41 protein-coding genes, 1 tRNA gene, 2 rRNA genes and 1 pseudogene (2 of these 45 running past the window's edge) are annotated in these 45,095 nt (G+C 63.0%); 28 read left to right on the top strand and 17 right to left on the bottom strand.

Annotated elements, in window-relative coordinates:
* The 8 genes from JHL16_RS17215 to JHL16_RS17180 all read left to right on the top strand — a co-directional run.
* Window positions 1-867 (top strand): 23S ribosomal RNA (locus tag JHL16_RS17215); it begins 1,877 nt to the left of the window's first position.
* A 62-nt stretch (window positions 868-929) separates the two neighbouring features.
* A 5S ribosomal RNA gene (gene rrf / locus JHL16_RS17210) occupies window positions 930-1,044 on the top strand.
* 358 nt (window positions 1,045-1,402) lie between these two features.
* Window positions 1,403-2,503 (top strand): efflux RND transporter periplasmic adaptor subunit, encoded by a 1,101-nt coding sequence (locus tag JHL16_RS17205; protein ID WP_200186097.1) that lies wholly within the window; start codon window positions 1,403-1,405, stop codon window positions 2,501-2,503.
* Window positions 2,500-3,201, top strand: coding sequence for an ABC transporter ATP-binding protein (locus JHL16_RS17200; protein ID WP_200186096.1), 702 nt, complete (start codon window positions 2,500-2,502; stop codon window positions 3,199-3,201). The genes JHL16_RS17205 and JHL16_RS17200 overlap by 4 nt, the downstream gene beginning before the upstream one ends.
* Complete coding sequence (locus tag JHL16_RS17195) at window positions 3,201-4,343, top strand: ABC transporter permease (protein ID WP_200186095.1); 1,143 nt, start codon at window positions 3,201-3,203, stop codon at window positions 4,341-4,343. Before JHL16_RS17200 ends, JHL16_RS17195 begins: the two co-directional genes overlap by 1 nt.
* Window positions 4,344-4,348: 5 nt before the next feature.
* The gene (locus tag JHL16_RS17190; RefSeq protein ID WP_200186094.1) at window positions 4,349-5,548 is read left to right on the top strand and encodes an ABC transporter permease; all 1,200 of its coding nucleotides are present in this window, start codon (window positions 4,349-4,351) and stop codon (window positions 5,546-5,548) included.
* Between the two features lie 97 nt (window positions 5,549-5,645).
* Entirely contained in the window at window positions 5,646-5,852 is a 207-nt protein-coding gene (locus JHL16_RS17185; RefSeq protein WP_200186093.1) for a hypothetical protein, read from the top strand.
* 194 nt (window positions 5,853-6,046) lie between these two features.
* Window positions 6,047-6,682 (top strand): glutathione S-transferase N-terminal domain-containing protein, encoded by a 636-nt coding sequence (locus JHL16_RS17180; RefSeq protein ID WP_200186092.1) that lies wholly within the window; start codon window positions 6,047-6,049, stop codon window positions 6,680-6,682.
* Window positions 6,683-6,957: 275 nt separating this feature from the next.
* On the opposite strand, the gene JHL16_RS17175 is transcribed toward JHL16_RS17180, so the two are convergent.
* Complete coding sequence (locus JHL16_RS17175) at window positions 6,958-7,683, bottom strand: DUF5343 domain-containing protein (RefSeq protein ID WP_200186091.1); 726 nt, start codon at window positions 7,681-7,683, stop codon at window positions 6,958-6,960.
* 366 nt (window positions 7,684-8,049) lie between these two features.
* On the opposite strand from JHL16_RS17175, the pseudogene JHL16_RS17170 reads away from it, so the two are divergent.
* From JHL16_RS17170 to JHL16_RS17160, 3 genes and pseudogenes are all read left to right on the top strand, one after another.
* Window positions 8,050-8,958: pseudogene (locus JHL16_RS17170) on the top strand (IS1595 family transposase).
* Between the two features lie 412 nt (window positions 8,959-9,370).
* Window positions 9,371-10,084: a hypothetical protein gene (locus tag JHL16_RS17165; protein ID WP_200186090.1), complete on the top strand. Its 714-nt coding sequence runs from the start codon at window positions 9,371-9,373 to the stop codon at window positions 10,082-10,084.
* A gap of 51 nt (window positions 10,085-10,135) precedes the next feature.
* Window positions 10,136-10,441, top strand: a complete 306-nt coding sequence (locus JHL16_RS17160; protein WP_200186089.1) for a hypothetical protein — start codon at window positions 10,136-10,138, stop codon at window positions 10,439-10,441.
* Window positions 10,442-10,593: 152 nt separating this feature from the next.
* On the opposite strand, the gene JHL16_RS17155 is transcribed toward JHL16_RS17160, so the two are convergent.
* The gene (locus JHL16_RS17155) at window positions 10,594-11,616 is read right to left on the bottom strand and encodes a methyltransferase (protein ID WP_200186088.1); all 1,023 of its coding nucleotides are present in this window, start codon (window positions 11,614-11,616) and stop codon (window positions 10,594-10,596) included.
* Window positions 11,617-11,684: 68 nt separating this feature from the next.
* Window positions 11,685-12,863 carry a patatin-like phospholipase family protein gene (locus JHL16_RS17150; RefSeq protein ID WP_200186087.1) on the bottom strand — a complete coding sequence of 393 codons (1,179 nt, stop codon included), beginning with the start codon at window positions 12,861-12,863 and terminating at the stop codon, window positions 11,685-11,687.
* A 131-nt stretch (window positions 12,864-12,994) separates the two neighbouring features.
* Here JHL16_RS17150 and JHL16_RS17145 point away from each other — a divergent pair, with 131 nt between their 5' ends.
* Window positions 12,995-13,777, top strand: coding sequence for a 3-hydroxybutyrate dehydrogenase (locus JHL16_RS17145; RefSeq protein ID WP_200186086.1), 783 nt, complete (start codon window positions 12,995-12,997; stop codon window positions 13,775-13,777).
* A 20-nt stretch (window positions 13,778-13,797) separates the two neighbouring features.
* On the top strand, window positions 13,798-14,544 hold the full coding sequence (locus tag JHL16_RS17140) for an acetoacetate decarboxylase (protein WP_200186085.1): 747 nt from the start codon (window positions 13,798-13,800) through the stop codon (window positions 14,542-14,544).
* 56 nt (window positions 14,545-14,600) lie between these two features.
* Here the strand turns inward: JHL16_RS17140 and JHL16_RS17135 are convergent, their stop codons facing one another.
* A complete protein-coding gene (locus JHL16_RS17135; RefSeq protein WP_200186084.1) occupies window positions 14,601-16,211 on the bottom strand; it encodes an inorganic phosphate transporter in 1,611 nt (536 codons plus the stop codon).
* Between the two features lie 82 nt (window positions 16,212-16,293).
* On the bottom strand, window positions 16,294-16,713 hold the full coding sequence (locus tag JHL16_RS17130) for a MerR family transcriptional regulator (protein WP_137856083.1): 420 nt from the start codon (window positions 16,711-16,713) through the stop codon (window positions 16,294-16,296).
* Between the two features lie 49 nt (window positions 16,714-16,762).
* Between JHL16_RS17130 and JHL16_RS17125 the strand changes: the two genes are divergently transcribed.
* Together JHL16_RS17125 and JHL16_RS17120 are read left to right on the top strand one after the other, a co-directional pair.
* A complete protein-coding gene (locus tag JHL16_RS17125; protein ID WP_348647229.1) occupies window positions 16,763-19,306 on the top strand; it encodes a heavy metal translocating P-type ATPase in 2,544 nt (847 codons plus the stop codon).
* 173 nt (window positions 19,307-19,479) lie between these two features.
* A complete protein-coding gene (locus JHL16_RS17120) occupies window positions 19,480-21,828 on the top strand; it encodes a bifunctional diguanylate cyclase/phosphodiesterase (protein ID WP_200186083.1) in 2,349 nt (782 codons plus the stop codon).
* A 2-nt stretch (window positions 21,829-21,830) separates the two neighbouring features.
* Here the strand turns inward: JHL16_RS17120 and JHL16_RS17115 are convergent, their stop codons facing one another.
* A complete protein-coding gene (locus tag JHL16_RS17115) occupies window positions 21,831-23,039 on the bottom strand; it encodes an MFS transporter (protein ID WP_200186082.1) in 1,209 nt (402 codons plus the stop codon).
* Window positions 23,040-23,120: 81 nt separating this feature from the next.
* Complete coding sequence (locus tag JHL16_RS17110) at window positions 23,121-24,014, bottom strand: CHAD domain-containing protein (RefSeq protein ID WP_200186081.1); 894 nt, start codon at window positions 24,012-24,014, stop codon at window positions 23,121-23,123.
* 165 nt (window positions 24,015-24,179) lie between these two features.
* Between JHL16_RS17110 and JHL16_RS17105 the strand changes: the two genes are divergently transcribed.
* The 3 genes from JHL16_RS17105 (at window position 24,180) to JHL16_RS17095 (ending at window position 25,716) form a co-directional block, all read left to right on the top strand.
* Window positions 24,180-24,256 (top strand) — tRNA-Met (locus tag JHL16_RS17105).
* Window positions 24,257-24,455: 199 nt separating this feature from the next.
* On the top strand, window positions 24,456-25,208 hold the full coding sequence (locus tag JHL16_RS17100; protein WP_200186080.1) for a TylF/MycF/NovP-related O-methyltransferase: 753 nt from the start codon (window positions 24,456-24,458) through the stop codon (window positions 25,206-25,208).
* Window positions 25,209-25,233: 25 nt separating this feature from the next.
* Window positions 25,234-25,716, top strand: coding sequence for a GNAT family N-acetyltransferase (locus JHL16_RS17095; RefSeq protein ID WP_137856088.1), 483 nt, complete (start codon window positions 25,234-25,236; stop codon window positions 25,714-25,716).
* Here JHL16_RS17095 and JHL16_RS17090 read toward each other — a convergent pair whose 3' ends face one another.
* A complete protein-coding gene (locus tag JHL16_RS17090; protein WP_200186079.1) occupies window positions 25,717-26,925 on the bottom strand; it encodes an MFS transporter in 1,209 nt (402 codons plus the stop codon).
* Window positions 26,922-27,626: a GntR family transcriptional regulator gene (locus tag JHL16_RS17085; protein WP_200186078.1), complete on the bottom strand. Its 705-nt coding sequence runs from the start codon at window positions 27,624-27,626 to the stop codon at window positions 26,922-26,924. Before JHL16_RS17085 ends, JHL16_RS17090 begins: the two co-directional genes overlap by 4 nt.
* A 172-nt stretch (window positions 27,627-27,798) precedes the next feature.
* Here JHL16_RS17085 and JHL16_RS17080 point away from each other — a divergent pair, with 172 nt between their 5' ends.
* The 10 genes from JHL16_RS17080 (at window position 27,799) to JHL16_RS17035 (ending at window position 38,912) form a co-directional block, all read left to right on the top strand.
* A complete protein-coding gene (locus JHL16_RS17080; protein ID WP_200186077.1) occupies window positions 27,799-28,815 on the top strand; it encodes an amino acid ABC transporter substrate-binding protein in 1,017 nt (338 codons plus the stop codon).
* 46 nt (window positions 28,816-28,861) lie between these two features.
* Entirely contained in the window at window positions 28,862-30,010 is a 1,149-nt protein-coding gene (locus JHL16_RS17075; RefSeq protein ID WP_200186076.1) for an amino acid ABC transporter permease, read from the top strand.
* A gap of 1 nt (window position 30,011) precedes the next feature.
* The gene (locus JHL16_RS17070; RefSeq protein ID WP_200186075.1) at window positions 30,012-31,094 is read left to right on the top strand and encodes an amino acid ABC transporter permease; all 1,083 of its coding nucleotides are present in this window, start codon (window positions 30,012-30,014) and stop codon (window positions 31,092-31,094) included.
* Window positions 31,087-32,556 carry an amidohydrolase family protein gene (locus JHL16_RS17065; RefSeq protein WP_200186074.1) on the top strand — a complete coding sequence of 490 codons (1,470 nt, stop codon included), beginning with the start codon at window positions 31,087-31,089 and terminating at the stop codon, window positions 32,554-32,556. Before JHL16_RS17070 ends, JHL16_RS17065 begins: the two co-directional genes overlap by 8 nt.
* A 62-nt stretch (window positions 32,557-32,618) precedes the next feature.
* Complete coding sequence (locus JHL16_RS17060; protein ID WP_200186073.1) at window positions 32,619-33,644, top strand: ABC transporter substrate-binding protein; 1,026 nt, start codon at window positions 32,619-32,621, stop codon at window positions 33,642-33,644.
* A 223-nt stretch (window positions 33,645-33,867) separates the two neighbouring features.
* Entirely contained in the window at window positions 33,868-34,893 is a 1,026-nt protein-coding gene (locus JHL16_RS17055) for an ABC transporter substrate-binding protein (RefSeq protein ID WP_200186072.1), read from the top strand.
* A 50-nt stretch (window positions 34,894-34,943) separates the two neighbouring features.
* A complete protein-coding gene (locus JHL16_RS17050; protein WP_200186071.1) occupies window positions 34,944-35,798 on the top strand; it encodes an ABC transporter permease in 855 nt (284 codons plus the stop codon).
* 14 nt (window positions 35,799-35,812) lie between these two features.
* Window positions 35,813-36,607 carry an ABC transporter permease gene (locus tag JHL16_RS17045; protein ID WP_200186070.1) on the top strand — a complete coding sequence of 265 codons (795 nt, stop codon included), beginning with the start codon at window positions 35,813-35,815 and terminating at the stop codon, window positions 36,605-36,607.
* A gap of 20 nt (window positions 36,608-36,627) precedes the next feature.
* Window positions 36,628-37,725, top strand: a complete 1,098-nt coding sequence (locus tag JHL16_RS17040) for an ABC transporter ATP-binding protein (RefSeq protein ID WP_200186069.1) — start codon at window positions 36,628-36,630, stop codon at window positions 37,723-37,725.
* Window positions 37,726-37,739: 14 nt separating this feature from the next.
* Window positions 37,740-38,912 carry a LysR substrate-binding domain-containing protein gene (locus tag JHL16_RS17035; RefSeq protein ID WP_200186068.1) on the top strand — a complete coding sequence of 391 codons (1,173 nt, stop codon included), beginning with the start codon at window positions 37,740-37,742 and terminating at the stop codon, window positions 38,910-38,912.
* Between the two features lie 2 nt (window positions 38,913-38,914).
* On the opposite strand, the gene JHL16_RS17030 is transcribed toward JHL16_RS17035, so the two are convergent.
* The 8 genes in view from JHL16_RS17030 to JHL16_RS16995 are tightly spaced (at most 46 nt apart) and all read right to left on the bottom strand, a layout consistent with a single transcriptional unit that may run on beyond the window.
* Window positions 38,915-39,850 carry a 2-hydroxyacid dehydrogenase gene (locus tag JHL16_RS17030; protein WP_200186067.1) on the bottom strand — a complete coding sequence of 312 codons (936 nt, stop codon included), beginning with the start codon at window positions 39,848-39,850 and terminating at the stop codon, window positions 38,915-38,917.
* Window positions 39,850-40,305: a type II 3-dehydroquinate dehydratase gene (locus JHL16_RS17025; protein ID WP_200186066.1), complete on the bottom strand. Its 456-nt coding sequence runs from the start codon at window positions 40,303-40,305 to the stop codon at window positions 39,850-39,852. Before JHL16_RS17025 ends, JHL16_RS17030 begins: the two co-directional genes overlap by 1 nt.
* Window positions 40,306-40,342: 37 nt before the next feature.
* A complete protein-coding gene (locus JHL16_RS17020) occupies window positions 40,343-41,386 on the bottom strand; it encodes a LysR substrate-binding domain-containing protein (protein ID WP_348647228.1) in 1,044 nt (347 codons plus the stop codon).
* Between the two features lie 9 nt (window positions 41,387-41,395).
* Window positions 41,396-42,073 (bottom strand): DUF1028 domain-containing protein, encoded by a 678-nt coding sequence (locus JHL16_RS17015; RefSeq protein WP_200186065.1) that lies wholly within the window; start codon window positions 42,071-42,073, stop codon window positions 41,396-41,398.
* Window positions 42,074-42,082: 9 nt separating this feature from the next.
* A complete protein-coding gene (locus tag JHL16_RS17010) occupies window positions 42,083-42,502 on the bottom strand; it encodes a RidA family protein (RefSeq protein ID WP_137856103.1) in 420 nt (139 codons plus the stop codon).
* 46 nt (window positions 42,503-42,548) lie between these two features.
* Window positions 42,549-43,547, bottom strand: a complete 999-nt coding sequence (locus tag JHL16_RS17005) for an NAD(P)H-quinone oxidoreductase (protein ID WP_200186064.1) — start codon at window positions 43,545-43,547, stop codon at window positions 42,549-42,551.
* Window positions 43,544-44,725 carry an acetylornithine deacetylase gene (gene argE / locus JHL16_RS17000; protein ID WP_200186063.1) on the bottom strand — a complete coding sequence of 394 codons (1,182 nt, stop codon included), beginning with the start codon at window positions 44,723-44,725 and terminating at the stop codon, window positions 43,544-43,546. Before argE ends, JHL16_RS17005 begins: the two co-directional genes overlap by 4 nt.
* Window positions 44,726-44,737: 12 nt before the next feature.
* On the bottom strand, window positions 44,738-45,095 hold the 3' end of the coding sequence (locus JHL16_RS16995; RefSeq protein WP_200186062.1) for a 4-hydroxyphenylacetate 3-hydroxylase family protein. 1,094 nt of this gene lie beyond the right edge of the window; the window shows 358 of its 1,452 coding nt (coding positions 1,095-1,452); its start codon lies beyond the right edge, outside the window; its stop codon occupies window positions 44,738-44,740.

The following is a 45,095-nucleotide window of genomic DNA, read 5'->3' as shown; positions in this document are numbered from 1 at the left end:
CCCCGTGAAGATGCGGGGTAATTGCGGTCAGACGGAAAGACCCCGTGCACCTTTACTATAGCTTTACACTGGCATTCGTGCTGGCATGTGTAGCATAGGTGGTAGGCTTTGAAGCGGAGGCGCTAGCTTTCGTGGAGCCGAAATGTGAAATACCACCCTTGTTGACATGGATGTCTAACCGCGACCCCTTATCGGGGCCCGGGACAGTGTATGGTGGGTAGTTTGACTGGGGCGGTCGCCTCCCAAAGAGTAACGGAGGCGCGCGATGGTAAGCTCAAGCTGGTCGGAAATCAGCTGTCGAGTGCAATGGCATAAGCTTGCCTGACTGCGAGACTGACAAGTCGAGCAGAGTCGAAAGACGGTCATAGTGATCCGGTGGCCCCACGTGAGGAGGGCCATCGCTCAACGGATAAAAGGTACGCCGGGGATAACAGGCTGATGATTCCCAAGAGTCCATATCGACGGAATCGTTTGGCACCTCGATGTCGGCTCATCACATCCTGGGGCTGGAGCAGGTCCCAAGGGTTCGGCTGTTCGCCGATTAAAGTGGTACGTGAGCTGGGTTCAAAACGTCGTGAGACAGTTTGGTCCCTATCTGCCGTGATTGTAGGAGAATTGAGAGGATTTGTCCTTAGTACGAGAGGACCGGGATGAACGCACCTCCGGTGGACCTGTTATCGCGCCAGCGGTACAGCAGGGTAGCTATGTGCGGACGGAATAACCGCTGAAGGCATCTAAGCGGGAAATCCACCTCAAAACCATTTCTCCCTTGAGAACCGTGGAAGACGACCACGTTGATAGGCCAGGTGTGGAAGCGCCGTAAGGCGTGAAGCTTACTGGTACTAATCGTTCGAACGGCTTGATCGTTCTCATTTTCAATACCCATTCGGTATTGCGCAAAATCTAGTTGATTGTCTGTCTTTCGCCGGCCTGGTGGCTATGGCGAGGTGTCTGAACCCGATCCCATCCCGAACTCGGTCGTTAAACGCCTCAGCGCCAATGGTACTTCGTCTTAAGACGCGGAAGAGTAGGTCGCTGCCAGGCCTGCAAAAGACAGACGCAATGTGCAAACAACTTCTTCATCGATCTCTTTAAAACCCGCCGCGCGAGCAATCGCCGGCGGGTTTTTGCTGTTCGCGAGATGTGTTACGTCTCGCTCCTTCGAAGGGACAGCAGCCGAGGCTGACGCGCTCCATTCGCGGAAACGGGTGCGGCCATGACCAAGATCGTGTTCGAGGTCTTCCAGGCCACGTCCAGCTTTAGCCAGGAGTTCTGTCGCATCATCAGGATGACGCGCAAAAGGCACGTTTTGAACGCCAGACCGTCCCGGATCATGATCGAGCACGACCCAAAACGCGTTTGAGGTCTCGTTTACAAGCCTGTGCGGGCGATGATGCCCGGCATGAACGCCCCTTTCGACATTGCCACCGAACAAGATCGAAGACGTGCCGAGACGCTCAAGTCGCTGACGCTTGAAGCCGTCCCCCTCGACGTCCCGCGGCAAAGGTCGATGCTCCGGCGACTTGCCCTGCCGGCCTGTTTCTCCGCGCTGATCTTCGGGGCCGCCTTCTATTGGCCGGATGCGGTTCAGCACTTTGAAAACCTGGTTGGGGAACCGGAGCGCGCCCCCACCGCTCCCGCCGCGGCGACGCACGACCAAAGCGCGCCCCTGGCGGAGCAATCGACCGTGCGCACTCTCATTCCGGCCACCCGTGAGGTCACCGGCTCCGGCTTTGTCGTGGCGCCGCGTTTGACAGCGGTTTTCGCGAAATACGAAGGCAGGATCACGAGAATCACCGTGACGCCGGGCGATGTGGTCGCGGCGGGCCAGATCCTGGTGACCCTTGAAGATGCCGGCGCCCGGTTTGCACTCGAGCAGGCGAATGCCGCAAAGAATCAGGCCGAGCTCATTCTCGCCGCCCGCGAGATCGATCTGGCGCACGCCCGCACCCTTTTGGGCCGCGCCGAAATCCTCGCCGCCCGCGGCGCTGCCTCGAAGCAGGCGCTTGATGACGCGCGGACCGCGACGGAGCGGGAGTCGAATGCGGTGGCGCAAGTGCGCCAATCCGTCGACAGCGCCCGGCTCGCCATTCGCATCGCCGAGGAGCGGGTGGCGGAACTCTCCGTTCGCGCGCCCTTCGCCGGCACCGTCACCCGCCTCGACGCCCATGTCGGCGACATGGTGCTGGCGCGGCTCGACAGTGTCCTCGAACGCCAGAGCCTGCTTACGATCACCGATACCAAAAGCCTGGTGATCGATGCCGATGTGGCGGAAACCACCATCGCCGCCCTGAAGCCGGGTCTTCGCGGCCAGGCGGTGCTCGACGGTTTCCCTGACCGGCCCTTCGCCGTCGTGGTCCTGCGGCTGGCGCCCGTCGTCTCCGCCGAAAAGGGCACTGTCTCGCTGCGCCTGTCGCTCACCGACCCGCCCGACGGCATTCGGCCGAACATGGCGGCGCGCATCCGCATCACCCTTGATGAAGCAGGAGACCCAACACAATGACAGAAAATATCGCTCCCTATATCGCGCTCAGCGGCGTCAGGAGGGCGTACCGCATCGGCGGGGAGATGATCTCCATCTTCTCAGGGCTCGATCTCACCATCCCACAGGGCGACTTCGTCGCCGTCATGGGCCCCTCCGGATCGGGCAAGTCGACGCTGCTCAACATGCTGGCCGGTATCGACAGTCCGGATTCGGGAACGCTGCGTATCGGCACGAGTCGTCTCGACCAGATGGGCGAGGCGGCGCGCGCCGCCTGGCGGGCGCACAATATGGGCATCGTGTTTCAGTTCTATAATCTGCTGCCCATGCTCAGCGTGGCCGAGAATGTCGAGCTGCCGCTGCTGCTCAAACCTCTGTCGCGGAAGGAGCGGCGCATCCGCGTCGACAAGGTCCTCGATCTCGTCGGGCTGGCCGGGCGCGCCAAACAATATCCCGCCTTGATGTCGGGCGGCCAGCAGCAGCGCATCGGCATCGCCCGCGCCATCGTCTCCGATCCGGGATTGCTGCTCTGCGATGAGCCGACCGGCGACCTCGACCGCAAATCCGCCGACGAGGTTCTGGAGATGCTGCGTTTCCTCAACCGGCACCTGCAAAAGACCATCGTCATGGTGACTCACGACCCGCAGGCCGCCCTTTATGCCCGCCGCACCCTGCATCTCGACAAGGGCGATTTCGTCGAAGAGAAGAGGGCCGCCTGATGACCTTTTTCGCTCTCGCCCGCAAAAATGCCTGGCGCAAGCCGCTGCGCACCGTGCTTCTCATGGTCTCGATCGCGGTCGCTTTTCTGATCTATGGCCTGACCGCAAGTTTCCTCAACGGCGCGCAAGGGACCGCGGGTGCCAGCGATGACATTCTCGGCGTGACCAGTGCCGGCGGGCGCACGCAGCCGCTGCCGATGGCGATGATGGCGCGGATCGCCGCCGACCCTGATGTCGCGGCGGTCGGATATGTCATGCGGCTGCGCGGTTTCGTCGATGTCGAGAAAAACGTCGTCGCCATCAGCGCCGGCGATCCCGATCGGCTGCTGGCCGTCAACGGCAAGGGACTCGGGCTGACGCCGGCGCTGGTGGAAGCGATCGGCCAGGCTCGCGACAAAGTGCTGGTCGGCCGTGCCTTGGCCGAAGCGCAAGGATGGCGTGTCGGCGAGCGCGTAACGGTCACGGCCTTCGACATGGCGCGCGCGGATGGCGGCCGCGAATGGCGCTTCGAGATCGCCGGCATCTTCGAAGGTGAAGACGCCACCACCGACACCTATTTCATGATCGCCCGCTACGACTATGTGAACGCCGCCCGCGCGCGCGGCAAGGATACTGTGGATGCCTTCATCGTGCGGCCGCATGCGGGCGTCGCGCCGGGAGAGCTGGCCGTCCGCATCGATACGCTTTTCGCCAACTCGGCCACGCCGACACGCACGCAATCGGAAAAGCAGTTCCTGGAAGCCTTCCTGCGCCAATATGCCGATACCGGTCTGATCGTAAATCTCGTCGTCGGCGCCGCCTTCGTCACCCTCCTGATGATCGTCGTCAACACGATGGTCTTTGCCGTGCGCGAGCGCACCTTCGAGATCGGCGTGCTGAAGACGCTTGGTTTCTCCCGCCGCGGGATCATGGCGCTCATTCTTGGCGAGACGCTCTTCGTCTTCGCCGTGGGCGGCGGCCTCGGCCTGGTTCTGGCGAAGCTCGCCACCCTGCTTGCCGGCCCGGCACTGGGACTGGTCCTGTCGTTGCCGGTTCTCGCCAAGGCGCTGGCGATCCTCGCCGCTCTCGGCCTCGCGACCGGCGCGCTGCCGGCCTTCAATGCGATGCGAACCCCCATCATCAAAGCTTTCAGGACGAGATAACCCCCATGTCCACCCACAGCAGACAAGCGCTCGTGATGATCCGGACCAATTTGTCCAGCCTCCCACGGCGTCTTGCGATTTCCACTTCCATGATCCTGTCGGTCGCGCTCGTCGTCTGCGTGCTCGCCGGGTTCCTGGCCATGGCGAAGGGCTTCGAGACGGCGCTGAACGGCGCCGGCTCACCCGCCGTCGCCGTCATTCTCGGCGGCGGCACCAATCAGGAGACCGGCTCGGACATTCCCGCTTCCGTCATCCGCACGCTCGACGCGATGACCGGCGATCTGGGTGTCACCCGCAATGCGGACGGCCAGCTCGTCGCGTCCCGCGAGATCGTCGTGCCTGTCGATGTGAAACAGACCACCGATGGCGCGGCACGCACGCTGGCGCTGCGCGGCATGGATGCGGTCGGACCGTCGATCCGCGATCGCATCGAGCTTTCGGCAGGACGCTTCTTCGCGCCCGGGGCCCGCGAGATCGTTGTCGGCGACCGTCTGGCCAACGAGTTCGGCCTCGCCGTCGGCGACGTCATCCGCCTCGGCGCGGTCGATTGGACGGTCGCGGGCCATTTCTCCGCCCAGGGCAGCGCGTTCGAATCCGAGATGTGGGCCGATCTCGAGGCGGTGCGCGCCGCCTTCGACCGGCAAGGACAGGTGCAGAGCTTGAAGCTCCGCCTCACCGATCCGGTCACCCTCAAACTTTTGCAGGACAAGGTCACCACGATCACGGGGACACCGCTCGTCGTCCTGTCCGAGGCCGATCTCTATGCCGCGCAATCGGGGCGTACCGCGAGCCTCATCCGTCTGTTCGGCTGGCCGCTGGCGCTCTTGATGGCGGTGGGCGCGACGGCGGGTGCGCTCAACACGATGATGAGCTCCGTCACCGACCGGACCGTCGAGATCGCCACCGTCCGCGCGCTGGGCTTCGGCCGCCTCTCGGCCTTTCTCGGCACCTGGGTCGAAGCGATCGTGCTGGCGGGCGCCGGCGGCGTCCTCGGCCTCTTCGCCTCTTGGGCGATCTTCAATGGCTGGCAGGCCAGCACCATCGGGGCGAACAATACAAGCATGGCGTTCCAGCTCGCCGTCACGCCCGATGTTCTTGTGACATCGGGTCTGCTCGGCCTCGCCATCGGCATCCTCGGCGGTGCCTTACCCGCTTTCGCCGCCACAAGGTTGCCGCTGACTGCGGCGCTTCGGGCGCGGGGGTAGGGAACAATGTCATGAGGAGGGCTGGCTTCCGGATTTCACTCGCCGATTGGAATCTCACCGCCTAACATCCCTGGCGAATGATCAGCGAGGGGTGCCCATGATCGCGAACTATATCGATGAAATCATCATGTTCTGTGCCGGCCTGTGGGCCACAGCGACCGGCTTCGGCTATCTGCAGATGCCGGCGAAGGATCAGATCGCCCGCGAGCAGTGGCAGGCCCGCTTCGGAATGGCGCTCAGATGGATCGGCCCGCTCCTGCTCGTCATCTCCATCGCCCTTGCCGTCGTGAAGAATAACACCTGAACCTGCCAGCCGATCGTACCGCCGCTAGGGCATTTTCCCGGGAAGCGGCCAATTCGGATCCGCTATGAAGCCAGGGCTTCACGCCCGCCGCACGGTGCGATATGCACATACCGCTTCGATCGCGACGCTGTCGAAAGCCGGCATGCGGTCACAAGCCTCATGCTGATTGCAGCTCTTCCTGACGGGTGGTCAATGTGAAACGCTATATCCTGCATGGACGGCCGGGCTGGGGCTCGGTTCTTACCGAGGCGCAGCTCGACTGGTACGGGCTGCCTTACGACTTCGTCGATGACGGCGACCTCTTCGAGGACGACAAGGCGCGCTGGAAGCTGGCGAAGCTCAATCCGCTGCCGCAATATCCGACCCTCATCCTGCCCGACGGCCAGGTGATGACGGAAAGTGCCGCGATCACGCTCCATCTTGCCGATGCGGCGAAAAGCTTCGATCTCGTGCCGGAGCCGACCGACACGACCCGGCCGCGTTTTCTGCGCTGGCTCGTCTTCATCGTCGCCAATATCTATCCGACCTTCACCTATGCCGACGTGCCGGGGCGCTTCGTTCCGGGCGAGAAGGCGGCCAAGGGGTTCCGCGCCAATATCGACGAGTATCAGAAGACGCTGTGGAGCATGGTCGAGGCCGAGGCGAAGGCGCCGTGGTTCCTGGGCAAGCGGTTCTCGGCGCTCGATATCTATTTCTGCGCCATGACGCGCTGGCGCCCGCGTGAACCCTGGTTCGAGGAGAACGCGCCGAAGGTCTTCGCGGCGGGGCGCAAATGTGATGATCTGCCGAAGCTCAAGGCGGTGTGGCTAAGGAACTATCCGCCGGAGTGACTTAATGTTGCCTTGAGCGGCGGCCACGCTTGCGCTTGGATCAAGAGGCGATGTTGTAGATGCGGTACCTGCGGCGAAATTCGACAGAGTCGTCCAAATCTGATATAAAACAGCACCGCCACACATGCCGACCTCGAAGCTGGTCATGTGTGGCGGCTCACGCCTTCATACCGAGAAGGCAGCTTGTGCACCTCACCGCCGCGTCGGTCCGGAACCAATCGCGGCGGGAGGCTCTTGCCCCCTTACCAAGGGGGTAGCTCTAAGGCGATGTCGATCTACTGGTCGGCGTCGCCTTCGTCATCTTGGTCCTCGTCTTCGACAATCGGGTAGACGAAGTCGATCACCGCACCGAAGGTGGCGATGAACTTATCTCGCTTGTCTTGGGTCCAGCCCGAGCCGTTGTTCGGCAAGCTCGCAAGGAGCCCGCTCAAGGCAGGCGGTAAGCCGGGCGTTGGGGATTGAACAAAAGCCGGTGGCGGGGGTGTCTTGCTCTTGGGTTTGGCTGGTGATGCAGGCGGGCGACGAGTCTGAGTTGCGCCGCCATTGGACTTGGGCGGCGCGGTTTGCGCTTTCTCAGGCATGAGACCTGCGGCGGCACAGAGGCCCGTGAACAGAGTCACCATCCTGTCCTGCTGGCCGGTCGGCTGATAATTGCGGAAGGCGTCTCGAATCTGCGTCGCGTCATCCTTGGAAGGGTCAACGAAAGCGAAGACATCTTGATATGCGGCCTTCAGCCACTCCTGAAGGCGCATCTTGTATTCGGCCTGCGGCGCGCGGCGGATTCCCTCAAAGACCGGACTCGGAGCGCCGTTCTCGTCAATCAAGTCGAGGACCTGCAACGCCTGAAGGGTTCGGGTGATGAGGCTTTCAGATATCCCGGCGCGCAATAGGGTGTCGGCATTGACCGGGGCAGGCAGACCACGATCGCGGTGACGCGTGACCAGCTCAAGCACCGCCCTGCTGGGGGCGTACGGTGCGGGACCATTTGCGGTTACGGCCATTGCTGAAGCTCCGTTCGTTCTGTCCGCCAGCTTATATATTGGCGTACAGTACAATGCAATATGTGTATTTGTTTTCTGTCCGTATTTTTAAGTATTTGATTTTTCAAATAAATATTACGTACTCATGATGAGAGTAACCATATCGTGATGATGGATCCAAGAACGTGGTCGATGGAGTTGCCTCCCAGATTCGCCCGAATCTCATTCCCCCGCCTGCGCTGGATGGCTAGGAGTGAGCCCAAAAGGCGCAAATCTGGCCATTGGCCTTGCTGCCGACGCCGAGGATGCGGCGCTGGAAGTATTCCGTACTGTGTATGAACTTTGGATAGCGTTACTGGAGGCGAAAGCACTTGACGTCCCCAAAAAGTGGAAAATACTGTCTCAGATGCCAAGCACTTCCATGACGAGGAAGCAGCCTTTGCTTATCTGGAGGCTCGCATCTGGCTGACCGCCCCTGTCTGTCCGCATTGCGGGGGGCGCGGACCGCATCAGCAAGATGAAGGGCAAGTCCACCCGGATCGGCGTCTATAGTGCTACCAGTGCCGCAAGCCCTTCCGGGCGACGGTCGGAACGGTCTTTAAAGCGAGCCAAGTCCCGCTGCGCCTCTGGCTTCAGGCCGTGCATCTGATGACGGCCAGAAAGAAGGGCGTCAGCTCAAATCAGACTTCATCGCATTCTTGGCGTCACGCTCAAGACGGCGTGGTTCATGTCACACCGCATCCGCGAGGCGATGCGGACGCTCGGCTTGGGGCCGATGGGCGACGCAGGCGAGACTGTGGAGATTGACGAGACGTTCATCGGTCGCTTGCCATACATCGCCAAGCCCGTGGGCGGTTGCGTACATAAGAACACGGCTCATGTTGGTGAACCACAACACGAGCCAGTCTCGCAGCTTCCATATGGAAGACACGACGGTCGCGCAAGTGATGCCTATTGTGTTGCGGAACATCAAAGCGGAACGCGCGGAGATGACGGGCGCAAACAGCACATACCGCTATCGCCTCAAGAAGCACGTTGCTGAGCACGGTTCAGTGAACCATAAGCGCGAGACGTGCGCGGCGATGTGCACAAGAGCACCATTGAAGGCTTTTTCAGCATCTTCAAGTGCGGCATGAAGGGCGTCTATCAGCATTGCTCAGAGAAGCACTTGCCCTGCTATTTGGCGGAATTCGATTTCCGCTATAACAATCGTGTTCGGCTTGGCGTCAATGATGTTGCGCGCGCGGATTGCGCATTGTCGGAAAGAGGCTGAAATACACGACTGCCGGCCAATGAAAGGCGCCCTATGGGACGAAAGGCGAAAAGCAAAAACGCCGCCCAAAAATCAAGGGCAAGAAACAGTCGGAGCGGTTTAAGAAGCCGCTCGGGAGCTTGGTGCAGATGACAGCGCCACCGCCTTTGACCAGATATTGAAAGAATGGTGGCGACCAAGAAGCCCGCCAAGCAATAGGAGGCAGCAGCCTACTTCTGCCGCCATAAGTCGATAAGTCGAAAGGCAGCCTCTAAGGACGTCGCCTTGCCTAAGACGTCGATACCCTTTGTTTCGGCTGTGTCACAGCATTCAAAGACAAAATAGCCTTCAAATCCCATGTGACTCGCGCCCGCCTCAAGAATCGTTTGACGAGAAAGTGACGCAACGTGAATACTTCGCCCGTTGTCCAGATTCGCGCTAGCGAGGATTTGATCCATGGCCGTCACCTCTAAAGGTCCACGAATTTCCGTGAACGACTTGGCACTGTTTATGGTGTCTTCGGACACCGCTCGTATGGGGATCATTCGTCGGGCGAAGTTTCCGCAGAAATCGGTTGTAATTCGCTATCGGGACGCACGACCACCACTGGTCGCACATTTAACAGACCCGATTCGTTCTGTGAATCCCCTCGCGACAGCGGAACAAATGCTTGCCCAGCGAGCTATCGACCCGTCCCAAAGCTCTTTGGCGCAGGATGACGCCAAGCAGTCCATTGAGGTGCTGCATGCCATTCAGGGTATGGCCAACAAGCTGAAGGGATATGATTTCCAATCGGTCCCCCTGAAACAGGCCAAGCTGAAGCTCGGCGGGGTTGAGGTCTCGGTGTATGCCGACATGCTGGTACATGGCAGCACCAAGGGACACGAGCAAATCGGTGCTGCAATTCTACGGATGACCCAAGATGACGCTGACACCGACCCTGCCAAGGCCAAGCGAAAGGAAATGGGGCTGTACGTGGCGACCATGGCAAGGCTTCATGTCGACCAGAATATTAGCTCAAACCGACAGCCTACCAACAAGCTCTGCATGTCAATTGACGTCCAGCATGGGGAGGTCTTCTGTGCCCCGGACTCAAACACCAGGCGCATGAAAGACCTTGAGAATGCCTGCCGAACAATAGCGGCTCTCTGGCCCACTATTGAGAAATGATGAGCTGGGTATGGTACCTATAACATCGCCGACCAAGAGGAGGAACGCCTCATGAAACTGCGCCTCATTCTTACTTCGGTCTTTGTCGTCGCGGCATTGCCGGCGCTCGCCGAGGAGATTTCCGTATCGGGCTGCGCGGCCTCCGGCGTCGAGGCGAGCTGCATGATCCTCAAGGCCGAAGACGGCAAGACCTATGACATCACGGCGGCGCAGCCGGCGCCGGAGCCCGGCACCTACGGCAAGGTCACGGGCACGCTCAGCGACAAGATGTCGATCTGCCAGCAAGGCCCGGTCATCGATCCGGCGCAGTGGCAGGTCGAGCCCGGCCGGGCATGTCCGGTCGAGACCTCGCAATAGTTCCACTTGCCATCGCGCACATTGCCATGGTTTGTCTGGAGAAGAGGAACAGCGGAATTCGGGAGTTCCCTGCAGATCCCTGTAGATCCGCTGCTAATCCCCTGTAAATCCGCTGCAGATCTGCAGGGGAGTTCCGCTGCAAATCTCCGGCCCTATTTATAGGCCACTGCCGCACTCGAGGGGCCGGCCAGCGGGATGACGGCGAAGCGGCGGAAGCCGGCCGCACGGCACCAGCCCTCGAAATCGGCGCCGGTGTAATCGAAGGCGTCACCGAACTCGATCAGCATGTTGAGCGACATCAGAAGGCCGAAGGCATTCTTGCGGCGCTCGTCGTCGATCAGGGCCTCGATGACGACGAAGGCGCCGCCTTCGGGCAGCGCTTCATAGGCCTTGGCGATCAGCTGCTTCTTCTTTTCGAGATTCCAGTCATGCAGGATCATGCCCATGGTGATGACGTCGGCGCGCGGCAGAGGATCGGCGAAGAAGTCGCCACCCACCGCCTTCACACGATCGCTCAAGCCCGCTTGCGCGATCTTGCGGGTGGCGATCGGCACGACATTGGGCAGATCGAAGCTCGTGCAGCTCATATGCGGCTGGGCGGCGGCGACCATGCAGGACAGCTGGCCGGTGGCGCCGCCGACATCGCACAATGTGCGATAGGCCGAGAAGTCGAACTTCTGGGCAAAGGCGCGGAAATTGCCGGCCGAGATGCCGGACATGGCGTTCATGAACTGCTCGAGCCGCTCCGGCACCTCATAGAGCTTGGCGAACATCGGCTCGCCCGAATGTTTGGTCTCATTCTGCGGCTTGCCGGTCTGCAAAGCCTCGGTCAGATCCGCCCAGAAGCGATAGAGCCGCGCATTGGCCATCTCCAATATGCCGCCGACATAGGCGGGGCTGTTGGCGTCGAGGAAGAGCGCGCCTTCCGGCGTGTTGGCGTAACGGGCATCAGCCCCGTTGCCGGCGCGGTCGAGTAGCCCCAAGGCGACCAGCGCATCGGGGAAGTCGGGCACCGCGCGCGCGTTCAGGGCGAGGCTCCCGGCGATCTCCGCGGCCGTCATGGGGCCGCGGGCGAGCGCGGTGAAGAGCTTCAGCTCGATCGCCGACAGGAGCGTCTTCGAGGCGAAGAAGCCCATGCCGATCTGCAGGATATGAGAGGGGGTGAGGTCCGACATGCGCCATCCCTTATTGCCGACCCCCGGCAGCCATCTAAGGGCTTCGCTCCGGACGGCGCAAGGCGAATTCACGCGCCGCGGCGCAGGCCCTCAGCCAACCGGTGCACGTCATGCACCCAGATGCCGCCGCCATCGGGCGGCAGCTCCAGCCACTGGCGCTGTTTCAGCGTGTTCTGGGTGTCCTCGTAGCCCGACTGCCAGTGCTCGCGCATCGAGGTGCCGGAGAACTCATAGTCCTTGGCGTGGCCCTCATAGGCCTTCTGCTGGTAGATGAGATGGATGATGGTGAGTTCGGGCAGGTCGGAGAGCTCCTTGATCCAGCGCGCCTCGTCGGGGGTCTGGTTCTTCTTCGGAATACGCGCCAGCGCCGCATGGGCGCGCTGCTTCCATTTCTGGATCTTGCGGTACATGTCGGTGTTGTAGCGCGTGCGAGACGAATACATGATGTCCTTGTGGCGCGCCATGACATCGGCCATCTCGCGCGGCAAGGCGCCCCGGGCCGAGAACAGATCGACCTGGAAGACCAGCGAGTTGAGATCGTCCTCCTGCTCGAGCAGATGCTGCAGCGGCGTGTTTGAGACGATGCCGCCGTCCCAGAAATAGTCGGTGCCGATCTTCACCATCGGAAGTGCCGGCGGCAGCGCGCCGCTCGCCATCACATGCTCGGGCGTGATCTCTTCGTCGCGATTGTCGAAATAGACGAAATTGCCGGTCATCACATTGACGGCGCCGACCGAGAAGCGCGAGCGACGCTCGTTGATGAGCGAGAAATCGACGAGGTCGAGAAGCGTCTCGCGCAAAGGCGAGGTGTCATAGAAGCTCGTCGCGGTCTTGGCGCCGGCGGGGCTTGTCCAGGGATTGAAGGCATGCGGGCGGAAGAAGCCGGGCTGTCCGTCGGCGAGCGTCATATAGGAGCTGATCGAGTTGCGCATGCGCCGGAACATGTCGCCGTCCGGCGTGTAGGCCCAGATCTTGCGCGCGGTGATGCGCTCCCAGAATTCACGCAGGCGCGGAAGGCGCTGCTCGCGCGAATTGCCGGCGATGATGGCGGCGTTGATGCCGCCGATCGACACGCCGGTCACCCAGTCGGGCTCGATCTCGGCTTCATGCAGCGCCTGATAGACGCCCGCCTGATAGGCGCCGAGCGCGCCGCCGCCCTGGAAGATGAGGGCGATGCGGGCGCAGCGCTCAGGCCGCCAGCTTAGAGGTTTCGCCTTGCCGTTCTGCCGTTCGACCTGCTTGTCCATGATCCGTCCCGGGCGCGTTGCTCTGGACTTCAGCAAACCAAGCCGGTGTGACACGCACATGACGCCGCGCCGTCACATGACTTCAATGAAAGCCGACTTAGCTCGTTTCTCCATCAAAAGAGGGTTGCGACATGACGGCTGAAAGAAGCGCTATCGTCACCGGATCGACCAGCGGCATCGGGCTTGCCATAGCCGAAGCCCTGGCGCGGTCGGGACATGATGTGATGCTGAACGGGCTCGGCAAGGCCGAGGACGTCGAGGCGGTCAGGGCGGAGATGGCCGACAAATACGGCGTCGAGGTCCTGTTCAGTGGCGCCGATATGAGTCGGCCGGACGCGATTGCGGAGATGATCACCACCGCCGAGCAGGCCTTCGGCAAGGTCGACATCCTCGTCAACAATGCCGGCATCCAATATGTGGCGCCGATCGAGGAATTCCCGCCGGAGAAATGGGACCAGATCCTGAGCATCAATCTGTCGGCGTCGTTCCACGCCATCAGCCATGTGCTGCCGGGCATGAAGCAGCGCAATTTCGGCCGCATCGTGCAGATCGCCTCAGCCCATGCGCTGGTGGCGTCGCCGTTCAAGAGCGCCTATGTCGCCGCCAAGCACGGCATCGCCGGACTCACCAAGACGGTGGCGCTCGAAGGTGCCGAGTTTGGCGTGACGGCGAATGCCGTCTGCCCCGGTTATGTGCTCACACCTCTGGTCGAGAAGCAGATCCCCGAGCAGGCGAAAGCGCGCGGCATTTCCGAAGAGGCCGTCATCCGCGATGTGCTGCTGGCGGCGCAGCCGACTAAACGCTTTGTCACTGTCGAGGAGGTCGCGGCCCTCGTATTGTTCCTGTGCAGCGACGAGGCTGCCTCGATCACCGGCGCCACGATACCCATCGATGGCGGCTGGACCTGTCACTGAAGCGAGGGAAGGGAACTCTCATGCGCGTCGCCGATATTCTGAATCTGCCGTCCATGCCGCTCGCGGGGCCGAGCTATCCCAAGGGCCCGTACCGCTTCATCAACCGCGAATACATGGTCATCACCTATGAGACAGACGCCGATATCATCCGCGCTCAACTGCCCGAACCGCTCGAGCCGGTCGAGCGGCCACTCGTCAACTACGAATGGATCAAGATGCCGGACAGCTCGGGTTTCGGCACTTACACAGAGACGGGCATCGTCATTCCCTGCCGTTTCAAGGGTGAAGATGTGGGGTTCGTCTCACAGATGTATCTCGACGATGATCCGCCGATCGTCGCCGGCCGCGAGATCTGGGGGTTTCCCAAGAAATACGCCCATCCGAAACTCGAGGTAGTGAAGGACACGCTGACCGGCACGCTCGACTATGGCGGCCAGCTCGTCGCCATGGGCACCATGGGCTACAAGCACGAGGCGATGAGCGGCAATGGCGAGAAGACCACCGCGATATTGAGCAAGACCCAGGTCAATCTGAAGATCATTCCGGGCGAGGATGGCCGCCACGATATCTGTCAGCTCGTCGCCTATAATCTCACCGACATCACCGTCAAAGGCTCATGGCTCGGCCCTGGCCGGCTCCATCTCGTGCCGCATGTCAATGCGCCGGTCGCCGATTTGCCGGTCAGGAAGATCATCGGCGCCCATCATTTCATCGCCGACCTGACGTTGCCCTATGGCCGCGTGGTTCATGATTATCTGAAGCCGTAGAGCTTCGACAAAAAGAAGCCGGGCGCCCTGGTGAGAGGCGCCCGGCTTTTTCGTGATCAGAATACCGTGGCGAAGAGATAATAAAGCGAGCCCGAGAGCATGATCGCGATGGGCAAGGTCAGCACCCAGGCGAGCAGCAGGTTGCGCACCGTCGCCATTTGCAGGCCGGAGCCGTTCGCGGCCATGGTGCCGGCGACACCGGATGAGAGCACATGCGTGGTCGAGACCGGCAGGCCCAGCATGTCGGCGGCGCCGATCGTGCTGGCGGCGACGAGCTCGGCGGAGGCGCCTTGCGCATAGGTCATGTGGCTCTTGCCGATTTTCTCGCCGACCGTCACCACGATGCGTTTCCAGCCGATCATGGTGCCGAGGCCGAGGGCGATCGCCACCGCCACCTTGACCCACAGCGGGATGAATTTGGTGGCGCCGTCGAGCGACTTCTTATAGGCGCCGAGCGTCACCACTTCCTCCTTGCTCAAATCATTCGCCTTGTCCTTGAGCAGGAAGCGGATCGCCTCGGAAGCGAGATACATGTCGTTGCGGGTGTTGCCGACGGCCTCCGCCGGCACCTTCTTGATCGAGCCATAGCCGCCGACCTGCTGCGAGATTTCCTTCACCAGGCCGGCGAGGGCGGGATAAGTGGCCTCGCTCATCTGACGCTCGCTCACATAGGCCGTCACCGCGGCGCGCGGATTGCCGCCCGGGATGGTGAAACCTGAGGACTTCCGCTCGATCACCTCGGCTGCGGCGGCCGAGGTCTTGCCGAACTCAACCATCTGCGTGTCCGGCATGGCGCGGTTCAGGGCGTAGGCCGTCGGAACCGTGCCGATGAGGATGAGCATGATGAGGCCCATGCCCTTCTGCCCGTCATTCGAGCCATGGGCGAAGGAGACGCCGGTGCAGGTGAGAATGAGCAGGCCGCGGATCCACCAGGGCGGCGGCTGGTTGCCTTTCGGCTCCTGATAGAGCGCCGGATTGCGGATCACGAATTTGAGGGCGAGGAGCAGAATGGCGGCGGCGATGAAGCCGACGAGCGGCGAGAGCAGCAGCGACCAGCCGATCTCCGTCGCCTTCGACCAGTCGACGCCCGAGGTGCCGTCATGGCCGTGCATCAGCGCATTGGCGACGCCGACGCCGATGATCGAGCCGATCAGCGTATGCGAGCTCGATGCCGGCAGGCCCAGATACCAGGTGCCGAGATTCCAGATGATCGCGGCGATGAGCAGCGCGAAGACCATGGCGAAGCCGGCATTGCTGCCGACCTGCAAAATGAGCTCGACGGGGAGCAGCGAGATGATGCCGAAGGCGACGGCGCCGGTCGACACCATGACGCCCAAAAAGTTGAACACACCCGCCCACACGACCGCGACATTGGCCGGCAGCGCGTGGGTGTAGATGACGGTCGCCACCGCATTGGCAGTGTCGTGAAAGCCGTTGACGAATTCGAAGCCGAGCGCGATCAGAAGCGCGACGCCGAGCAGCAGGAAGGGCAGGTAGGTGCGCACCGACGTGCCCGCTTCGGAAATATCCACATAAAGGCTGTAGGCGGTGAACAGCAGTCCGGCGGCGAGCACGCCGCCGAACAAGATCACACTGATCAGATTGAGGCCCTGGTCGAGATCGGGACGGGTCTGTCGACCCGATGCACCCGCCGTCATGTCGGTCATGTCGCGCTCCTGAGGTAACTCACAGGAACGTGATCTAGGGCCGCGAAGATGAAGCTGCGATGACGGTCAGATCAAAGATGGCTCAATGCGATGTCTGGCAGAGCCGGTGATCGCTCAGGACCTCGATGACGCGGCAGTCCGAGACGCGGCCATGGCCGCATTCGGTCACCATGCGCTTCAGTTCCTTCTGCAGGGCCCTGAGCCGCTTGAGGCGCTGCTCCACTTCGTCGAGCTGGCGGCTTGCGATGTCGTCGGCTCGCTCGCAGCTCGTCTGCGGATTGTCTGAGAGGCTCAACAGCTCCCGGATGGCGTCGATCGAGAAGCCGAGCTCGCGGGCATGGCGGATGAAGGTTAATCTTTTCCTGTCATCGATATCGTAGAGCCGGTGGCCGCCTTCGGTGCGGGTGAAGGGGGCCATGAGCCCGATGCTCTCATAATAACGGATGGTCTGGACCTTGGTGTCGGTCGCCTCGGAGAGCTTCCCTATGGTGAAGCCGGCCATGTATATTTCCTCTTGTATCTCTAGTGGCTAGAGATTGTACGCCTTGATCATGATGTCAAGAGAACCCCAAATCCAGAAATTCAAGATCACCGGCATGGACTGTGCCAGTTGCGCCCGCAAGATCGAAGTGGCGGTCGGCCGCGTCAAAGGCGCCAGCGATGTCAAGGTCGGTGTGACCAGCGAAACCCTGACTGTGACTCTCGCCGAGGCGCTACATGCCGCCGAGGTGACCGCCACGGTCAAGAGCCTCGGCTATGGCATCGCCCCCGTCGGCGGATCCGCCGTCGCTCCGGCAGCGAAGCCCGCGCATCAGGATGATCATGATCACAGCAGCTGTGGTGGCCATCATCATGATCATGCGCCGGTGGCGAAAGAGCCGCTGGTGCAGAAATTCAAGATCAGCGGCATGGACTGCGCCAGCTGCGCCCGCAAGATCGAGGTCGCGGTCGCCCGCATCGACGGCGCCAGCGACGTCAAGGTCGGCCTGACGAGCGAGACGCTCACCGTGACATTGGCTACGCTCGAACGCGCCGCCGACGTCACCGCCACGGTCAAGAGCCTCGGTTATAGTGTCGCGCCGCTTGGCGCTTCCGCCGCTCCGGCGGCGAAAGCCCCGGACACGCATGATCATGATCACGGCAGCTGCAACGGCCATGCTCACGATCATGATCACGGCCAGCCCGCGGTTGCGGCCGTCGCCGCGGCCGCGTCTCCCGACGATCACGCCAAACCGGTGGACGTCAGCTGGTGGCAATCGGCCAAAGGCCGGCTCGTCCTCATTTCAGGCGCGTTGATCGCCGCCGCCTATGCCGCGACCCAGGTCATTCCCGAGGCTTCCTACTATGTATTCCTCGCCGCCTGTGCGGCGGGCGCCATTCCGGTGGTCAAGCGCGCCTTCATGGCGGCGCGTTACGGCTCCGTCTTCACCATCGAGATGCTGATGACCATCGCGGTCATCGGCGCCATCGTCATCGGCGCCACCGAGGAAGCGGCCCTCGTCGTCTTCCTCTTCGCGGTGGGTGAATTGCTGGAAGGGGTGGCCGCCGGCCGCGCCCGCTCCGGCATCAAGGCGCTCGCCAATATCGCGCCCAAGACGGCAATGGTCGAAACCCGCAACGGCCTGGTCGAGATGCCGATCGCGCAGATCGCGATCGGCTCTATCGTGGTGGTGCGGCCGGGCGACCGCGTGCCGGCCGACGGCACGGTGATCTCGGGCACCTCGTCGCTCGATGAATCGGCGCTCACCGGCGAATCGGTGCCGCGCGTGAAGGAGCCGGGCGATACGGTGCTCGCCGGCTCGATCAATACGGAGGCGATGCTGCGCTGCCGGGTGGAGAAGCCGGCCGAGGACACGCTCATCGCGCGCGTGGTGCGTCTCGTCGAGGAAGCGGCCGATGCCAAGGCGCCGACCGAGCGCTTCATCGATACTTTCTCGCGCTATTACATGCCGGCCATCTGCGCCGTGGCGATCCTGGTGGCGATCCTTCCACCCCTCGTCTGGGGCCAGGACTGGTCGACCTGGATCTATCGCGCCTTGGCGTTGTTGCTGATCGGCTGCCCCTGCGCGCTCGTCATCTCGACGCCGGCGGCGATCGCCTCGGCGCTGGCGGCCGGCGCCCGGCGCGGCCTCCTCGTCAAGGGTGGCGGTGTCCTCGAAGCGATCGGCAAGGTCAAGGCGATCGCCTTCGACAAGACCGGCACGCTCACCGAAGGCAAGCCCAAGGTCACCGATATCGTGCCGCTCGCCGATCTCGATGAGGCGGGCGTGCTCAAACTCGCCGCGGCGGCGGAGTCGTCCTCCTCCCATCCGCTCGCCGCGGCGATTGTGGCGGAAGCCAAAGCGCGCAAGATCGCCTTCACGCCGGCGAGCCATTCGGAAGCGCTGCCCGGCAAAGGCCTCAACGCCACAGTCGACGGCCAGATCGTCACCATCGGCGCGCCGGCCAGGCTCGGCGTCACCAGCGTCGACGTGCTGACCCGCGCCCGCAATCTCGAGGCGGAAGGCAAGAGTGTGTCGGTCGTGCAATCGGGCGGCAAGGTGCTGGGCCTTATTGCGCTGCGCGATGAGCCGCGCGCCGATGCGGTTGCGGGCCTCAAGGATGTTGCCTCACTCGGCATCCGCACTGTGATGCTCACCGGCGACAACCGCGCCAATGCCGAGGCGATCGGCAAGACGCTCGGCATGGAAGTCAATGCCGAGCTCCTGCCCGAGGACAAGCTCGCTTTCATCAAGAAGCTCGCCGCCGAGGGTGGCGTCGCCAAGGTCGGCGACGGCATCAATGATGCGCCGGCGCTCGCCGCCGCCACTGTCGGCATCGCCATGGGCTCGGGCACCGATGTGGCGCTCGAAGCGGCGGATGCGGCGGTGCTGAACAACCGGGTCAGCGATGTGGCGGCGCTCGTCCGCCTGTCGCGGCGCACGCTCAGCATCATCCGCGAGAATGTGACGATCGCGCTCGGCCTCAAGGCGGTGTTCCTGGTCACCACCGTCATGGGCACGACCGGTTTGTGGATCGCCATTCTGGCCGATACCGGCGCCACGGTGCTGGTGACCGCCAATGCGCTGAGGCTGCTTAGATCACGATCACTTTAAGGTCGGATCGACCTAAAGCTCCGGATCTGGCGCGCGGGGATGGCAATGCCATTCTCGCGCGTCGCCTATTGGCTAAAACCCATCAGATTCCCTTACGACATTCTTAACCTCTGCAATCCACGGTTTTTTAGGGATTTGCGTTCATTTTTCCGCATAGTTTAAGGGGCGGCTCTATGCTGAAAGTACTGACGTGCCTGACCGTGGACCATGATCTGCGGCTCGTTGCGATAGCGGCGGCGATCTGCACGCTTGGCAGTTTCGTGGCGCTCAGGCTTTTCATGCGGGCGCGGGCTTCCGACGGTGCGTTGCGGCGGCAATGGCTGCTCCTGGCGGGAACCGCCGCCGGTACGGCCACGTGGGCCACTCACTTTCTCGCCATGCTGGCCTTCGCGCCGACCTTGCCGACCGGCTATGATCCCTTCCTCACCACCTTGTCGCTGGTCATCGCGGTCGGAGCACTCACGACCGCTTTCGCCATCGCCGCATGGTCGTCCACGAGCTTCCATCCGCGGCTCGGTGGCGCCTTGGCCGGGCTCGGCATCAGCGCCATGCATTATACCGGCATGGCGGGCTTCCGCGTCGCGGGGCAGGTCGAATGGGACAAGGGCTATGTCGTCGCCTCGGTCGTCGCCAGCGTCCTTCTCGGCATGCTCGCCATCCACTTCGCGCGGCGTCCCGACGGCTGGCGCGGCCGCTACGGCGCCGGTCTCGCTTTCGTGCTCGCCATCTGCAGTCTGCATTTCACCGGCATGGCGGCGGTCACCATTCTACCCGACCCCTTGATCGATGTACCCCTCGGGGCAGTGCCGAAGCATGTGATGGTGTTCTTCATCGCCGCTGCTTCCGCTTTGGTGCTCACTATTGGCATCGCCGCCTATTTCGCCGACAAGAGTGCGCGCGGTGAAGGCCAGGCGCGGCTGCGACGTCTCGCCAATGCGGCAATCGAAGGCTTGGTCATCGTCAAGGACGGCCGCATCATCGACGTCAATACCAGCTTCGAGGAACTCACCGGCTACCGGCGTGACCAGGTCGTCAATCGCGGTCTGTTCGACACGATCCTCACGCTGGAAGACGACGTGCCGGTGCTCGACGCGGTGAAGAGCGAAGGGATGCTGCGCGGCGCCGACGGCCGGCTGATTCCGGTCGAGCTCCTGTCAAAACCCGCCGACTCCGTGGCCGGCAGCCGCGTCTATTCGGTACGCGACCTGACCGAAAAGAAAATGGCCGAGGGCCGTATCCACTATCTCGCCCATTTCGATTCGCTGACCGGACTTCCCAATCGCAGCTCCTTCCTCGATCGCCTGGCCAGCGAAATCCGCGAGGCGAAAGAGCGCGACAAGAGCTTCGCGCTGCTGAGCTTCGATCTCGACCGCTTCAAGGAGGCCAATGACATGTTCGGCCACGCGGCGGGTGATCTGGTGCTGGCCGAGATCGCCCGGCGTTTCACGGCGTCGCTCAAGGGCGCGGAATTCGCGGCGCGCTTCGGTGGCGACGAGTTCTTCGCCATCCTGCCCGATGCGGGCAGACCCGAGCAGGTGATGGATTTTGCCGACCGCATTCAAACCGCCCTGCGCGCGCCGATGATGTTCGAGGGCAATGAAATTCATATCGGCGCCAGCGTCGGCATTGCGCTCTTCCCCGCCGATGCCGCCGACGCGCCTGAGCTGATGGCCAATGCGGATCTTGCGATGTATCGCGCCAAGGATACGGCGGCCGGCCGTGCCTGCTTCTTCGAGCCCGGCATGGATCTCCAGATGCGCGAGCGGCGCAGTCTGGCGCGCGATCTCAGGCTGGCTCTGGCGCAAGGCGAATTCGAGCTCTATTACCAGCCGCAGTCACGCCTTACCGACAATCTGACGATCGGCTACGAGGCGCTCATCCGCTGGCATCATCCGACACGCGGGCTCATTCCGCCGGCCGAGTTCATCCCGATTGCGGAGGAGACCGGCCTCATCGTCCAGATCGGCGAATGGGTGCTGCGCCAGGCCTGTGCCACGGCGGCGTCCTGGGCCGAGCCTTACAGAATTGCCGTCAATCTTTCGCCGGTGCAATTCAGCCATGGCGCGCTGCCCGAAACCGTGCATGCCATCCTCGTCGAAACCGGCCTGTCGCCGAAGCGGCTCGAGCTCGAGGTGACGGAATCGCTGCTGATCTCCGACCCCGATACGGCGCTTCACATACTGCGCCGTCTGAAGGGCCTCGGCGTCTCGATCGCGATGGATGATTTCGGCACCGGCTATTCGTCGCTGTCGACCTTGCAGTCCTTTCCCTTCGACAAGATCAAGATCGACCGCTCTTTCCTCGACAAGCTCGGCAAGCACCGGAAAGCGGCCTCGATCATCCGCGCGGTGCTGGCGCTCGGGCGCAGCCTCGAAATTCCGGTGCTGGCGGAAGGCATCGAAACCAAGGCGCATCTCGATTTCCTGAGGCAGGAAGGCTGCGACGAGGCGCAAGGTTACTTCCTCGGCCGGCCGATGCCGGTGGGCATGATGTTCCCGCAAGCCGCCGCCGGCGTCGCCTGATTTTATAGAGCCTTGGTGGGCAAGGGCGCGGTGGCGCGCTTCTGCACCATTTGAAGCAGCAGAATGAAACCCAGCGCCACCGCCATGGCGACGGCGCACAGGCCGAAGGCGAAGCTCGTCGAATGTGTGGTCGCCACCCAGCCGAAGAACCACGGCGCGAGGACGCGCGGCAGGCCGGCGATCAGCGAGACGATGCCAAGCGCGCGGGCGGGATTCTCCTGCATGTGTTTGGCGGTGATGGCGAAGATCGCCGGGATGACGCAGGCGGTGCCGAAGCCGGTCACCGCGAAGGCGACGGCGCTCAGGAGGAAATTGTCCGACAGGCCGATGAGCACGAAGCCGGTGGTGGCGAGCAGCAAAGAGCCCAGAATCAGCGGGATGTCGCCGAAGCGGGCGCGAATGCCGTCGCCGCCGGCGCGGATGGTGGAGTTGCACAGGCCGAAGAAAGCGGTGCCGAGGCCGGCGATGGCGGCAAGATCGGGCGCCTGCTCGTCGAGCAGCTTGGCCGACCACATGATCGCCGCGGTCTCGCCGGCGATGACGAGGCCGGCGGCAAGACCGAGGATGATCAGCGGCGTGAGAAGCGGCGCGGGCGCGCCGGGCATGGCGCGCGCCATGGCGGAGTAACGCGGCTTCAGGCGGCGCGCCGCGAAGACCATCGCGGCGGCGATGCCGAGGCAGAGGATGATCGCCGCCCAGGCGGTGTTGGCATCGGCCGAGACGAGGCTGCCGATCAGGGCGAAGACCGCCATGGAGCCCGAGGCCGAGGCGTGGAAGCGGGTGAAGATCGGCCGCTTCAAGTCGGCCTCCACATAACTCGCCTCGGCATTCATGAAGAGGTCGAGCAGGCCCTGGGCGGCGCCGAACAGCACCAAAGCGATGAGGAACCAGAGCGGGCTTGTGGCGATGAGCAGCAGGGCGCCGGTCAGAGCGACGAGCGGCATGCCGGTGAGGATCAGAGCGCGGTTGCTGGCGAAGCGGGCGAGGGTGCCGCCTGAGGACATCACGATCACATAGGCGATGCCATAGAAGGTGATGCCGAGGCCCAGCATCAGGCTGTCGACGCTGGAATTGCGCATCACCACCGGGATCGTACCGGCCCACATGCCGGAGGATACGCCATAGCCGATGAAGACGGCCGTCATGGCGGCGCGGGGCGAGGTCAGATAGCGGGCTTCGGGGAGCATTTGCGCCGGGACGTTAGTTCCCACCGCGTGATCCGGCAAGCGGGCCCGGCGCAGGGCTGACCAGCTCAGGGATGAGAATTTTGCATGACCGGGGCCGCGGCCTGATCAGCTGGCTGAATGTCGCCACAACGCATCGATCCGGTCGGCAAAGTTCTTCGGCTGCTCGGCGAAGAGATGGCCGGTCTCACTGGCGATGCGGGCGAGGATGGCCTGGCGCCGCCGGTCGATCAAAGCGAGCGCCTGGTCCTTCTGGGCGAGGGCGGCGAAGGGGCTTTCCGGCCGGGCGAATTCGGCGGTGAGCTCGTCGAGATCATGCAAATCGCCCAGATCCTCGCGCAGCTCCTGGAGCTCCGCCGTCCAGACCTTGAACAGCTTGGGCCACAGGGGCTTCAGGAGGTCGACATGGTGGAGGTGGTGGATGACCGATTTGCGCGCCTCGTGGAGGAGCGGCATCTCTTTCCGCTCCAACCCGTCGCGCAGCAGGCTCCTCGCCTTGGCATAGCAAATCCGCAGGCCTTTCACGAAAAGGCTCATATCGCGCTTGGGCAAGGTCCACTCAGCGATGCGCGGGCGCAGCTCCTCGATGAGGGCGAGGGCGGTTTCGATATGGCGGCCGGTCTCTTCGGGGCTCACCACGTCGGCGCGCAGCTCGCGCGCCGCTGCCGCCAGGGCCGCGAAGACCGACTCCTCCGCCTCGGCGTCGGCGGTGGCCGCCCTGAGCTTGGCGATGGCCTCGCCCATGGCCTCGGTATGGCGGAGCACCGCCAGGGCATGGGCGGCATCGCGCAGCGTCTGATTCTCCCTCTGAAAGGATTCTTTGCCCAAAGCCGGCTTCATGAGCCGTAACAGGCTGCGGGCAAGCTTGAGGCGGCGTCTGGCCGGATGTACGGTTTTGCCGGATCGGGCCTGTTCCAGGTCCTGGGCGAGGCCTCGCATGGTCTTGCGCATCAAGCGGCGCAAAGCCTCACCTGCCGGATGATCCACCGAGATCTTCGGCACTTTTCTTAATCCCTCGACTGCCCGGCCCGCACCCTGTCCGGGTTCCTTGTCACAATCAATGATTTCCCCAGAAATTTCTTGAAGATGGGGGTTCACAAGCCGGCATTCGGTTGCTACATACACGCCGCGTTGGCACATCCCCTTGGATCGCCCAAGCAGTTTTGACGCGGGATGGAGCAGCCCGGTAGCTCGTCAGGCTCATAACCTGAAGGTCATAGGTTCAAATCCTATTCCCGCAACCAAAAGAACCCCAGTAACTTCAATGAGTTACTGGGGTTTTTCTTTGGCCGGAGCACATCGGGGCCCGCTGCTGATCCTCTGTTCCCGCAACGCGTCTGCCGCCGCGGAAGTCCGAAGCTGACCCGCAGACCGGACGTCGTTGTCTTTGCATTGTCATCGACTATAAGCACGTGTTGATTACGCAACCGAAGCGGGGACCAAGTGGGTGCGATAACGAAGCTGCGGAAATATCTCCTCGCCCGTTTGCGGCGGGGCGTGCTCGATTATGCCGCCGATGGCGTCGGCGTGTGGGGCAAAAATCTCAGTTTCATGCATGAACCGAAATTCGCTGCTGCCTGGGCGAAATCGCGCGAGCTGAACAAGGAGGGCTGGGTCAAGAGCAAGCGTGGCGTTCCCGAGGTCGCGTGGCGCGCGCATGTCGCCTGCTGGGCCGCGAGCCGCGGTCTCGCTCTCGAGGGTGACTTCGTCGAATGCGGCGTTCACACCGGCCTGTTCTCGGTGGCGATCGCCGAGTTCCTGAACTTCGCCCAGCAGCCGAAGAAATTCTATCTGTTCGACACTTTCGCCGGCCTGCCGGACTATGCGCTGAAGCCGGCGGAGGACACGGGCCGCACCATCAATGATCGCAAATATTTCGACGTCTTCGACATCGCCAAGCGCAATTTTGCGCCCTATCCGAATATCGAGCTGGTCAAGGGTGTGCTGCCTGACACGCTGAGCGCCGTCGATGGCAAACGGATCGCTTATCTGTCGATCGATCTGAACAACGTGGTTGGGGAGAAGGCGGTCATCGAGCGGCTGTGGCCGCAGGTCACGCCCGGCGCGATCATTCTGCTCGACGACTACGGCTTCGCTGCTTTCGCAGATCAGCACGACATGTGGAACGACTTCGCCCGCTCCGTCGACAGGGTGATCGTCACTTTGCCGACGGGCCAAGGGCTTCTCGTGCGCTGACGCTTCCGGCAACTCAAGGACGATCATGACCGAACAAATATCCGCCGATGCGGAAGTCACGCTGCGTCGCATCTCCGCCGCGACGGTGTGGGATGTATGCGCCTTGAGCAACACGCTGTCGCCCGAGCACCGCAATCTGGTGGCCGACAACGGCGCCTCGATCGCGCAGGCGCATTTCTCCGAGAATGCCTGGATGCGCGCTATCTATGCGGATGAGACGCTGGTCGGCTTCGTCATGCTCCATATCGGCGCCGATCATGATGACGGTATCGACTGTCCGGGCGCCTTTCTATGGCGCCTGATGGTCGGCGGTCCGTTTCAGCGCAAAGGTTACGGCGAGAAGGCGATCGCCCTCATCGTGCGCGATCTCAAGGCGCAAGGTTTCACCGAGCTCCAGACCAGCTACGGGCAGGAGACAGGCAATGCCGAAGGCTTCTACAAGCGTCTCGGCTTCGTGACGACCGGCGAGATGTATGATGACGAGGTCGAGGCGGTGCTGAAATTCTGATCAGCCATGCGAGGCAAGAGCCTGCGCGTAGCGGTCAGGATCGAGCCTGAGGGTGAGCACGGCGACGATGAGGATCAACGCCGATTGCAGCGCCCAGATGAGCGCGAAATCCGGCACGAAGCCATGCAGGGCGGAAATCAGGAGCGGGACCAAGGCCGCGATGATGAAGCCGCCGCCCTGCATGGCGGCACTCAGCGCGCCGGCGCGCCAGGGATCGGCGAGATGGTCGAGGCTGATCACCAGAGCAAGGGCGAAGCAGCCGCCGAGGCCCGCGCCCAGCAAAGCGGCGATGAGATAGGGGTTGAGCCCGGGCACGAAAATGAGCGCGCCGAATCCCAGAAGCTGCAAAGTAAGCGCCAGCCAGAACCACGGCCGTTTGTCGCGCGACCGGCGGCTGAGAATCGGCAGGCCGAGCGCTGTCGCCGTCTGGGCGAGCGCCATGACCGCGACGATGGTGCCGCCTGTCGCCGCGGAATGACCAAGGCTCTGAAAGAAGGGGGCCAACCACGCGACGGTCAGCGAATAGCCGCTGTTGACCAGCCCGAAGCAGAACATCAGCAGGATTGCGCGGGGCGTGCGCCAATAGGCCGGCATCGGGCCTAATTCGGAGCGCTTGCGCGGATCCGGCCGCTTGATCATCACGGCGGCGAGGAAAGCGCCCATCAGCGCCAGCGGCGCGAAGATCGCCAGCGCCAGCTCCCAGCTCGCTATTGCCGTGGCAATGCGCGGTGAGAGATAGGCGCCGAGCGCGCCGCCGCCCATCAGGGCCGCCGAATAAAGGCCGGTCATGGCGGAGACCCGGTGCGGAAAGCCGGCCTTGAGAATTCCCGGAAAGACCGCCTGAACGGCGGCCACGCCGAGGCCGCAGATGAACGCCGATGCCAGGAGCAGGACTTGCCCATGGGCGACGCCGCGCAAAGCGAGGCCGATGCCGAGCAGCAGCATGCCGGCGATGACGACACCGCGTCCGCCGAATGCCGCCTGCAAGCGGGGGGCGGTGAATCCCATCACGCCCATCAGGAACATCGGCAGGAAGGTCATGACCGACAGCGCCGTCATGCTCATGCCGGTCGCCTCCGAAATCTGCGGCGCCAACGGACCGATGGCGGTGAGGAAAGGACGCAGATTGAGGCCGACGACGATGATGAGCGTCACGAAGGCAAGGCTGCGCCCGGCCGGCGCCGAGTCTTGTGATGTGCCGGCGGTCACGTCGGCAGCGCGCGGGCGTAACGTTTGAGAATGGCGGCGGTGTCGCCGTCGGAATTGGGCGCGCGCAGATCGGCCCTGACCGCGACGGATTCGAGATGATGCAGCATCAGCGCCTCGGCAGTGCTTGCATCCCCGGCCTGAAGGGCCGCAATGATGCGGACATGCTCGTCGACGGCGCATTCGGAGGAATGCAGGCGGGCGAAGCGGGCGAGGATCAGCGAGCTCCGCGACACGGTTTCGCTCACGAAGCGGGTGAGAACCTGGGAGCCGGTCAGCTCGGCGAGCAGGATGTGGAATTCACCCGCCAGCCTGATCGAGAGCGGGCCGTTCACCGGCCGGGCGCGCTCCTCCTGCTCGACATGCTTGCGCAGGCGCTTCACGTCGTCGGGCTTGAGATTGCCGGCGAGGCGGCGGATGACCTCGCTTTCGAGCATGCGGCGGAGCGAGAAGATGTCGCGCGCGTTCTCGGCGCTCGGCTCGGCGACGAAGGCGCCGCGATTGGCCTGGTGATCGACCAGGCCGTCGCCGCGCAGCTGCTGCAAAGCGGCACGCACGCTGGTGCGGCTGACCTTGAACTCGCCGGCGATGACGTCTTCGGACAGCTTGGTGCCGGGCTTCAGATTCTGCTCGAGAATGGCATCGCGCAGCGCCTGATAGACATTTTCCGCGCGGCTTCGCTTGGGCGGCACGTCGCTGGTCATCACTTTGCATCACCTCGCAATGCCGGTCTGGTCGAATTCGATCTCTGGCGCAATGGTGTTGTCATGGCGTGTACATTATTGTACACAATCATTGTATGCAAGTCTTGGGTTGATCGCCTCAGGCGACAAAAATCGGGACCGGGCAACAAAAACAAAGCGATGGAGGGAATGCATGAATAAGTCTGTTCTCGCCCTGGCGGCCGTGGCCACCCTGGGTGCGATGGCGATGTCGGCCGGTGCCGCGACGCTGGATACGGTCAAAGGCCGCGGCAAGCTGATCTGCGGCGTGTCGCTGGCGACGCCGGGCTTCGCCGCTCCTGATGACAAAGGCCGCATGACCGGCTTCGACGCCGATATCTGCCGCTCGATCGCCGCCGCCGTCTTCGGTGATGGCGACAAGGTCGATTTCGTCCCGACCAATATCAATACACGGTTCCAGGCGGTGCAGTCGGGCGAGGTCGACGTCCTGTCGCGCCAGACGACGCTCACTTATACGCGTGAGGCCTCGCTCGGCCTCGATTTCGGGCCGACCGTCTTTTATGACGGCCAGGGCCTCATGGTGGCGAAGAGCCTCGGCGTCGCCAGCGCCAAGGAACTGAAGGACGCGGCGATCTGCACGCTGCCCGGCACCACCACGGCGCAAAATCTGAGCGACTTCTTCCGCACCCTCGGCGCCAAGTTCGAGCTCGTCGTGTTCGAAAGCCCGGACGAGAACCGCGCCGCCTTCTTCGGCGGGCGCTGCCAGGCGATTTCGTCCGACCGTTCCGATCTGGCCTCGATCCGCGCCGTCGCCAATAATCCCGACGATTACATCCTTCTGCCGGAGACCATCTCGAAGGAGCCGCTGGCGCCGGCGGTGCGGCAGAATGATTCCGCCTGGCGCGACATCGTCTCATGGTCGGTGTGGATGCTGATGGCCGCCGAAGAGAAGGGCATCACCCAGGCCAATGTCGATGAGAAGCTCAAGAGCGAGGATCCGGAGGTCCAACGCATGCTGGGCGTCACCGACGAGCTCGGCCCGATGCTCGGCCTCGACAAGAAGTGGGGCTACAACATCATCAAGTCCGTCGGCAATTACGGCGAAGTGTTCGAGCGCAATATGGGCCAGGGCACCCGCCTCGGCATGACGCGCGGGCCCAATACGCAATGGAATGCGGGCGGGCTTCTCTACGCGCCGCCGATCCGCTGAGACAAGGCTCGCGCCGCGCTCGTAAGCGGCGCGAGCCCCTTGCTGCATGACCCTGTTCTACGACAAGCGGTTTCGCGCTTATTTCTACCAGTTCTGCGCGGTGGGGATCGTCCTCATCGCCGGCTGGCTGATGTTCGTGACCGTCAGCGACAATCTCGCCAAGCAGAATATCGCCACCGGCTTCGGCTATCTCGATCGCCAGGCTGGCTTCATCATCAGCGAAACGACCATTCCCTATCAGGAGACCGATACGATCGGCCACGCGCTCCTGGTCGGCATCGCCAATACGGTCAAGGTCTCGCTGCTGGCGGCGATCCTCGGCACGATCATCGGGCTTCTCGTCGGCATCGGGCGCATGTCGCGCAACCCGCTGCTGCAGCGCCTGATGCTCGCTTATGTGGAAGCGCTGCGCAACGTGCCGTTGCTGCTTTATCTCTTTCTCTGGTACGCCATCCTCCTGGTGGCGCTGCCGCCGGTGAAGGAGGCGCTGGAGCTGGCGCCGCATGTCTATCTCTCCAATAGCGGCCTAGTGCTGCCGTCCTTCACCTTCGAGAAGGGCGCCGTATTCCTGCGTTGGGCCGTTATTCTCGGCATCATCGCCGCCTTCTTCATCCGCCGCACCGCTTTGCGCCGGCGCATCGAAACCGGACAGCCGAACCATGGCGGCCTGGCCGCGCTCCTGGCCCTTGTCGGGCCGGCGCTCGCATTGGTGATTATGGGCGGCGTCGCCATCACCTGGGAGATCCCCGAAGCTGGACGCTTCCGCATCACCGGTGGTCTGCATATCAGGCCGGAATTCGTCGCGCTTCTGGTGGGGCTTTCGCTCAGCGTCTCGGCGAGCGTCGCCGAGATCGTCCGCGCCGGCATCCAGGCGATCAACAAGGGCCAATGGGAAGCGGCCGCGGCGCTCGGACTGCAACGCAGCCGCGTGATGCGACTCGTCATCCTGCCGCAGGCTTTGCGGCTGATGGTGCCGCCGCTCACCAATATCTATCTCACCGTGTTCAAGAACAGCTCGCTCGCCATCGCCATCGGTTATCCCGACCTGGTGATGGTCTCCAACACCGTGATGAACCAGACCGGCCAGGCGATCGAGACCATCGCCATCTTCATGGCAGTCTATCTGGGACTCTCGGTTGCGATCTCGCTCTTCATGAACTGGTACAATGGGCGCGTCGCGCTGAAGGAGCGCTGAGATGGCCGAGCTTCAGCTGTCCGTCCCTCTTGGCCCGCCACGGCGGGCGCGGCCCTGGATCAAGAATCTGTTCGGAACACCGGGCAATGCGCTCATCACCATGTTCTGCGTGCTGGCGCTCGTCCTTCTGGCCAAGATCGCCATCGGCTGGCTGTTGATCGACGCCGTATTCACGGGTACGCCGGCTGATTGCAAAGTGGGGAGCGGGGCCTGCTGGCCATTCCTCGGTGCGAAGCTGCGCTACATGATCTTCGGCTTCTATCCTTATGAGGAGCAGTGGCGTCCCCTCGCCGCCTTGCTCTTGTTCCTCGGCGCCGCGCTCGTCTCGATGGTGCCGCGCTTGTGGAGCCGAGGGCTGCTTCTTGTCTGGCTCATCGTGCTGATTCCGGCGCTCTATATTCTGATGGCTGGCGGTGTGCTGGGCCTCAGCGCCGTGCCAAGCTCGAAATGGGGCGGCCTGCCGCTGTCCTTCATGCTGTCCTTCATCGGCCTCGCCGCGGCAATGCCGCTCGGCATCGCCCTCGCTCTGGCGCGTCAGTCGGACCTGCCCGCCATCCGCGTGCTCGCCATCAGCTTCATTGAAATCGTGCGCGGCGTGCCCTTGATCAGCCTGCTGTTCCTGGCGACGGTGATGCTGCCGCTGTTCATGCCGGAAGGGGTGACGATCGACAAATTGCTGCGCGCCCAGGTGGCGATCATCCTCTTTGCCGCCGCCTATATCGCCGAGATCGTGCGCGGCGGCCTGCAGGCGGTGCCGAAGGGGCAGATCGAGGCCGGCAATGCGCTGGGGCTGCATTACTGGCTCATCATGCGCAAGATCGTGCTGCCACAGGCCTTGAAGAAGGTCATTCCGCCGCTCGTCTCGCTGTTCATCGGCTTCTTCCAGGACACGACGCTGGTGACGATCATCGGCCTTCTCGATTTCCTCGATACGGTGCGCTCGGCCTTGCGCGATCCGGACTGGCAGGGCATTGCGGTGCTGGAAGGGTATCTGTTCGCCGCCTTCGTCTATTTCACCTTCAGCGCCCTGATGGGCGCCTATAGCCGCTTCCTCGAGCGCTATTACAGGACCACGCATGACTAGCCAAATCACCGTCATCCGCAATGCCGAGCGCATCGTCGCTTTTGATGCCGCGCGAAAGGCCCATGTCTATCTGTCCGACGGTGATGTCGCCTTCGACCGGAGCGGCTTCATCCAGGTGGGCGGGCGCTATGAGGGCGGTTTCGGCGCCGAGATCTCCGGGCGCGGCAAGATGGTCATGCCGGGCTTCGTCAATGTGCATTGCCATTCGGGCGAGGAGCCGGTCGCCAAGGGCATCTTCGACGACATGGGCACGCCGGCGCTGTGGGGCAACGCGCTTTATGAATATTCGAATCTGGTCGAGATAAGCCCGGAGGCGGTCGAGGCGTCGCTGACGGTGATGCTGGGCGATCTTCTGCGCAGCGGCGTCACGACGCTGGTCGACATTGCCGGGCCGCATGAGACGTGGTTGCCGACCTTGGCCAAGAGCGGGGCGCGCGCCTATGTGGCGCCGGGTTTTCGCGAGGCGCAGTGGCATGTGGAAACGAGCCTTCGTCTTGATTTCCACTGGGACAAAGCGCGGGGCCGTGAAGCCTTCGCCCGCGCACTCGCCGTCGTCGATGAAGCACGCGCCCATCCGTCGGGCCGGCTCGGCGGTGTCGTCTCGCCGTCGCAGATCGAGACCTGCTCGGCCGAGTTGCTGCAGGACGCCATGCAGGCGGCACGCGCGCGTGGTGTGCCGATGACCGTCCATGCGGCACAGACCATGACCGAGCATGAGGAGCTTCTGCGCCGCACCGGGCTCACCGCCGTGCAGTATCTCGAAGAGCTCGATCTGCTCGCCGACAATCTCATCATCGGCCATTGCATCTTCATCGACAGCCACAGCTGGACGCGCCAGCGCACCCGGCGCGACGTCGAGCTGCTGGCCGACTATCGCGCCAATGTCGCCCATTGCCCGGTCACTTTCGCGCGCAGCGGCATGGTGCTGGAATCGATCGGCGCCTATCGCCGTCAGGGCGTCAATGTGGCGCTCGGCACCGACAGCTATCCCTATAATATGATCGAGGAGATGCGGCAGGCGCTGATCTGCGGGCGCATCGCGGGCAAGAGTTTCGCCGATGTCGCGACGGGCGACGTGCTCGACATGGCGACGCTCGCCGGCGCCAAGGCGCTGGGACGCGACGATATTGGCCGCATCGCCGCCAAGGCGAAAGCCGATTTCGTCATCGTCGACCTCGAACATCCAGCCATGCAGCCGGTCTATGATCCGTTGCGCAACCTCCTGCATTGCGCGGCGGAGCGCGCCATCGAGGCCGTCTATGTCGATGGTGATCGCGTGGTCGAGCAGGGGCGTCCGGTTCATCTCGATTATGATGCGGCCGCCCGGGCGCTCGCCGAGGCGCAGCGTTTCGCGCTGGCGCGGATCAGGGCGAACGACCCGCGCCGGCGCAAGCTCGAGGAACTGGCGCCGCTGACTTTGCCGGCTGCTTCGGAACATCGAAACCAGATGAACGGAAAATAATAACTTTCTCCGCCTGCCGTTAGGGACAGACTTGTGCCGTCACCAACACGGAGGAAAGCCTGATGAAAAGGATCTGGGGTGTGCTCGGCGCGATGGTCCTTGCGCTCGCGAGCACGGCGGCATCGGCGCAGGAGAAGCTGGTCGTCAGTATCTGGGGCGGCAACTGGAAGGAAGGCGCCGGCATCATCGCCAAGGAATTCACCAAGCGCACCGGCATGGAGGTCGAGTTCATCACCGGCGGCACGCTTGACCGGCTCGCCAAGGCCAAGGTCGCCAAGGACAGTCCGGAATCGGACGTGGTCTTCACCACCAGCCAGGTCGGCTTCCTCTATCAGGCCGACGGTCTGTTCGAGAAGCTCGACAAAGCCAAGATCGCCAATTATGCCGGCCTGGTCTCGGCCGCCGATCGCGGCGATTATGAAGTCGGCGTCTATTCTTACGTCTACAGCCCGGTCTATCGCGCCGATCTGATGCCCAAGGACTTCAAGCTCACCTCGTGGAACGATCTGTGGTCGCCGGAGGTCGCGGGCAAGCTGTCGCTGCCCGATTTCGACCCGAGCCACATCATCATCGCGTCTGCGGTGCTGTCCGGCGGCACGGCGGCGAATTGGGAAGTCGGCATTCCATTGTTGGAGAAGCTGAAGCCCGGCGTGAAAGCCTTCTATCAATCGGATGCGACCAGCCAGGACCTGCTCAAGACCGGCGAGACACCGGTGCAGGTGATGTTGTCGATCAACGCCTATCACCTGATCCAGAACGGCGTGCCGGTCACCATCGCGATCCCGAAGGAAGGTGCCGTCGTCGGCATCGATGTGCTCGGCATCAATGCCGGCACCAAGAAACTCGACAAGGCGCAGGAATTCATCAATGTCGCGCTCGATCCGGAGATCCAGCGCCAGTTGTGCAACTTCCACAAATGCTCGCCGATGCATAAGGACGCGAAGATCGATGCCGAGCTCGCCAAGCTGCCCGGCATCTTCACCACGCCGGAGCAATGGTCGACGCAGGCGATCATCACGCCTGATGAGATCCGCGCCAAACTGCTGCCGACCTGGAAGGCCTGGTTCACCGAGAACATGATGCAATAACGCGCATCACTCAGCGTCTTGCCCGCGCCAGGACGGCGACGTCCTGGCGCTTCATTTTTGGGCGCCACTTGCCTCTACTTAGGAACATTGGAAGCAAGCGCACAGAAAATAATAATTTTCTGATTTAGTCCTGTCCGTAAGATTGTCCCTGTCCTGCCAGCGCATTGTCGCTACGCTAGGTCAAAATACGAATAATTCAATGAAAACAGGGAGAAATGACTAGATGAAGAAGCTTATGGTAGCCCTTGGCGCGCTCGCCATCGCTCTCGCCAGCACCGCCGCTTCGGCGCAGGAAAAGCTCATCGTCAGTGTCTGGGGCGGCAACTGGAAGGACGGCGCCGCCATCATCGCCAAGGAGTTCACCAAGCGCACCGGCATGGAAGTCGAGTTCATCACCGGCGGCACCCTCGATCGTCTCGCCAAGGCGAAAGTTGCCAAGGACAATCCCGAATCGGATGTGGTCTATACGACCAGCCATGTCGGCTATCTCTATCAGTCCGACGGCCTGTTCGAGAAACTCGACAAGAGCAAACTCACCAATTTCGCCAATCTCTATCCGGCGGCGGATCGCGGCGACTATGAGGTCGGCGTCTATTCATATGTCTACAGCCCGGTGTTCCGCACCGATCTGATGCCCAAGGACTTCCGCATCACTTCGTGGAACGACCTGTGGTCGGATGCCGTCGCCGGCAAGCTGTCGATGCCCGATTTCGATCCGAGTCACATCATCGTCGCCTCGTCGATCCTCGCCGGCGGCGACGCCGCGACTTGGGAGAAAGGCGTTCCGCTGCTCGAGAAGCTCAAGCCCAATATCAAGGCCTTCTACCAGTCGGACGCGACCAGCCAGGATCTGCTCAAGACGGGCGAGACGCCGGTGCAGATCATGCTGTCGATCAACGCCTATCATCTGATCCAGAACGGCGTGCCGATCACCATCGAGATTCCGAAGGAGGGCGCGGTCGTCGGCATCGGCGCGCTCGGCATCAACAAGGGCACCAAAAAGCTCGACGCGGCGCATGAGTTCATCAATGTGGCGCTCGATCCGGTCGTTCAGCAGGAAATCTGCGACTTCCACAAATGCTCGCCGATGAACAAAGACGCGAAGGTCTCGCCGGAACTTGCCAAGCTGCCCGGCATCTTCACCACGCCCGAGCAGTGGTCGACCCAGGCGATCATCACGCCTGACGAAGTGCAGGCCAAGCTGCTTCCGACCTGGAAAGCTTGGTTCACCGAGAACATGATGCAATAAGCGGACATCGGCTGGCCCGTCCAAAGCGGGCCAGCCCTTTCATTTTTGCCATGTCCAAGCGCCCGTTCCTCATCCCCTTCCTGGTCCCCGCCATTCTCGTCGCGGTGATCTTCCTCGCGGCGCTGGCCGAGATCCTGCAATACAGCTTCCGTGAATTCATCCCGGGCTCGCTCGATGTCGGCGGCTTCACGCTCGACAATTTCGCCCGCATCTACCGGCCGGTCTATTTCAAGGCGGTCGTCAACACCTTCGTCCTCAGCCTCGCCACCGCCTTCTTCACGCTGATCCTGTCCTATCCGATCGCCTTCGCGCTGGTGCGCACCAAGGTCGAGTGGGTCCGCACGCTGCTCATCCTGCTGTCGATCACACCTCTCTTCACCGGCGAGATCGTGCGCACCTATGCCTGGATGCTAGTGCTCGGCACCAATGGCTTCCTCAACACGATGCTCCTGGATATCGGCATCATCTCCGAGCCGGTCACCTTCATGTATACCCGCGCGGGCGTGGTCATAGCGCTTGTCCAGTTCGCCATGCCGGTGATGATCATCATCCTCGCCACCGCCATCAGCCATATCAACACCGATTATGAAAAAGCCGCCGCCAATCTGGGCGCACGCCCTTGGACCGTCATCACGCGGGTCGTCATTCCGCTCACCATGCCGGGCATCATTTCGGGCTTCATTGTGATCTTCGCGTGGACGATGAGCGCCTTCGCCACGCCGCAGCTCATCGGCGGCGGCAAGGTGCTGATGATCTCCAATGCCATCTATCTGCAGGGCTTCTCGGCCCTCAACTTCCCCTTCGCCGCCACGCTCAGCGTGATCGCGCTGATCAGCGCCTTCGCCAGCCTGGCGCTCATGAAACTCATCGCCAACCGCCTCGAGCGGCAAACGGCGATCCATTGACGAGGCCCTTAAACATGTGGAGACAAACGCTGTTCTGGGTGATCGTCAGCTGCATCCTGTTCTACATGACGATCCCGGCGATCGTCGTGGTGATGACGTCGTTCAATCCGGGCGAGATCCTGTCCTTCCCGCCCAATGGCTTCTCACTGCGCTGGTACGAAAAGGCGCTCACCTATCCCGATTTCCGCATCGCCTTCCGCACCGGCCTCATCGTCGCTTTGATCTCCTCGACCCTGGCGCTCGTCATCGGCACCTCCTTCGCCTTCCTGGTCGTGCGGTATGTCTTCCCGGGCAAGAACCTGCTCGAGGGCATCCTGTCGTCGCCGCTGATCATTCCGCATTTCACCACCGGCTTCGGCTTTCTGCTGCTCGGCGCACATCTGAACCTCAATCAGACGCTTACCATCATCATCATGACGCATGTCGTGCTGGTGCTGCCCTTCGTCGCCCGCGCCGTCTATGTGAGCCTGCTCAATATCGATCCCAATTTCGAGCGTTCGGCGGCCAATCTCGGTGCCTCGCCCTTCATGGTGCTGAGCCGCATCACCGTGCCGTTGATCATACCGGGCATGGCGGGCGGCTGGCTGGTGGCGGCGATCCTGTCGCTCACCGAATTCTCGGCCTCGCTCTATGTCACGGCGAGCCGTACCCAGACGCTGCCGGTCGCCATGTACAACTATATCCGCGAATATACCGATCCGACGGTCGCCGCGGTCTCGGCGCTGCTGATCATCGCCACGATGCTCATCCTGATGTTGGCCAATCACTTCCTCGGCCTGCGCAAGATCCTCGCGATAGATTCACACTGATGACAGGTGGTCCGAACAGCATGAATATCAGCAACAGCGGCCATTCGGTCGATATCGTCGAGGTAACCAAGACCTTCGCCAATGTCACCGCCGTCCACAAAGTGTCGCTCAACATCCGCAAGGGCGAGTTCATGACACTGCTCGGCCCATCGGGCTGCGGCAAGACCACGCTGCTCAACATGGTGGCGGGCTTCGAGACGCAGACATCGGGCGCCATCCAAATCGACGGCAAGGATATATCCGACGTGCCGCCCTATATGCGCGAAACCGGCATGGTGTTCCAAAGCTATGCGCTTTTCCCGCATATGAATGTCTTCGACAACATCGCCTTCGGCCTGCGCATGCGCAAATTGCCGGCCAGGGAGATCAAGGCGGAGGTCGAGCGCGCCCTCGACATGATGAAGCTCTCCGGCATGGAGGGCCGGCGGGTGCGCCAGCTTTCCGGTGGTCAGCAGCAGCGCATCGCCTTGGCGCGCGCCATCGTCATCCGGCCGAAAGTGCTGCTGCTCGACGAGCCGCTTTCGGCGCTCGACAAGAATCTGCGCCTGCAGATGCAGGTGGAGCTGAAAGAACTGCATCAGAAGACCGGCCTCACCACCATCTTCGTGACCCATGACCAGGGCGAGGCGCTCAGCCTGTCGGATCGCGTCGTGGTCATGAGTCGGGGCGAGGTGCAGCAGGTCTCAGCGCCGATCGAGCTCTATACCCAGCCCGCCAATGGCTTCGTCGCGTCCTTCATCGGCGAGATCAATGCGCTGCCCAAGGCGCGTTGCCAGAAGAGCGGACAGGACTTCCGCTTCGAGGTCTGCCCGGAGATCAGCCTGAATGGCCGGCAGCCGGCGCGCCAGGAGCTCAAAGACGGCCAGATGGTCCATATCTTCATCCGGCCCGAGCATATCGAGATCGCCGGGCCGCGGCACAACGGCGCCAATATCGTGAAGGGCAATGTCGCCGCGCATATCTATCAGGGCACCCATACCCAGACCCGCGTCAATGTGCCGGGCATCGGCCTAGTCGAGCTGCGCACCAAAGGTGCCGCGGCCATCGATCAGGCTCCGCTCGGTTCGGAAATCGCATTGTCGGTGCCGCTCGATGAGGCCGTCATCCTGCCGGCTTGAGGAGGAGAGATTCCATGGCTGAAGTCCCAGACACGATGCCCGATCCGGCGCTCCGCCAGCGCTTCCTCAATGGCATGGGTCTTGCCGCCTGCACGGTCAATGTCGTCACCACCGAGGGTGCCGCCGGCCGCCATGGCGTGACGGTCTCGGCAATGGCGTCAGTCTCGGCCGACACGTCGCGCCCGACGCTGCTCGTCTGCGTGCATCACATGAGCCCGGCGGCGCAGGCGATCATCGACAACGGCATCTTCTGCGTGAACGTGCTGCGCGACGACCAGTCCTTCATCTCCGACTGTTTCGCCGGGCGTTACAAGACGGCGGACGGCAACAAATTCTCCTGCACCAGCTGGACAACGCTCGCGACGGGTGCGCCGCGCGTCGTCGACGCGCTGGCCGCCTTCGACTGCCGGATCCTGTCGGCGCAGAAGATCGGCACGCATCATGTGATCATCGGCAGCGTCGAGGAAATCTTCGCGCTCGACCGCGGCTCGCCCCTGATCTATGCCAACCGCGCCTATGGCACGCCGTCGCGTATCGACAATGGACGCGCCCAGGAGGCGCAGAGTGTCGAATCGGTCAGGCTCGGCGCCTTCCACACTTTTGGTCCGCATGTGGTGCCGCAAGTGCTGAGACGGCTCGCCGCCAAGGGCCAGCAAATCGATCTCAAGCTGGTCGAAGGCGACCATCGCCGGGTGCTCGAGGCGATCAAGGCCGGCGATGTCGATCTGGCGCTGATGTATGACTTCAATCTCGGCGACCAGATCGAGGCCGAATTGCTCACCGAGCTGCAGCCTTATGTGCTCCTGGCCGAGAACCATCCCTTGGCGAAGGAGAGCTCGCTGTCGCTGGCGGCGCTGGCGAGTGAGCCCTTGATCCTGCTCGAGCCGCCACCGAGCGGGGAGTATTTCCTGTCGCTGTTCAGCGAGCGGAGCCTTACGCCTAATATTCGCTTCCGCACCGCGTCGTTCGAGATGGCGCGCGGCCTCGTTGCCGGGGGCTTCGGCTACAGCCTGCTGTCGACCAAGCCTGCGGCCACCATGTCCTATGACGGCAATGCGCTGGTGACGCGGCCCCTATCGGATGCGACGCGGTCGAGCCAGGTGGTGCTGGCGCGGCGTGCCGGCGCAACGCTTGGCGCCGGGGCTGAAGCTTTTGCGGCGGAGTGCCGAGGATTGTTCGGCGTTTAAGCTCAATATCCCCGCTTCGGGTCGACGCGGTGCAGCGGTTCCTCGCCGCGGCGGATGCGCCTTATGCTTTCGGCGACATCACGCGCCGCGATGCGGGGCGTGGTGTTGCTGGCGAGATGCGGGGTGATCAGGACATTGTCGAGCGCCCAGAGCGGGTGGCCTTCCGGCAGCGGCTCCTTGTGGAAGACGTCGAGCGTCGCCTCGGCGATGTGGCGGCTGCGCAAGGCTTCGATGAGAGCGGCCTCATCGGCGATCTGACCGCGGGACACGTTGATGAACTTCGCTCCCTTCGGCAGCAAGGCGAGGCGCCTTTTGTCGAGAATGCCGCGCGTCTCCTCGGTCAGCGGCAGCAGGCTCACCAGGATCTGGTTGGCGGCGAGGAAACCGTCCAGCGCGTCCGCTCCCGACACGCAGTTCACATTGGCCAGCCGCTTCTGGGTGCGGCTCCAGCCCGAGACGGCGAAGCCGAGATTGGCCAAAGCAATGGCCGCCGCCGCGCCGAGATCGCCCAGGCCCAGGACGCCGACCTTGATCTCGGCGAGCGGGCGCGGATGGATGAACTCCCATTTGCCGCGTTTTGTGGAGCGCTCGAACTCCTGCATGTCGCGGGCGTAACGCAGTACAGCGAAGAGCACGTAACTCGTCATCAGCTGCACCATGCCCTGATCGGACAGGCGGCAGATGGGCACGTCGGGCAGGTCGTTGCGGCCGACGATCTCGTCGACACCGGCGCCGAGATTGGTCACCAGCTTGATATTCGGATAGGGGGCGAAGAACCCCGCCGGCGGCTTCCAGACAAGCGCATAGCGGACTTCCGCGTTGTTGCCGGACTCGGAACTCACGCGGAAGTCGAGATCGGGAAGCTCGGTCTTGAGCGCGTCCCGCCAGGCGCTCGGATCGTCGGTCGGGCTGTAGAATACCAGAGCTTCGCCGTTCATCAGTTCTTCTCTCCCTTCAGCAGCCGCGACATGGCCATGACGGCGAATTCGTAGCCGTTGGGACCCAGGCCGGCAATGATTCCCGTCGCCGCCTTGGAGATGAAGGAATGATGCCGGAACGGCTCACGCTTGTAGATATTGGTCATATGCACTTCGATGACCGGCTTGGCGAAAGCCGACAGGGCGTCGAGCAGGCCGATCGATGTGTAAGTGAGGCTGCCGGCATTGATGATGATGCCGTCTTCCGTCTGGCGCGCGGCATGGATCCAGTCGATCAGCTGGCCTTCATAGTTCGACTGGCGGAATTCGAGCTCCAGACCCACTGTCTTGGCGACCGCGCGGCAGCCGGCTTCGATATCGGCCAAGGTCTTGGACCCGTAGACGCCGCTCGGGTCGACTCCATAGAGATTGGTATTGGCGCCATTGACGATCAGGGCCCTCAAAGTTTGGGTCATCCGAGCACTCCTTGCGATCACGTGGGATGGTTGGGATTCAGTCGAGCGGCGCCATGCCGGGCATCTGGTTGGTCGAGATCACCTGGCGGCAGTGAGCCTCGAAGGCCTGGGTGATGCTGGTCTTGCGCAGGCCTTTGAGTGTCGCGAGGCCGAGCACCATGGGCGGGTAGTTGCCGGCGAGCGGCACATAAGCGAGCGGTTTGCCATTAAGCGCCGCCTTGTTGCGCGGCCGGGCCGTCGCCAGCGAATAGCCGAAGCCGCTCGCCACATAGCTGCGGATGGCTTCGGGATATTCGGTCCTCGTGAGGATGTTGGGCGCCAGATTTTCGCGCAGGAAAAGCGACATGAAATATTCGCGGCTCAAGGGCAAGTCGAGCAGGATGAAGGGCAGCTCGACGAGGTCGCTCAAAGGAATCGGCGCCTTGGCCACCAGCGGATGATCGGCGGGCAGCAGCGCATAGGTCGGCAATTGCGCCAGCGGCTCGAAATCGATGTCGTCGGGGATGTTCTGCGAATAAGTGACGGCGATGCTGATCTCGGCCCGGCGCAATTTGGCGACGAGGGAGGCCTCATCGCCCTCCGAGACATGCAGCTTCACGCGCGGAAACTGATCGAGGAAACCCTTGCAGACCTCCGAGATGATCAAGGGCGCATAAGTGCGGAAGGAGCCGATGTTCAAGGGGCCGCTGACCGAGCCCGCCACTTCGTCGGCGACATTGTGGAGCTCCTCGGCCTGGTCGAGCAAAGTCTTGGCCGCCTGCAGGAAACGCACGCCGGCCGGGGTGAGCGACAGGCCCTGCGCGTGATGGCGCACGAAGAGCTGGATGTCGAACTCGGCTTCGATCTGGGCGATGGCGGTCGAGATGGAGGGTTGCGAGATATTGAGCCTTTCGGCGGCGAGCTTGACGCTCTTGGTCTCGCCGGCGGCGACGAAATAAAGCAGTTGCCGTAATGTGAATCGTAACGGCGATCGCGACGGATCGGCCTTGGTCACCATATTCGACCGGACTTGAACACGTATTTCCTCCTGCAGGAGATACGAGTTTATGTCACCTTTGAAGGCCGGTTCAATGCGTATCACATGGGACCTCTATTTGTCGCCGGGAACCCCGTAGGACGGGGCGGTTGACGGGTTGAGGGCGCGGGTCACATAGGCGTCCATCTGCGGCTTCCACAGCGCCCAGAGGCGCGCCAGCTCGCCGATCGGGTCGGTCTCGTGCCAGTCGACACGTAGATCCGCCACCGGCCAGGCGACGTCGCGCACCAGGAGCATGCCGACCGAATGGACCGGCCCTTCCTCGCCACCGGCGGCAAGGGCCGCCTGCATGGCGGCGATGAGCCGGTCGCCGAGCTGCGCCTGCTCATCGGCCAGGAAGGCCTTGACCATCTGGTCGGGTACCTGCGGATCCTTCAGCAGATTGCCGGCCGCCACGACATCGGGGGCTTCCTTGATGCGGTGGGTGCCGAGCGTCTTGCCGCCGGAGAAGGACGCGGTGCCGCCCTGGCGGTCGACGAGCGCCAGCTGGCGGTAGTCGAGATGGGGTGCGGCGGCCTTGAGCTTCGCCAAGGCTTCCGGCGCCGAGAGCCCCGAGGCCATGAGGTCGAGACCTTTGGGGCCGAGCGTCGGGTCGGTAATGTTCTGGGTGGCGACGACGCCGACGCCGGCACGGGCATGGGCGCAGCGCGCCGCGACACAGGGGCTCGAGGAGGAGACCGCGATGCCGAACATGCCGGTGCGCCGGCAGCGGGCGGAGATCGAGAAGGTCATGGGCTGGCCTCAGGCCTTGTCGGGAATGACGGCGGTCACTTCGATCTCGACCACCCATTCCGGGCGCGCCAGCGCCGGCACCACGAGCCCGGTCGAGCAGGGGAAGACGCCTTTGAGCCACACGCCCATCTCGCGATAGACGGCCTCGCGGTAGCGGATGTCGGTCAGATAAACGACGATCCGGCAGATATGCGAGAGCTCGCTGCCGGCTTCCTCGAGCAGCAACTTGATGTTTTCCATCGTCTTGCGCGTCTGCAGGCCGGCATCGCCGACATGCAGGCTGGCGCGCGTGTCGAGATCCTGCGCCACCTGGCCGCGCAGGAACACCATCGTGCCGCGCGCCACGACGCCTTGCGAGAGATCGTTGTCGAGCTTCTGCTCGGGATAAGTCTGCTTGGTGTTGAAGGGACGAATGCGCTTATGGGTCATGGGGTTTCCTCATCCTTGAAAGTGTTGAAAGCTGTATCGTAAGTGGTCAGCAGCGCAGCACAACCTTGCCGGCCTGTTCGGAGGCCTCGAGGATGCGATGCGCTTCGGCCGCTTCGGCGAGCGGCAATTCGGCATGAATGATCGGACGCACGCGGCCGGTCTCGACGAAGGGCCAGACATGGCGTTCGAGCGCCCGTTTGAGGCGGGCTTTTTCGTCGGCCGGCTTCGGGCGCAATGTCGAAGAGGTGAGCGTCAGGCTTTTGCGCATCACGACGGTGAAATCGAGCGTGATATTGGCGCTCTCCATGAAAGCCACGCTGACATGGCGCCCGCCCGGGCCCAAGGCTTCGAGATTGCGCGGCATATAGGAGCCGCCGATGATGTCGAGCACGACATCGACGCCGCGTGCGCCGCGCGCCTCACCGATCACCGAGACGAAGTCCTGATTGCGGTAGACGATCGGATGGGCGCAGCCGAGCTTGTGCAGCAGCGCCGCCTTCTCCTTGGTGCCGGCGGTGGCGAAGACGGTCGCGCCGATGGCGTTGGCGAGCTGGATGGCAATGGTGCCGTTGCCGCTGGCGCCGCCATGGATGAGCACTGCTTCGCCGCAGGAAAGCCGGCCCAGCTCGAACAGATTGTGCCAGATGGTGAACAAAGCTTCCGGCAGCGCGGCGCAGTCGCGCTCGGCCAGGAAGCCCGGCAGCTTGAGGCAGCAGCGCGCATCGGCCACGGCATATTGGGCGTAGCCGCCCCCCGACAGCAAGGCTGCGACACGGTTGCCGACGGCGAGATCCTTCACTTCCGAGCCGCAGGCGACGACGGTGCCTGCCACTTCCAGGCCCAATATGTCGGAAGCGCCTGGAGGTGGTGAAAACACGCCGCGGCGCTGCATGATGTCGGGACGGCAGACGCCGGCATAGACGACCTTGATCAGCACCTCGCCGGGCTTGGGCTCGGGCACCGGAAACGTGTCGAGCGACAATATGTCGGGTCCGCCCTTCTCCCTGGCGATCACGCCGCGCATGGTTTTCGGTATCGAGGTCATGTCATTATCCATGTCGCAGCCGGCTGACTCAGTTTCGCCGCGAGGCGCTCCAGCATCCGGTCGGTGGCGGTGAGCTCATCGAGACCGATCCATTCATCGGCCTTGTGGGCGCGGGTCATGTCGCCCGGTCCGCAGATCACGGTCGGGATGCCCGCTTCGGCATAAAGACCGGCTTCGGTGCCGAAGCTGACGGTCCTTGGCTTTGCATCTGTATGGGCCAGCGCGGCGACGGCGGCGATGGCCGGGTGGCGGGCAGGTGTCGCGAGCTGCGGATAGGCGGCGATCTCTTCGACGAGGATGTCGGCCTCGGGTGCCGATCGGCGCAGTGTCTCGCGCTCCGCGGCGATGCCGGCCTCGATGTGTTTCAAGAGTGCGGGAATGTTGTTGTCAGGAATATTGCGGATCTCGTATTCGAGCACGGCGCGGTCGGGCACCAGATTGAGGGCCGAGCCGCCATGCAGCGAGCCGACATGGATCGTCGTATAGGGCGGATCAAAGGCGTCGTTGCGTTTGGCCGATCGCGCGGTTTCCGCCGCGAGATCGCCGAGCAATGTGGCGACGCGGGCGCCTGCCAGTACGGCATTGGCGGCGCGATGCGGCAGGGCCGAATGGCCGGTGCGGCCGGTGACCGTGATGCGATAGGCGACCTTGCCCTTATGCGCGGTCGCGACCGTGAGCGAGGTCGGCTCGCCGACGATGCAGAGGGCAGGCTTCACTTTCAGGCCCGCCACTTCAGCGACGAGATCGGGTGCGCCACGGCAGCCGACTTCCTCGTCATAGGAAAAGGCGAGATGGACCGGCGTTTCGGTTGCGCTTTCGCGCAAGGTGGGGAGCTGCGCCAGGATCGCGGCGATGAAGCCTTTCATGTCGCAGGCGCCACGGCCATAGAGGCGCCCGTCGCGCAGAGATGCGGTGAAGGGTGGGCTCGACCAGTTGGGTTCGGTGGCCGGCACCACGTCGGTATGGGCCGACAGAACCACGCCGGGACGATCGGCGGGACCGATCGTCGCCAGCAGCGAGGCTTTCTGGCCTGTCTTGTCGGGAATACGCCGCGACGCGATGCCCAGCGGCGCCAAGCGCGCCTCGATATACGCAATGATATCGAGATTCGAATTGGCGCTCACCGAGGCGAAGCCGACGAGCTCCTTCAGGATGTCGGCCGATGTCCGCGGCGTCATGACCTTGGACCGTCAGAGCGAGCCGTTGACCCGGTCCGACAGGCCGGCCGATTTGCGCACGAAATCGAGAGGGCCTGAGAAGTCGAAGGCGTTGTAGGTCGCGGCCAGATGGTTGAAATGCGGGGCCTGGGCGAACTGGACGAAAGTCAGCCGGTGATTGGCGTAGTCCGAGTTCAACAGGTCGCGCGCGAAAGCCAGAAGCTTGCGGCGGTCCTCCGCCTGCCAGGCATCGTTGAGGCTGTAGAACTTCGCCAGCCAGTCCTTCGACTCGCCATTGGCGAAAGCGGCGGCGCTCGGCGTGACGCAGATCTGGCCGCCGCACAATTCGCGCGCGATATGCATCATCTGCGGGAGATTGGCGCAGGCATGG

Source organism: Taklimakanibacter albus (genome assembly GCF_016595235.1).
Taxonomy (GTDB): domain Bacteria; phylum Pseudomonadota; class Alphaproteobacteria; order Rhizobiales; family Aestuariivirgaceae; genus Taklimakanibacter; species Taklimakanibacter albus.
This window is presented reverse-complemented; position numbering and strand designations above follow the sequence as displayed.

Bases quoted from the DNA above. Each gene is read 5' to 3' on its own strand.
- JHL16_RS17205 (WP_200186097.1), top strand. From the start codon at position 1,403: ATGAACGCCCCTTTCGACATTGCCACCGAACAAGATCGAAGACGTGCC.
- JHL16_RS17060 (WP_200186073.1), top strand. From the start codon at position 32,619: ATGAAAAGGATCTGGGGTGTGCTCGGCGCGATGGTCCTTGCGCTCGCG.
- JHL16_RS17055 (WP_200186072.1), top strand. From the start codon at position 33,868: ATGAAGAAGCTTATGGTAGCCCTTGGCGCGCTCGCCATCGCTCTCGCC.
- argE (WP_200186063.1), bottom strand. From the start codon at position 44,725: ATGACGCCGCGGACATCGGCCGACATCCTGAAGGAGCTCGTCGGCTTC.
- JHL16_RS17050 (WP_200186071.1), top strand. From the start codon at position 34,944: ATGTCCAAGCGCCCGTTCCTCATCCCCTTCCTGGTCCCCGCCATTCTC.
- JHL16_RS17015 (WP_200186065.1), bottom strand. From the start codon at position 42,073: ATGACCTTCTCGATCTCCGCCCGCTGCCGGCGCACCGGCATGTTCGGC.
- JHL16_RS17095 (WP_137856088.1), top strand. From the start codon at position 25,234: ATGACCGAACAAATATCCGCCGATGCGGAAGTCACGCTGCGTCGCATC.
- JHL16_RS17165 (WP_200186090.1), top strand. From the start codon at position 9,371: ATGGCCGTCACCTCTAAAGGTCCACGAATTTCCGTGAACGACTTGGCA.
- JHL16_RS17160 (WP_200186089.1), top strand. From the start codon at position 10,136: ATGAAACTGCGCCTCATTCTTACTTCGGTCTTTGTCGTCGCGGCATTG.
- JHL16_RS17200 (WP_200186096.1), top strand. From the start codon at position 2,500: ATGACAGAAAATATCGCTCCCTATATCGCGCTCAGCGGCGTCAGGAGG.
- JHL16_RS17125 (WP_348647229.1), top strand. From the start codon at position 16,763: ATGATGTCAAGAGAACCCCAAATCCAGAAATTCAAGATCACCGGCATG.
- JHL16_RS17075 (WP_200186076.1), top strand. From the start codon at position 28,862: ATGACCCTGTTCTACGACAAGCGGTTTCGCGCTTATTTCTACCAGTTC.
- JHL16_RS17185 (WP_200186093.1), top strand. From the start codon at position 5,646: ATGATCGCGAACTATATCGATGAAATCATCATGTTCTGTGCCGGCCTG.
- JHL16_RS17065 (WP_200186074.1), top strand. From the start codon at position 31,087: ATGACTAGCCAAATCACCGTCATCCGCAATGCCGAGCGCATCGTCGCT.
- JHL16_RS17005 (WP_200186064.1), bottom strand. From the start codon at position 43,547: ATGACCTCGATACCGAAAACCATGCGCGGCGTGATCGCCAGGGAGAAG.
- JHL16_RS17195 (WP_200186095.1), top strand. From the start codon at position 3,201: ATGACCTTTTTCGCTCTCGCCCGCAAAAATGCCTGGCGCAAGCCGCTG.
- JHL16_RS17155 (WP_200186088.1), bottom strand. From the start codon at position 11,616: ATGTCGGACCTCACCCCCTCTCATATCCTGCAGATCGGCATGGGCTTC.
- JHL16_RS17025 (WP_200186066.1), bottom strand. From the start codon at position 40,305: ATGACCCAAACTTTGAGGGCCCTGATCGTCAATGGCGCCAATACCAAT.
- JHL16_RS17145 (WP_200186086.1), top strand. From the start codon at position 12,995: ATGACGGCTGAAAGAAGCGCTATCGTCACCGGATCGACCAGCGGCATC.
- JHL16_RS17130 (WP_137856083.1), bottom strand. From the start codon at position 16,713: ATGGCCGGCTTCACCATAGGGAAGCTCTCCGAGGCGACCGACACCAAG.
- JHL16_RS17190 (WP_200186094.1), top strand. From the start codon at position 4,349: ATGTCCACCCACAGCAGACAAGCGCTCGTGATGATCCGGACCAATTTG.
- JHL16_RS17120 (WP_200186083.1), top strand. From the start codon at position 19,480: ATGCTGAAAGTACTGACGTGCCTGACCGTGGACCATGATCTGCGGCTC.
- JHL16_RS17030 (WP_200186067.1), bottom strand. From the start codon at position 39,850: ATGAACGGCGAAGCTCTGGTATTCTACAGCCCGACCGACGATCCGAGC.
- JHL16_RS17035 (WP_200186068.1), top strand. From the start codon at position 37,740: ATGGCTGAAGTCCCAGACACGATGCCCGATCCGGCGCTCCGCCAGCGC.
- JHL16_RS17080 (WP_200186077.1), top strand. From the start codon at position 27,799: ATGAATAAGTCTGTTCTCGCCCTGGCGGCCGTGGCCACCCTGGGTGCG.
- JHL16_RS17135 (WP_200186084.1), bottom strand. From the start codon at position 16,211: ATGACCGACATGACGGCGGGTGCATCGGGTCGACAGACCCGTCCCGAT.
- JHL16_RS17085 (WP_200186078.1), bottom strand. From the start codon at position 27,626: ATGACCAGCGACGTGCCGCCCAAGCGAAGCCGCGCGGAAAATGTCTAT.
- JHL16_RS17040 (WP_200186069.1), top strand. From the start codon at position 36,628: ATGAATATCAGCAACAGCGGCCATTCGGTCGATATCGTCGAGGTAACC.
- JHL16_RS17150 (WP_200186087.1), bottom strand. From the start codon at position 12,863: ATGGACAAGCAGGTCGAACGGCAGAACGGCAAGGCGAAACCTCTAAGC.
- JHL16_RS17070 (WP_200186075.1), top strand. From the start codon at position 30,012: ATGGCCGAGCTTCAGCTGTCCGTCCCTCTTGGCCCGCCACGGCGGGCG.
- JHL16_RS17045 (WP_200186070.1), top strand. From the start codon at position 35,813: ATGTGGAGACAAACGCTGTTCTGGGTGATCGTCAGCTGCATCCTGTTC.
- JHL16_RS17175 (WP_200186091.1), bottom strand. From the start codon at position 7,683: ATGGCCGTAACCGCAAATGGTCCCGCACCGTACGCCCCCAGCAGGGCG.
- JHL16_RS17140 (WP_200186085.1), top strand. From the start codon at position 13,798: ATGCGCGTCGCCGATATTCTGAATCTGCCGTCCATGCCGCTCGCGGGG.
- JHL16_RS17010 (WP_137856103.1), bottom strand. From the start codon at position 42,502: ATGACCCATAAGCGCATTCGTCCCTTCAACACCAAGCAGACTTATCCC.